The sequence below is a fragment of the Paenibacillus nuruki genome, from assembly GCF_001721045.1.
GTDB lineage: Bacteria > Bacillota > Bacilli > Paenibacillales > Paenibacillaceae > Saccharibacillus > Saccharibacillus nuruki.
In genome coordinates this window covers 115,343-173,013 of the sequence record NZ_MDER01000032.1, presented here as the reverse complement: position 1 = coordinate 173,013, position 57,671 = coordinate 115,343, and the positions used below count along the sequence as shown (strand labels likewise).

Below are 57,671 nucleotides of genomic sequence, written 5' to 3'. Positions count from 1 at the left end.
TTATTTCTTAAGATCGAATAAATTTGTATTTGATTCTGTACGTATTGGATAAGCAATTAAAATGAGTCATGATGTATATTCTTAGCTGATATGTGTATCTTTCCGTTCCTATCTGCTTCCCTAACTTTACCACTCTGTGGATAAGTTGTCAAATAATTAACTTAGTATGGCAACATATTTGACAAGCAACAAACTTGTAGTAACATGATACATAACAACAAGAAAATGTGTTCGCATGGCGAGCTGATTAGACATCCATTGCTAATCAGCTTTTTTTGCGTAAAATTTTCTTGTATGTCCAAGGAGGCAATACAAATGAGTAACTCTATTGTATTAAATGAACGTAGTAGCCAACAAAGTGGATCACAGATTCGTGAATTAAGAACTAGCGGGCGAATTCCTGCTACTGTATATGGTAAAGATATTGGTAGTGTTTCGGTTATGGTTGAAGAAAAATCATTTTTAGCAACAATTAAAGAGAATCCTCGCGCTATTCTTATGGCAGACATTCCTACCAAAGGCAAAAAGCCTGTTACTATTCAACATATTCAAAAAGATCCGATTACAAGAAAGATTTTGCATATTGATTTTCACCAATTGAATATGAATGTAGCGATGGATACTAAAGTAACTATTCATTTCTCTGGCGAACCGATCGGTGTCTATGAAGGCGGCGTTATGCAAGTCGAATTGTATGAAGTTGATGTTCGTTGTATGCCTGATGATTTGCTAAGTGCTTTTGAAGTCGATATTACTAAAATTGGTATTGGTGAGCATTTATTAGTATCTGATCTTGAATTCCATAAAGGCGTTGAAGTCCTTACTGATCCTACAGCTGTTGTAATCAAAGTATCTCCAGCTATTGAAGCCGAACTAGAAGATGAATCAGCTGTAGCTACTCCTGTTGTACCTGAAGTAGACAAACCTACTGCATAATTATATTTAATAAAGGCAATGCCTATAATCCTAATTTGTAATAAATATTTTAATTTAGCTTATTGCGATTTATTATAAAAGTCTGCTAACACTAGATTATTATGTGTATAGCAGACTTTTTCTATTTTAAAATTCAAAAGATGCACTGTGAGGAAATAATCCGTATAATCCGCCAGTATGAATAAATAAGATATTTTGTAGGTCTTGGAATGTGCCTTTACGAATTTCTTCAACTAACCCGTAAAAAGCTTTCCCCGTATACACAGGATCAAGAATTACACCTTCTAGCGAAGCCAGATCTTTAATACACTGTAATTCTTGAGGTTGACTTTGAGCATAACCTTTACCTACATAGCCGTCTATGATTTCTATCGCTTCAGTCGGTATCGTAACCGATTGATCAAGGTAATGAGCACTTTCTTCAATAACTGTAGTGATCGCTTTTATAAAATAATCTTCATCATCACACACATTAATCCCTATAATACGATGTGAAGTAGGAAGTAACTGTTGAGCTAGCAATAATCCACCATGTGTCCCACCTGAGCCTACTGCCACAATAACAGCATCGAAAGAGATACCTAATTCTTGCTCTTGCTGGACGATTTCTTGTAGCGCTGAGAAATATCCAAATGCACCGATTCCGCTTGAAGCTCCTTCTGGAATCACATAAGCTTGTTGTCCTTTAGCTGATACTTCATCAGCAATCGTATGCATAATATCCATCCGATGATCTCGATAATCTTCACTACTGATCCAACGTACTTCTGCACCTAATAAATGATCCAACAATAAATTGCCTTCGTATGTATCAGGATCATGACCACGTAATACAACGATTGCTTTTAGTCCGAGCTTAGCAGCTGCGGCGGCTGTTGCACGACAATGATTCGATTGAATCCCTCCACAAGTAATCAACGTATCACAACCCTGGTCGATAGCTTCACGAATACAATATTCCAGTTTGCGAATTTTGTTACCTGATAATTCAGTCCCTGTCTGATCATCCCGCTTGATATAGATGGAAGGTCCTTGTAATTGCGCAGAGATACGCTCTAACTTTTCGATCTTGGTCGGTAGATTAGCTAGTATGATTCGTTCCGGGATAGTGATCATCGGGTAATGCCTCCTTTATAGTCTCTGTATGATCTATTACTTCTATATACCTTATTTGGGATAAATGAAAACAAAAGACACTACATCAAGTCAGTGTCTAGCTAGTTGAGCTTTTTTTCGTTTACGATATACTTGATAGCCTTTGCGTACACCTTCCAACATGATACCTGGCACTGGAAATAATATACGAGAAGCGACAGGCAAATATAGACGATAATATGCTTTTTTGAAGTCTACCCACATTTTACATTCTTCTTGTTTGTAAAAGTCAGAGATATCAACGATCAGCCCTCGTCCATGTTCAACCATCACATTTTTACCATGAATATCATGAGGACGTAGACCTTTGGAAATAGCATAATCGAGCGCCGCATCTATATCTTTGATCGCTTGTTCAGAGACTAGAATTCCGCGTTTCATACATTCATAGACGGTTACACCTCGTAGACGCTTTAGAACTAGAAAATTCTCGCCTACATAATAACAAGCGGAATACGCAGGATGTACACCTAACTTTTCATAAACGGCTGCTTCTTCTTTTAAGCCTGTCTTCCCAATTGCATATACTTTCACTGCATAATCTTCATAATCGGGATGATAAAATACAGCTGCATAATTCCCTGCACCGAGTAAAATCCATGGCTGAGGTGCATTTTTTACTCGTACAGGCTCCATAAAATGAAAACTTTCTACAATAACATGAGCGATCAATTCATCCCTTACTTGCTGTAATAACTTTTCCATCTCATACGCTCCCTATAGCTTCATTCATCAACAGGTTATTCTTTTCTAAGTATGTACATACTGTAAGTGATTCACAGTATTATTTTACGTGATAATGTAGCAAAACGCATCTACATTTCATAGATTTATTTCACAAAAGATAAACAATAGATGCTGATATGACCCCTAATCTGATGTATGTTATACTTTTGTAGATGACTATATAAAGAAAGGAGCAAGATACCATGAATACATATGAAATTGTAGCGATGATTGCGCTTGTATTATCCGTATTTCTGTTACTGCGTGTCATTAGTCTACAAAGTCAACTCAACGAAATAAAATCAGATCTAGAATGGCTCAAAAATCGGCCGGGTAATGCAGGAGTGTCTACCTCTTATCGTGCCAAGTCGGTATCTTCAACAAGTGAAGTTCATCCTCCTCATTCACCGCCAATGATTGACCAAGCTACTTTTGAAGAACGTATATTGTTTTTGACTCATGACAATAAAAAGATTCAAGCGATCAAAGAAGTTCGTGAAGCACGTGGATGGGGACTCAAAGAAGCCAAAGATTATGTAGATCACTTGGAAAATGAATACAAACAAAAAAACCTGTAAGCACGATTTAAACGTGTTTGCAGGTTTCTTTTTATAGAACGATCATTAAGTTACAGACTTTCAAAGCTTACTTATACATCTACAGTATTGGCTACTTTCGGCCATTGTCCGATAAACTCATCTTCAGCGTAAGCGAAGAAATTGTGTAAAATATCTGCTCGATCGTCTAAAAACAATTCATCCGCAATCGCTCCGACTAACTTCGGTATCGCAAATCGCATGCCTGAAATCGCAGATGCCGATAATCCACAACTGACCAACGCAGAATAGTTAAAAACATACAATCCATGCAGTCGTTCTTTACCAGCTTCATCTCGACTTTGCAGACCGAACCCTGCATTAAGATACGGATGAGCATCCAATAATGGATTAGCCATGTCTGCCGGTGCTGTATATTTATCACTCCAACGTGCAATATGAGACTCTACTAACTTCAATTCAGGACGTAATGCGGGATCACTTAATAATCCTGTACTGATAATTAAGAAGTCAAACGAAAATCTTCCTTGAGGTGTGGTAACGACAGCTTGCTCACCTACTTGTTCAACCTTTAACCATGGTGATCCCAAATGAAGATGAAAACCATCCCATGCAGATGCACGTTCAAATGTATCATTGGTGGGTGGTTGATTGTATTTGAAAAAGTGCCCGATTGCTGCATATTTATCTTCATCTTGCAAAGCGGCAAATCGTTCAATCATACCCGATACTTCCATTTGTCGAATCGGATTGATTCGTGGTAATTGTTCACGTCTGACAAAAACATGAGCTTCGCCTACACCTTGCGTAAGGGCAAAATGAGTATTATCAAAAGCGGAAGCTCCGCCACCTAATATAGCTACTTTTTTGCCTTTTAACGGTTCAAAATCAATATCTGCTGAAGTATGAGCATACAGATGAGAAGGCAGATGATTACTAATCATTGGTGGAACATGCCACTCTCCGCCGCCTTGTATACCTGTCGCTAATATGACTTTGCGTGCTAAAAGTACGTCATTAACGCTTACTGAATCTGAGCTGGTATTCTCGATATGCAGACGGTGAATCCCTTCTTCGGTCGGTTCGATCAGCTTCAAGCGTACATGATTGCGTACAGGTAAATCAAGAATATGGCGATACCACCGTAGATAATTCATCCAGTCTCCACGTGGAATTTTATCCACAGCTGCCCATCCTTCTGCACCTGTCTGTGCTTCCCACCATGAGCGGAACGTTAATGAAGGAATCCCTAGATCTATTGATGTTAAATGCTTAGGAGTACGCAAAGTGACCATCCGTGCATACGTTTCCCACGGGCCTTCAACCCCTTCTTGATTTTCATCTATAACCAAAATATTCGATATCCGTTCACGCAATAATCCAAAAGCCGCGCCCAGACCACTCTGACCACCACCTACAATCACGACATCATAGACATGACCTGCTGGATGTTGCAATGGACGTACCCAATCTGCTCCTCCATAAGCTAGATAAGAAAGGTCTGTTTTCACACGTTGATTCAGTTCTGCCAAACTCATACTCTCTCATCCTTCCTCTGCTCTATATCTATTGATTATTAGAATGAATTGAAGCTATTTAATATGAGATGTTGATGTGATATATTATTTTATTTTATTTTAAATTTAAATGTAATGAGATGTAACTTGTAAGCTTATTATATATGTAATATTCTTCTTTTTAAAAGTTAATGATAGATTTATTGTCATGATTTCTAAATTAAAAGCTTCATATTGTTGTTTATTACTAACTTTCTGATAATTTTTCTTTCTTTCATGGTATATAAGTTATCATATCGAGTGTTTTTTCTCTATTGGTTCTATTTCTTCACTAACTATTTCGTTCTTTTACCACGTAAATGTATATAATAAAAAGAACCTTTCTCTATAACTAAGAGTAAAGGTTCTTTGTTGATCATCTTTTTACGATTGTGAAGTACGACGCGCTAATGTACTCAAGCTTGCTCCATCTGCAAACAGTCGCTCTATATTTTGCGCCACGTCAGGATCAGGTATCAATGGTGGAGCTTGATGAGGCTTGGTACGTGCATCAATAATGACATTATCACAACCCCAATGCTTATGCTTGGTAAAGCTATTCACTCCATACATATCATGAGAAGGATTGCTTCGTGTAAACGTAACCCACAAGAAATTGTCGATCGTCGCACTTAAAAATGGACTATCATCGCACAGGATAATTAACGGACAGTCAGGCAATTCACCACGTTGTGCAATACTCTCACATAGATCCTGTAATTGTTGCTCGGTATGTTCATAATCGACAAAGCTAGCCCCTTGTAAAGCCACTACGCCTGGCATCACCAGATGAGCTGCTCCACATTGCGGTAGATCATGTAAGATCGCCGGAACCTCTGTACATAATTCACGCTTCGGTTCACCTACAGCCGCAAAGATCACTTTACTACCTGTATTAAGCCCGGTCCCTGAATAGTCTAGAGTATCGATTGTTGTATTCGTATAGAAATGAATATCACGGTGCAAATTAATCCGCTTCAATATATACGTTAGAAAATGTTCAACATGATGAGAATCCAATATCTCTTCTTCTTCCGCAGTCATAAATAAATATTTGGCAAGACTTAACTGCCCTGTTCCCAGAATTCGATTCGCTATCGTCAGAATCTCCGCTGGTTGCTTCACTTGCTGATAAGGCGTGTATCGTTCGCTACCAATCGCAAATAATAATGGATGTACCCCTGCGGCATCGACAGCATGTACTTCTTTGACTCCCGGAATCTCTTGCTTGATCGCTCCACCTGTCAATTCATGAATCAGAGCGCCAAAAGCCGTATCTTCTTGCGGTGGTCGACCTACAACGGTAAACGGGAAAATCGCATTTTTGCGTGCATAGACTTTGTGTACACGTAACATCGGGAACTCATGAGTTAGACTATAATAGCCCAGATGATCTCCAAAAGGTCCTTCTGGCTTCGTCTCATCAGGATAAATCTCGCCTGTAATCACAAAATCAGCATCGTTGCTGACACAGAATTCATCCACATAACTATAGCTAAAATGTCGTCCTGCTAATAATCCTGCAAATGTTAACTCACTCATTCCTTCAGGCAAAGGCATAACCGCAGATAAGGTATGTGCTGGAGGACCACCGATAAAACAGCTTACTTTTAGCGGTTTACCTTGACGATTGGCTTTCTCCTGATGAATACCAATACCACGATGAATCTGATAATGGATACCAATCTCTCGATTCAACTCATATTCATTCCCATTTAACTGCACACGGTACATCCCTAGATTAGAGTTCATAATCCCCGGCTTTTCCGGGTCTTCGCTATATACCTGTGGCAATGTTACAAAAGCACCACCATCATCTTGCCAGTTTTGGATCAGTGGTAGATCCTCAATCTGAATTTCTTCAAATTCTGCTGGTAATCCACTCGATTTTTTCAAAGGCAAAGCTTTACGAGCAGATAGACCTGTACCTACATATTGAAAAGGATGCTTGAGTGCTTGCATCGGATTATTACGCAAAGCGATTACATTTTGTGTGGATTCCCATGTCTCTCTAAAAATAAATTTGCTTCGTTCTACAGTTCCGAACAGATTCGATACTGCACGGAATCGAGAACCTTTTACATTTTCAAAAAGTAATGCAGGGCCGCCTGCTTCAAAAACACGCATATGAATCGCAGCCATTTCAAGATAAGGATCAACTTCTTCATGAATCCGAATCAGATGACCGTTTTTTTCCAGATCATTCACACATTCTTCCATATTACGGTAGTTCATATTCCAGCTCCATTCTACCTTTATTACTTGATCTATAGTGTAGGTTTACTTTGTTTCAAATTTGATTTAAAAATAAGTATATATGTTATATCCCCATTATGGCATGGTGTACGATATAGAGATGGTACTATTATGTGAACATGAGATCACTTCTTTTTAGTGTACGATATAATCCTGCAAAACGCATCTTACTACCTCAACTAAAATGCGCTTAATCATGATTGTTTACAAGTCACATATTATATCCCCCTCTTTATTTTCCGATATTAGTGCTAATGATGCCCCCCACTTTCTAACAAAGGATGATCTATGTATGAAATTATTCAAAACGTCTGTGTTTGTCGTTACCGGTCTGGTAACAACTCTAGCGATTGTGCTTATCGCAATGGCTATGTATTCTGATCGCAATCTTTTCTCATCCTTTACTTCTGCCTCGGCAGATCAGTCTAGCTCTTCTTCACAAACCAACCCTACAACAATCAATGAACCATTATCCGCAGACCAGCTTCCACCTGTAGAACAATTTGCTTCGATTGCCAAAAAAGATCGTTATCAAAATAAAGTTGCTGTATTGATGTACCACGATATCGATCCGATCAAGCAAGGAGGCGATATTATCACCCCTGCTCTTTTTGCGTCTCAATTGGATTATTTACGTTCTAAAGATATGAATTTTATCTCGCTCGAACAATTCCGATTATTTATGAAAGGTGGCAAAGTACCAGACAACGCCGTATTAGTAACCTTTGACGATGGGTATGAGAACTTCTACACGACAGCCTATCCAATTATGAAAGAACGTCATATTCCAGGGGTAAGCTTTGTCATTACAGGAGATTTTAGCAAAGGCGCTCTTGTGGCGACTCCACATATGACCAAAGCAGAAATCAAAAATATGACCAGCACAGATCCAACAATGGAAGTGCAAGCTCACACCAATAAATTACATTATAAAACAAGCGATACTACAGACGCATTAACCGCTCCACTGGTAAAAGATGGAGTCACCGAGACCTATGAGCATTATCTAGCACGCATTGAAAATGATATGAGACGCTGTGTTGAAGCGCTTCGTCCACTCACTCCACATGTAATCAATACATTTGCTTATCCTTACGGATTGCATACACCAGAAGTTGAGAAGATTATCCAAAAAGTAGGCATTCGTTATGCTTTTACAACAGAACTTGGATTAGTCACACGTGATACCGATCTTATGACGATTCCACGGGTTAACGGGGGTTCTCCATTAATTGATCCAGAACGGTTATACAATTCAATCATGTGGGAAAATAAACTGCCGGGTCGTAACCTATTTATTCCTGATTCGATTCAACATAGCGGTCGTGAAGCAGGAGAATCCGAGAAATCTATGACTTCGAAATAAACTAACTATATTCTGATCTAAATACCAGCTTGCGATTGTTATGATTCCACAAATGAATAAGCTTTGAGGAAACAACCCGTTATCGCTTCATTACAGATAACGGGCTTTTCTTTATAAAAATAATAAGCTGACACTTTTATGTCCATTCTATACAATAGATATGAAAATACGATGGATATACAAGGGGGAAATTTATGTTAGAAAAGAAGGTAACCTGGCTAGAGTTGTTTTATGATCTTCTATTTGTAGCGGCAGTCTCTAAAGCGACCCATGTGTTACTTCATGTCGAACACGGTGGTATGTCTTTGGAACAGCTAGCCAAGTTTTTACTTATTTTTATTCCGATCTGGTGGGCTTGGGTAGGGCAAAGTGTATATAACAATCGATTTGGAAAAGACAGCACCAAAGACCGGATATTTATGATTGTGCAATTATTTTTTGTATTGATCATGACAGCCAGTCTTAATATTGATTTTGATTCAAATTACATACCTTTTCTGATTGGATATATCGGTTTGCGGGCATTAATGGTGATTCAGTATATGATCACGACTACTCAAGAGAAACATCATCGCCAAGAAACGGCTCGATTTTTTGGCAAGTATTTCTGGCTAGGGATTGTTATTTCATGTTGTTCTTTGTTTTTCGATTCATGGATTCGTTATTTTGTTCTGTATGCAGGGATAGCGGTCGATATTATCGTCCCTTTGATCGGTCGTCGAAATCTAGTTAAAACGCCGATTCATACCGCTCACTTGTTAGAACGTTTTGCTTTATTTACGTTGATTTTGCTAGGTGAGTCAGTGATCAGTATGCTATCTGTACTGCAATCTGATCAATTTACACCTTCGTCTATTCTGTTTGCGGCGATGGCATTTGTATTGATTATTGCGATCTGGTGGCAGTATTTTGAAAATGTCGAAAAGCATGTGGATAAAGAAAAACAAACTGCCGGGCAAACAATTATGTATGGGCATCTGTTTATTTACTTTTCACTGAGTATGATTGCGGCTTCGATTCAGTTATTATTTTTGGAGCAACTGTCGTATCTATTTATTCTTAGCTTTACATTTATTTCGGTATTGATTTACTTTGTGGCTGTAATGGTCGTATTCCATCGGTATCGCTACCATAACTTCAAGCCACGATTTAAAGTGATGATTGGACTGATTCTTACACTGATTGTCTTATTCGCTTTTGATTGGCTGGTTATGGTTTCTCCACATATCGTGTTGGCTGAATTGATGGTCTTCTTTATTGTATTTGCCAAAGTCACAACGTAACCATTTCTACAAAGTAACATAAATAATCCCTGTATGCCATCGCCTGTTGAGGTTTTGGATGCAGGGATTATTATCTTATTTATCTCAAAAGTGTATGCTTGCTTATCTTCCTCTAATGTTCCGATGGATATCTTACGAACTAGCTATAACCTTTTGCTCGATGCCACGTAACAAAATATCTAATCCCGATTCAAACATCTCATCTGTACCGACTTCTCCAAATAGACCATTGGTATACATCCGGTGAATAATACTTACTTTTTCTTGTGGAATCTGATCAAATGATTTTAGCGCCCAACCTTCTAATAACTTCTCATCTTTAACACCAATACCGATCGCGACTTGTTGACGTTCATACTCATCGAGTTCATGACACAATACATAGTTAATCACACAGACGATATAGTTCAACTTTTCTTTATCTGTCAGCGGAAGAGGTTCGATCGGTTGCAGAAATTGATCTAACAACTGCAAATAATCGCTTTCTAAAGGCAATGTTCTCATTAGCAATTGAGCAGAACATGGATAAATTCGTAACTGTTCTCGCATCGTGACTGCATAATGATGCAATTGTTTTTTCCAATCTCCTTGCAGATGAATATTCAGCATAATTTCTCTTGCGACTTGATTTGCCATAGCTTGAAAAAGTAATTGTTTGCTTTTGAAATACCAATAAATCGAAGGCGCTTGAATCCCGATCAAGTCTGCTAATTTACGCATACTGAACTTTTCCAATCCATCTTGAGCTAACAATTCCCAAGATGCTTCCAATACTCTCGCTTCACTCACTGCTATTTTTTTAGCCATTTTATCCCTCTTATCTAACCCTGTAAGATTTTGTTCACTTCTTATTTGGTTCATGATATCATCTAACGATGTTAGATTCAACTTACAGTATTAAATAACAAATTAACAAAGAATAGTATTATAGACAATCTCAAATTATTTCAGTTGGTATTTAGATACTTTGTTCTTCGACTCTTCTAATGTATAAACAATATTATTATCATATTGCATAATTTTAGTATCTTCGTTATTCAATTTAAAATTTTGGATAACAGACATATCTTTTGGATCGAGCACATATTGTTCTATCACAAGATCCAACCAAATTTTGTGATCATCTGTCATTCTAGCGGATGGATAAATAGGCACTTCATCATCTATATGATCAAATGCGTGTTTAGCTACAAATCCTTTCGAATCATAAAGAGAAACTGTTTTATCAACATAAACAATATAATAGTTACCTACTTCTCTAATCTCTGCATTACCTGGAACTTCTCTAGTCCATAATACTTTTCCTTGCGGAGAAATAGCAATTAAACGATTACCTGTTTTCGGTAAATCAGCTCTAAATAGTACAGTGCCATCATCCCATACTATTGTATATCCAATATCTGTAGTGGCACCTTTTGGAAATTCATAGCGATATAAACGTTTCATCGCTGTATTATAAACATCGGATTTAAAATAATTAAAGGATACAGATTGGTTTTGGACAATGACATAGGTATCTGTTACTTTTTCAACATGTCCAGAAATCAATTTTTTAAATATTTGTTTACCATTTTTATTATATCCATAGACAATCGTTGTCTCATTTCCTGTCTTAGTAGACTTAGGAACTATATAAAGCAATGTTCCATCTTTCATCAGGTGAACTGGATTATTCCATACTGCATCTGGATGTTGTTGTTCAGGAAGCTCAATCATCCAATTTTGTTTCCCTTTAGCATTGATAGAATACAATAAACGATTAGATTCAAAATAAGCATATGTTGTTCCATTTTTACCATACATGAATGGATACTCTGTTGTTAAATAACCTATTCCTTCTTTAAAAAAAGGGAATATCCATTTTGTCTTTCCTGTGTCTGGATCAACCGCATTAAGTGTGTCATAATTCCATATTTTTGTGTATGTTTTCTCATCTTGCATATGTAAATAAACTAATTTCTGATCAGTTGCAAGATGAATATCATTTTTTACATCTAAAAATTCGTCCTTTGTACTTTGTGTCCATTGTGGATTAGATAACGTACTCCATTCTTTAGCAGATGCTATTGAACTAAACGATGATAATAATACAGATGTAGCCAATACACAGATTATTCTTTTTTTCATAATAAATATCCAACCTCTCCAGTATGTATTACATTTCAAAAAAAAGGTTATTCCCCAGTATCTATATCGTCTTATGAAACGTTATAATGAAGTTTTTTATTGGATTTGTAAAAGAGCTATGATTATATCCAGCTGGTATAATAAAAAAACCTGTTAAACACTCTATAAAGTGTATAACAGGTCTTTATATTATCTTTAATATTTATTCCAACACGGCTCCATTACTCTCAATCACTTTCTGATACCAGAAAAAGCTATCTTTCCGTGAGCGATCCAGTGTACCTTTACCCTCATTATCTTTATCGACATAAATAAATCCGTACCTTTTCTTCATCTCGCCTGTACCTGCACTGACAAGGTCGATACAGCCCCATGGTGTGTAGCCGATCAGGTCAACTCCATCCGCTATCGCTTCTTGCATCGCGATCACATGTTGCTTCAAATACTCAATACGATAATCGTCATGAATACTTCCATTGGCTTCCACTTCATCCACAGCACCCAGACCATTTTCCACAAGCATCAAAGGAATCTGGTAACGATTATAAATATTGTTCAGTGACCAGCGCAATCCTTGTGGATCAATCTGCCATCCCCAATCGCTTGCTTTAAGGTACGGATTTTTGAGTCCCATGGATAGATTACCACCTACTTGTTCTTGGTCAGGATCAGCGCTCACACAAGTCGAAGAATAATAACTAAATGTATAATAATCGACACAGCCTTCTTTCAAAATCTGCTCATCTTCCGGCTCCATTACAAGTTTAATTCCTTGATCTGCAAAATAACGCTTAGCAAAGCCCGGATAGGCTCCTCTAACCTGTACATCCGAACATAAGAAGTTCGTTAAATTATCTTTTTGTTGCGCCAAAATCACATCTTCTGGATTCGAAGTCAGCGGATAGGAGCACATATAAGCAATCATACAACCAATTTTGAAATCGGGATTGATCTGATGCCCTAACTTAACGGCTTTGGCACTAGCTACAAATTGATGATGAAGCGCTTGATAGCGTGCTTGTGGATCATCTTGTGATGTATCGACTAATTCTCCATTGCCTTTAGGAATCATTGCGCCAGCCAGAAACGTTCCAAACGGTAGCGTCAAAATATTAATTTCATTAAAGGTTAACCAGTATTTCACAGTATCTTTGTACCTTGTAAATAGTGTCTCACAATAACGAGTGTAACAATCAATCACCCGGCGATCAGACCAGCCATTATATTTCTGCGCTAGAGCAAATGGGGCTTCATAGTGAGATATCGTTACCAATGGCTCAATATTATTCTTTTTCAACTCGGCAAAAACTTGATCATAGAACAGCAATCCTTCTTCACTCGGTTCAAGATCATCACCATTCGGGAAAATACGTGACCAGGCGATCGACATTCTAAATACGTTAAAGCCCATTTCACCAAACAGAGCAATATCTTCTTTATACCGATGATAGTAATCAATCGCTTCATGGCTTGGATAGTTGAGTGTTGGGTCTAATGCTGTTGTGATTTTGCGAGAAGTCGTATGTGTGCCTGCGGTCAGCATATCAGATGTACTTAAACCTTTGCCTCCTTGATCATAGCCACCTTCTAATTGGTTCGCGGCTGTTGCTCCTCCCCATAGAAATCCTTTTGGAAATGTAGGCTGTACTGTGCTCATCATTCATTCCTCCTGTTATATAGTGATCAGTATCGTTCCAAGTGTCTGTTGACCTGTATGCGGTCAGACACTTGGAACTTACATATGAGTAGAGATTATTTTGATTCAACAGAAAATGTATACGTATTCAGCAATGACATTCAATCTGTATTAGATCAAGACCGTAATTAGATCTTCTTTGAAATGAATCGCTTGCTTGTCGGTCTGCACAACATCTTGAAAATTAGCTGTATTGGAAATAATCACGGGTGTAGTTACGATATATCCAGCGGCTTTGATCGCTTCGATATCGAATTCCATCAACAATTGTCCTTTGGTGACGATATCGCCTTGTTTCACTTTAGGTGTGAAATGTTTACCTTTTAACTTCACCGTATCTTGACCCACATGGATCAAAATATCTACACCATGATCACTGGTAATCCCCAGCGCATGACCGGATGACAGCATCGAAGTCAATACACCATCCACAGGCGAATACACTTTGCCTTCAGACGGTTCAATCGCTATCCCTTTGCCCAGTGCACCTGAGGAGAATGCTTCATCTTCTACAGCACTAAGTGGAAGAATTGTTCCTTGTAACGGGCTGGCAATCGTTTCTTGAGCGATTTTGATCGTTGTTTTGGGTGCTTGTGATTCTGTGACTTTAGCTGTTTCTTTGTCGTCTTGGAACATCGCATACATAATAGCAAATCCAAGAATAAAGCTGACTCCGATACCTATCAACATGCCATAGAATCCAGCATCTATGCCGCTTGGACCGATATAACTTGGAATTCCGAAAATACCCAATCCACCTAGAATATAAGCTTTGGTACCTGCAAAACCAATAATCCCTCCACCTACCGCAGCCGCGATACAGCTGATAATAAATGGCTTTTTACGAGGAAGTGTAATTCCATAAATCGCTGGCTCGGTGACACCGAAGATACCTGAGATAAATGCAGGAATCGAAAGCGATTTGAGTTTGACGTTTTTCGTTTTGAGTAAGATTGCTAGTACAACACCTGTCTGTGCAAATGAAGCTCCAAACATCCCTGCTAAAACAGGATCGAATTTCATAACCGTTAAGTTGTTGATCACAATCGGAACCAGACCCCAGTGTAAGCCGAAAATAACAAACACTTGCCAGAATGCACCGATCAACATGCCTTCAATAATCGGGCTTAAGTTATAGACAAATAATGTACCTGCCCCTAACAATTGACCTGCCCATGTAGCAATTGGTCCAATAATAAGTAAAGTTAACGGAACAATAACAAGTAATGTACAGAACGGAACCAAAAACGTACGCACAACACTTGGAATAATTTTTTTGAAAAATACTTCTAATTTCGAACCGACATACGTAGCTAAAATAATCGGAATAACACTAGACGAATACGTCATCAGAATTACAGGTATTCCTAAAAACGTAATATGGATTGGTGACTCAAATAATGTACCTGCAAACAAGGTGTACAATGGATCGCCAGCAGTTAAGCCACTAAGCGTCGGATATACCAATGTTGCTCCGATCGCCATTCCGATAAATATATTGGCATTGAACTTTTTGGCAGCCGTATAACCCAAAAAGATTGGGAAGAAATAAAATAGACAATCGCCTAATGCATTAAGAATTTGGTATGTTCCTGACTCTGTGGTTAATACATGCAGGGCGACCAATAATGCGGTAAATCCTTTGATCATCCCTGTTGCACACAGCACGCCTAGAATTGGAGTAAATACGCCTGAAATCATATCAATAAAGCGATTGAACAAGCTTACTTTCTCTCCGTTAGATGTATCATCTTGCCCTGTATCTGCTTGAAATCCTCCAATGGTACTCACTTCAGCGTACACATCAGGCACATGATTCCCAATAACCACCTGATACTGTCCACCACTCTGAATAACGGTAACGACGCCATCCATATTTTTAAGTACATCCGTATTGGCTTTGCTTTCGTCTTTTAATTTGAAACGCAAGCGTGTAATACAGTGCGTCAGACTGTTCACATTGTCCCGACCACCAATATTGTGGATAATATCTTTGGCTAATTGTTCATATTTCATGGTTATCGCTCCTTTGGCATTGAGGTACGAAAAAAAGACAAAACCCAACTAGATCGCGTAGATGTAGATACGATCTGATTAGGTTTTGCCTGCATGACCAGTAACAATCCTATTTCTATTCTTTTGAGGGTAAGGAGTATCCTGAGCTTGCTGTATCACTTTATAGTAAGCGCTTACTTTAAAGCAATACTGAATGCTCTAGATGGAGATATTATACGCAAAAAGGCAAAACCCAACACATGTCAGACCTAGCTACATGTACTGGGTTTTGCCTTTTCAGTAACAATCCCTAAAGCAAGAATATCATCGTTTGATTCATTTGGCAAGAGAAAAGTATACGCTTACATTATTTATTTTTTAAGAGGGAATTTTAGAGTTTATTTTTAAAAATGTATTGCGTTTCTTTTCGCTTTCTTTAAAATTCGTTAGTGATATTATGCCAGTTGGTGAGATCCGGTAATTTCTGCTGAGTCCAGTAATCCAAAAGAATTTGAATGATTTCCTGGTGGTTGGATGTGTGATACGCATAATGTTGAAAAGCAGATGGGTCTTCTTCAGGTACAAACCGAATCTCAATTACCATCCCTTCCCCTTCATGTTGTTCCGAAGCCGCTTGTATGTAGATACTATGTTCGATAGGCTGACTTGGAGTGAGGATAAGATAGTCGTAGATACCTGTTTGGAAATCGAGAACGATATCTGAAATGACGGACGCTTCGATCGAATCGTTATCGTAGATCGTGCCGTTGCTGTCGATGGTGTAAGTAAGTTGTTGGTAAGACATGGGTTGGAACCTCCTGTAAGTGTTATGTATTTGGATGAGTCTATTATACGCAAAAAGTCCGCTAAACACGAAAAGTGTTTAACGGACTTTTATTTTAAACATTGCTAATGATTAAATATTTTCAAACAGAATTCTATTTCTGTTAAGCACTTGAAATGACTTCTAATTTAATATCGGAAGTTGCTTTGATAAAATCTGAAGTGACACCTAGCAATTGTAAAATCTCTTCAGAAGGATTTGCTTTTGATAAACTTGGCTGTACTATATATATCTTAAATTGTATAGGAATTTTCTTTTTAGCAATATCTAATATTTTCTCCAAATCTGCAATAGTTCCTTTTTCAAACCTTGAACTTGTTAAGCCATTCTCTTTTTTAGGTTCTCTTCTTAAAAGATGTGTTAAAATCTCTGTAGCGCCTTTTCGCTTCCAGACAACTGATTTCTGCGCTTGACCACATACCTCATAAAAGTTTTTTATTTGATTGTTAACTAAACCATTATTAGAGAATTTTAAATGATATAATTCTACTTCAATAAATTCCTTTTGTACTTTAATTGTAACAATATCTGCAATTTCTCCTTTATAATCATCATCATATATAATATCATAATCTATTTTTTTTAACTCTTCTATCATTCTGTATTGTATAGAATCTGTTATCTTTGGATATACTTTTTGGGATTCTTTACTCAAATCAATTCCGGCCCAATCAAAAATAATGATCTGCTCAGCAGGGTATAAACTTACTCTTTTTCTAAGTTGTATATAATCATTTCCAATCAAAGCTGATCCATCTGCAAACCAAATAGTTGGAATATACTCTTCAAAAAAATCAACTGCACTTTTTTGTTTTGATCCATAACGAACTTCCACTACTTCTTTACTAATTTTATGAATTTTATAATTCGGATATTCTATGTCATGGCTATTAGTATCTTTAAATAGAGAAAGTCTAAAAGTGACATAACCATCCTCAGTATCTATACAAAATAATAAATCACCATCTAATGTGGGTTCTATTAAATTAATCTCACACATTGATAAATTATATTCAGTGCCATCAATTATAAAAGAGTATTTTATCTCACTGTATTGCAACATATCTGAATCTAATTCAATCCAAACCGGGTATACAGCAGGTCTTTCTGTTATTTTTTGAGGAATTAATGTTTCTCTCAGAATGATATTAGGATCAATTTTATCATTTACTAATTTTTTGCCAATATTAGTACACCATTCTTTAAACTCTAATAAATCAGCTTCTTTTTTAGTCCATATTCTTCCTTTATATGAGCATCCAATATTAATTTTATTTCCATGTTCGTATCCACTTCCTACAACAAATGATTTTTGACCATTTTGTTTTTCAGCCAATGTAAGAGCTTCAGCCACATCACTTCCAACACTCATTCTAAAGCTAATATCTCTACCCAAAAAAAGTTTTAGGCCAACATTTTGTAAACTAATTCTATCTATCCCATGCAAAACTTTAAAAACATTCATGTGCTCAATTAACTGTGTATCTTCTCCAATTAATGCTTTCGCTAATCCTTTATAAACACTTCCATTATCTGAACTATTTATAAATAAAAGTTCGTTTTTGTCATCCCAAAACATAACAATAATATCCCAATTCAAATTATAAATTTTTTTATGATTAATCCAATCTGGATACGTACCTTTTGCAAATACAAAAATAGCAATATTTTCTTTTCTATTGACATCAAAAAATTTATAGTCAATATCATTATATGATTTGATACCTTTGTAAAAGTTATCTGGATACCAAGCTTGACCATGAGTTTTGTAAACTACCGCACTGAGCTTTGGAGTTATATTTTGAAAAGGTATTTTTAGAGAATTTATTTTAGTAAATCCTTCTATAAGCTCTTTATACTTAATTTCATTATCTATTTTCAAATGACTTATATCTGATAAAATTTTATTCCAATCTGCATCTCTAGCATATAATTCCTCTAGTTCCTCAGTAACCTTTAAATCAGCTATGTTTGCAATACATGACGCTTTACCCAATTGCTGATCATGCTTAGTTCTTGTGAATCTTCCTATAAATTGTAAAGTAATAGGTAAACTTTTTCTAATATCATGAAAAGCTGCTATTTTCAGTTGAGGTAAGTCAAAGCCTTCTCCCAACATATCTACACATACAATAATTTTGTGATGCTTATCAATTATAGCTTGATAAACTTCTGCTTTATTACTAATTGTAGAATGTATAATAACTGGATTATATTTTCCAAATTTTTTATATATTTCAAAAACAAAATTAGCTCTTTCTTTAGTAGCACATCTAGCCATCAATATATGGGGGAATCCTTTTACATGATCGTCTTCCAATCTTTGAACAGCTTTTTCTGCAATAGTAAAATCTGATCTAGATGAATCATAATCACTTACTGCTATAAATTCAATTTCCTTAAAGTATCCATCTTTTTGAGCATTTAAAAGTGGAAAATTAAAAATAATTTTTCCATCTAATCTTTTTCCATCTTGTCTAAAAGGAGTTGCTGTAAACATCATTATTTTTTCATTTTCAAAATTCAAACGGAATTTTTCCCATGTACTTGCTTTAATATGATGAGCTTCATCTATAAATACGTGAGAAACTTGTTTAGACATCTCAAGTTGCTGCTCTTCAGGGCTGTCAGCCATTAAAGTCATTGTAGATACAACTACATTACACATACTAAAAAAAGAATTTAGTTCATTTGTTGACTTAAAATGTTCTTTTACGATTCCAACAATTGGAAATAAAGAAGATTTACCTAGTATTTCAAATTCTTTTAACAATCCTAACGTTAAAAACTTTTCTGATATTTGGGTACGTAAAGAATCGCTTGGTACAGTAACTAGTATCTTTTTACATTTATAAGCTACCATTGCTGACAACATTGTTTCTGTTTTTCCAGTTCCAGTTGGTAAAACCACTGTAGCAATATCTAATGGAAGATGAAAGTGTCCTAGTATTGTATGTAAAGCACCTAGTTGTGGTTTTCTTAATCCAGATATATTTTTATCAGGTTCTTCTAATTTAGAAATAAACTGATCTGTCCAAGAATCAATAACTTCATTCGTTCCATAATTCTCTTCAATTTTTGGATGTTTTAACCACTTTTTTAACTTAAATGAATTAGATGTTATATTAGCATTGTTAGGTATTTCATTTGATAGAATTATATAGTCATATATAACGGGTATATTTGAAGACTTATTTGTAATACAATAAATTTCTTCTAAATCTTTGAATATAGCTGTCTCGTCTTCCAAAGAAACAAATACTAAATCCACTTTTCTTGCTGGTACAATAACTTGTTTAATTAAATTTTTATTTTTTGTTTCTTTAAAAACAGTTCTTTCTAAAGATGGTAAAATAAATCGATTCAAATTACCCACTCCTTTAGACTAAATTATTTAACTGATTATAGTTTATTTTTACCATATATAGCAATGTAATTATATTTATAATTTGATTATAGAAATCAATTAATTACATAAAAAAGTCCGCTAAACACGAAAAGTGTCTAACGGACTTTTATTTTATGGAACCTAGGGGGATCGAACCCCTGACCTCATCGCTGCCAGCGATGCGCTCTCCCAGCTGAGCTAAGGCCCCATGAATATGAAGTTATAGATATGTAAAGCAACAACTACATTAATTTATCACATCCACCTATACCTCGTCAAGAAAGATCCTTTTACACCTCTTTCTTCCTTCCCTGCAACCTCAATTCACACCTCTACCCCCGCAGTCTGTGACAAGCGGGTGACAGTTGGGCGGAAGCGTTGACTTTGGTTCTGTGTGTATTGGTATAATGAAGTATAGTACTCAGAAAAGAGGCGAAATGCATTGAAATTTAATACCACTTATGCCAAAGCAGGATTGGGATTACTCCTAATGTTGGTTTTTTTGACGGCTTGCGGACAGCCTAAAGAAACGCGTGCCGATATTTTCAATCCCAATGGGATCAAAACGATGCCCATCAATGATTCTTTTGGAACAGTAAGTATTCCGGTTTCTCCGAAGCGTATTGCAGTCACTAGCCAATATGCACTGGATTACCTGAATGCGATTGATGTGAATGTGGCACTGGCTCCTAAGCCGACGGAAAGCAATCCTTTTCCTATCTATATGACAGATGAAGAAAAGAATAATATTTCACTGATCGAAGGCGAAGGTACCGAGATTAATCTATCTGCATTGAAAGGGCAAAAGCCTGATCTAATCTTCACGGATAACGGCGATCGTGCAGTCTATGATGAATTGTCCAAAATCGCACCAACGATCTATATCGCACAAACCAATGACTGGCGTAGTGAATTGTACAACTACGGAACGATTGTAGATAAAGAAACGGCTGTCAAACAATATCTCAATGCTTTCCAACAAGCGACCAATGCAAGTAAATCCAAGCTAACACCTATTATCGGAACATCTACAGTAGCAGCGGCTTCAATCACCAAAGACGGTATGATGTTATACAACAATGCCAAAAATGGTGTAGGCGAAGTCATGTATCAGGATATGGCGCTTAAAGCTCCAGCTACATTGCCAACAGATGCGGTATCGGCTCCGGCAACAGTTGCTCAGTTGCAAAGCACCAATCCAGATTATCTGTTTATCTCTACAGGCGTTGCTGGTGATACACCTGACGCTTTGACCAAGCGAATGACAGCCACAGCAGATGGTGCAATATGGAACCAGTTAACAGCAGTACAGAATGGGCATGTTTATATTGTGGATCCTAGCTTTTTCAATAATACTCCTCCTGCTAAAACGTATGTATTAGAAACGATTTTGAAAAAAGTACAGGGTACATCTTAATCTAGTCTGTCTTCTCAACGATCGATGTATTAAAATCTTTTTGATATAACAAACAACGATGAATCGGTATCTCCTTTGAACTATCAAGGGAACAGTATATACGATTCATCGTTGTTTTATTTTTGTACGAATGGTATGGATCAGACCAGCAAAAAACTTGTATTCACTTTTCAAATCCGATATAATCTTAGTTACGGTGATTTGTTCACCACTCCCACATTAACTTCTCAGATAGACATCATGAACATGTGGAAGTTACATATTCGCGGTCATGGCGGAATTGGCAGACGCGCACGGTTCAGGTCCGTGTGGGCTTACCCCCGTGGAGGTTCGAGTCCTCTTGACCGCATACTTATTGTTTACTAAGCTTGTCTCGTCTATTGCGGGATGGGCTTTTTTATATTTCAGTTCCTTTTTATATTTCAATCTCTGTGCTATTCAATCTATAGAAGCTATCTGCCCCCATAGGGATGCAGGCATAATTCCTAATGACATCACCTGTTCGATCTCATCGATATGCGCTGTACGACTTGCTCCGATTAACATCGAATCTATTTGTGGATGTTCTATCGTCCACCATAATATTAACTGCGCCAGTGTAACCCCTACTTCTTCTGCTATCACACGGTATTTATCCACTTTTGTAAAATTTTCTTCTGTAAAATAATGCTTCATTCGTTCTTCGCCTTTGCCCATACGACTTTCAGGAGGAATATCTTGTAGCGATGAATAACGTCCTGATAATATCCCTCTTGCCAGTGGACTGTAAATAATCTTCCCGATTCCAACTTGATCCGCATAAGGAAACACGTCTTGCTCTATATCTCGAGTCAGCACATTAAGCTCAGATTGAATAGAAGTAAAAGGTGTCCATTGATGCGTATCACTGAACTTGTAAGCAGTACGTAACTGATCTACAGCAAAGTTAGAACACCCGATTGCTCTGACTTTACCTTGCTGTACTAATTCATGCAATACAAGTAACGTTTCTTCAAGTGGTGTATGAGGGTCAAATTCATGAACTTGATACAGATCAATGTAATCGGTTTGCAGACGGTGTAGAGAACGATCGATCTCTTGCATGATATGTTGGCGAGACAATCCTTCGTCCATTTTACCCTGACCCATACGCATACCTACTTTGGTCGCAAGGATCACCTGATCTCGTTTTCCTTTCAGAGCTTGACCGATGATCTGCTCTCCTAATCCATCTCCAATATGATCAATATCTTGCCTTTTGCCATAAAAGTTAGCCGTATCTATAAAATGAATACCTAGCGCTAGACTTTGATCCAGAATGCGTTGTGAAGCAGATGCATCGATCCATCTTCCAAATGCCATCGTTCCTAGACCAACTTTGGATACTTGAATATTGGAATTGCCCAATAGGTGCTTATCCATTTACTCATTCTCCTTTACCATTTGTGCCAGACCACTTCCAAATGACCAATCTTCAAACTCAGTCTCGATTAACATGATAAAGACATCTTCAATCCGAACGCCGACTTGCTCTGCTAGTTGCTTCGCTAATTGCATATACAGCTTTTTCTTTTTGACTACCCCTCGACCAGACTTCAACGTAATCTGGATATACAGTAATCCATCTGAACGATCTCCTTGTAAATAGTGCGGATCGTATATAAATTGTTCTGGCTGATGATGATGAAATACTTGAAAGCAATCTTTTACCGGTACATCACAGCAATCTACCAGCGCTGATAAAATGACCCTGCTGATCTGTTGCAACTGCTCTGCATGGTACTGATTCTCCATATAACTAATTCTTGTAAACGGCATAATTCTGATCCTCCATCTGACCAATGAATGTAATAAATATCTAAGCGGTTGTGTATGCTCTTATTGTACTTGGGATCACTCTATTTATATAATAGATAATAATCATAAAGATCATTCATTTTACCGATGAAGATAGCGAAAGGAGATGGATCATGGATCTGACAGAATTGATTGCTTTTCAGACAGTCATGCGTGAAGGAACGTTCTCCAAGGCTGCGGAAAAGCTAAATTATGCCCAATCGACAATTACCAACCAGATTAAGCGCTTAGAAAAAGAGTTAGGAATCACTTTGTTTTATCGCAATTGGGAAGCTACACTCACGCCTGCCGGGCAACGATTTGCAGAACAAGTGGATCAGCTCATCCAGCACTGGCGTTATGTAGGCGATATTGCCAAGCAACTAAACGAAGAAGAAATAGGCACATTACGCATTGGAGTCACAGAAACATGGGCAGACTGCCATTTACCTCACATTTTAAATGAATTTCGGCAATATAAACCTAAAATTGCTTGCGAGATTACAGTGGGTCATTCTGCTTTTTTGGAAGAATGTTTGCAACAGGAAAAAATCACTATTGCGTTATGTGCTGATTCTGAATATTCTCATCTTTTCTCATTCGAACCTTTAGCGCAAGAATCGATCTCTGTTGTTATACCAGCAGGTCATTCATTAGCTACCGCTCAAACGGTAACGATAGACGAGTTATTATCGCATTTATTGATTATTGGACAATCGTCTTGCAAGTATCGATTACAGGTAGAAAAAGCGTTCCACACATATGAGAAAGAACCCTTATTTTATACGCTAAATCAACTTTCATTGATCCCTTTATATGCTGAACAGTTAAATGTAATTGGGATCGTTCCTTCTTCCTTGCACATAGACTCTGGATATACTCGCTTGCCTTTTCCAGTGTTAGATAACCATTTAAATATCGGCATCCTGCAACTTCGTTCTATGAAATACAGTAGTGGAATACAGCAACTGTTTATCGAACAAGTACGAAATTATTTTCACAATCGTTAGTAGGATGAGAGTTTAATCTGCTATTTAGTAGATAGGAATAACTCATTATTTTATAGAAATGTATACCAAAAAGAGCATCTCTACATGTGACTGTAAAGATGCTCTCTTTTGCCTATCAAGTATCCTCTAACTTTATTACGATCTCTAATCTTATGTAACTCTGATTAGGTATTCGTATTTTCGCTCTCTTCTTTGGATAATAGACCTTTGAGCTCTTTCATAAACATATTAATATCTTTAAATTGACGATAGACTGAAGCAAAACGCACATAGGCTACTTCATCGACAGGGTACAACTGTTCCATCACTAACTCGCCTACAGCACGACTTTCCACTTCTGCCATCGCTGTAGTATGTAGACTTTTTTCCACTTCAGAGACGATCATATCCAATTGATCTACAGATACAGGGCGTTTCTCACAAGCACGAATCAGACCACGAAGAATCTTATCACGGCTAAATTCTTCACGACTACCATCTTTCTTAATCACAATCAGTGGAGTCTCTTCTACCATTTCGAACGTCGTAAAACGGCGATTGCAACTTTCACATTCACGTCGACGACGAATCGACTTATTATCATTGGCTGGACGGGAATCCAGCACCTTGGTTCCATTGTGACTGCAATATGGACATTTCATTGCTCACGTCACTTCCTTTCTCGCCAACCGTTCATTCGGACATCATTTCAGTCAAGTTCACGCATATATAGTTCATCTATTATCAAATATATGTGTTCCAGAATCCAACATAGTGTTTGTTCGATCTAAAAGGCATCGTATAATTCAGTATACTGCTTATAATAATATAATACACGTTGAACATAATGTCTTGTTTCGCCAAAAGGAATATCTTTGGCATCTTCTAGTGTGCCATCCCATTTACCGGAACTGAGCCATGATTTCACATTGCCAGGCCCTGCATTGTACGCCGCAATCACAGCCACCTTATTGCCATCGAACTGACGATTGAGCTGTCTTAGATACCATGTACCGATCTGGATATTGGGATCGATCTCATGCTTCACTGTTTCCAGTGACATATTATCTAAGTGTGCTTGCTCCATGATCCATTGCGCTGTATTAGGCATCAATTGCATCACACCCAAGGCACCCTTTTTGGATTCCATGCTTGGTTTAAAATTCGTTTCTACTCGAATAATCGCAGCGACTAAAAAAGGATCGACTTCATACGCAGCAGCATGCGCACGAATCTCTTCTTTGTATTCGATTGGATAAATCCAACCTAACCAGCGACTATTGAAAAAAACAACGATCACAACAAGGATAAACAGTGGTAAAAGTATTCTTTTACGAACCAATTTCTTCATGAAAGACCTTTACTCTGCCAGAACTGTTCCAATTGAGCATACGTATCCTCAAGGGTACCGCTGTTATCAATTACAATGTCAGCTACTTTTTTCTTTTGCTCAATATCCATTTGCGCATTTATTCGTTTCCATGCTTGTTCTTCGGTTAATCCATCACGCGCTATTAAGCGCTCCAATTGCACTGATTGAGGCACATACACTACCATAATCTGGTCAAACGTATAGACACCTTTGGCTTCTAGCAATAATGGAATATCTGCAACCACTAACGTATCTGGATATTGTTGTTCTAGCTCTAAAGTACGTGTCTGAATCAATTCACGAATCGCAGGATGAGTAATCTCTTCAAGTGATTTGCGTTCTTCAGGATGGGTGAAAATATGTTCACCTAACTTTTTACGATTCAGTGTTCCATCTGCTTGTAACATGTCTGCGCCAAAACGTTGTACCACCTGTGCAAGCACAGGATGGTCAGGCATCATCACTTCACGCGCAATCAGATCAGCATCGATCAACTTGGCTCCTTTAGCGGATAACCATGCAGACACCGAGCTTTTACCTGTTGCGATTCCTCCGGTTAAACCGATATTCATGATGTCACCTCAATGTTTCTGACGAGTAGGTAGCGGCTGACACACAGGGCAAAAATGTGTTCCTCTTCCGCCAACAACCGTCTTCTCGACAAGTGTTCCGCATTCATAACAAGGTTCTGCTTTGCGACCATAAATACGTAGACTGTGCTGGAACATCCCCATTTCGCCCTGTCCATTGACATACGACTTAATCGAAGAGCCACCTGCTTCTACAGCATCCGCAAGTGTTGATACAATGGCTTCGTGTAGACGGGTTAATTGTTCTGCTGTTAACGTATTAGCGATCTGCTCTGGATGAATTCCTGAACGAAATAAAGCTTCATCCACATAAATATTTCCGATCCCTACCACATACTTCTGATTGAGCAACACAGGCTTAATCATCGTACGACGTTTGCTCATTAGATTGATAAACTGCTCTGCTGTAAATTCAGGCGCAAGCGGTTCAAGCCCTAAGTGCATCAGTGGCTTAGACTGCAAATCTTCATCTTTTTTAAATAAATGCATGGTACCAAATTGACGTACATCCTTATAACGAAGCTCTGTACCATCGGTAAAATGGAAAATAACATGAGTATGCTTCTCGACAGGTTCATCTTTTGTATAGACTCCATAGCGTCCTTCCATCCGTAGATGAGAAACCAACACTAAATGATCCATCACGATTCGCAAAAATTTGCCACGACGCTCCACTTTCTCAATCGTATGCCCTTGAAGCTCAATCTCAAACTGCTTATGATCATCTGGTAATTGAATAATACGTGGCAAAGACACTGTAACATGATCGATCGTTTTGCCGGCAACCAAGGTGTTTAACGTCCGTCTAACTGTTTCTACTTCCGGCAATTCCGGCATAACCTTTCACCTTACCTTTTACAATAATATTCTTAAATAAGTCATTATAAAAATTTTAATAAGTCAAATGCATATTTTATATAATCAATCTTTAACAGCGATCGTAAGGATCATCTCTTTGGCGGAACGAATCATTATTCCACCTCCAAGCATCCCTACGTTCCCTACCCTCTAATTATAGACTATTTACTTCGCTTCATACCAGTTCGCACCATAGCTCACTTCAGCTTTAAGTGGCACAGATAACGATAATGCTTTTTCCATCACTTCTGGTACTAATTTCTTCATTTGTTCCATTTCATTTGCAGGCACTTCGAATACCAATTCATCATGTACTTGCAGTAACATACGGCTGTTCAGCTTATGATCTTTAAGCGCTTGATCCATATGCACCATAGCTAGCTTAATAATATCTGCGGCTGTACCCTGAATAGGTGTATTCATCGCTGTACGGTTCGCAAACGAACGCAGATTGAAGTTAGATGAATTGATATCCGGTAGATAACGGCGACGCTCTAGCATCGTTTTCACAAAGCCATCTTTTTTCGCTTCGATTACAATATCGTCCATATAACGACTAACGCCTTTGAAGACTTCAAGATATTGACTGATAAAGTCGCCTGCTTCTTTACGAGTAATCCCTAGATTCTGAGATAATCCATAATCACTAATACCATAGACAATTCCAAAGTTAACCGCTTTGGCAGAACGACGCATATTACCATCGACTTGCTCTTTGGTCACGCCGAATACGTCCATAGCTGTTTTGGTATGAATATCCATATCATGTAAAAAGGCATCCTTTAGCCCTGGATCATCTGCCATATGTGCAAGTACCCGTAATTCGATCTGCGAGTAATCAGAGGATAGAATGCTCCAACCACTTTCAGAAGGAACAAATACTTTACGTAATTTACGTCCTTCTTCTAGACGGATCGGAATATTTTGCAGATTCGGGAACTGACTGGATAAGCGACCTGTCGCTGTAATCGTCTGACGGAAAAAGGTATGCACTTTACCTGACTTCGGATGAACCTCTTTTAACAATCCTTCTACATACGTCGATTGCAATTTAGCAAGTTGACGATAAACCAGAATTAACTGCACAATATCGTGATAAGGTGCTAATTTTTCAAGTACATCTGCACTGGTAGAATATCCAGTTTTGGTTTTCTTCTCTACAGGTAATCCTAGACGATCGAATAGAATTTCACCTAATTGCTTCGGTGAATTCAAGTTAAATTCAACGCCAGCCATCCCATGAATTTCAGTCACTAAGACATTGATTTTCTGTTCAAATTCTTTGCCTAGTTCACGTAGTTCATCGGTATTAATAGCAACTCCTTGCTTCTCCATATCGGCTAAGATGCGAGATAACGGCATTTCTAGATCATCAAATAAACTGGTCATTTCATTTTGTTCCAACTGTTCACGTTGAAGTGGAACCAGCTCACGAATGGCTGCTGTTTTGCGTGCCAGATGATGACTCAATATTTCTTCTTCAGGCACTTTATATTTAGCCCCTTTACCAAAGACTGTCTCGTCTTCTGGCATATGAGGTAGACCGTATTTGGCTCCAAGCGCATTCAAGCTTTGCCCGGACTCTGTTGGATCAAGTAAGTAGGCTGCAATCTGCACATCAAAAGAAGCTCCTGCAAATGGAATATCGATCCAGTGTAACACCAGGTCTGCACGATGCAAATCATGTCCATGCTTCGGAATCGATCCATCAGCTAACCATGCACGTACACCTGCTGCGCCCTCGCTTAACAATGTCTCAGGCGTCATAAAGTAATACTGATCCGGTGCAGATAATACAATACCCACCAGTTCCGCATGATGTGGATTATCTCCATGACTTTCAATATGCAATACTTCGACTGTATTCAGTACTTTTTCCAGTTCTGGAAGTTGCTCTTCACCTACAATCGTGACTTCAAGTTCAGAAGCTTCTACTTGCGCAGGATCATGCAGATCTTCACCATCAAGCTCTGACAAATTCAAGCGTTGAATAATCGAGTTAAATTCTAATTTGCGCAAAGCAACAATAGAAGTCACCGGATTAAATCCATCATATTTCATACTTTCCCATGTCGCATCAAAAGGAACATCACGGAAAATAGTCGCTAGTTCTTTACTCATACGAGCATCATCAGCATGAGCTTCTACTTTTTCTTTCATTTTACCTTTGAGTTGATCGGTGTTCGCTAATACTTCTTCTACACTGCCAAATTGATGCAATAATTTGAGCGCTGTTTTTTCACCGACACCTGGAATACCCGGAATATTATCTGACGTATCCCCCATTAATCCTTTAAGATCAATAATTTGAGCTGGCGTTAAGCCGTAACGTTCTTCAATCTCTGCGGGTCCGTAAGGTTCAATATCACTTACACCTTTGCGAGTAAGCGCAATTTTGACATGATCTGAAGCCAGTTGCAACATATCTTTGTCACCGCTGACAATCAATACATTGCGTCCTTTTTCCTCAGCTGTCCGTGATAATGTACCGATAATATCATCCGCTTCATACGTATCTAATTCATAATACGTAATTCCCAATCCTGTTAATAACTCTTTCAGTAATGGAAATTGTTCTGATAATTCTGGCGGTGTTTTTTGACGTCCACCTTTGTAATCTCCATATGTGGTATGACGGAAAGTAATTTTGCCTGCATCAAAAGCAACCATCACATGCGTTGGTTTCTCTTCTTCTAGCAATCGAATTAACATATTAGTGAATCCATAGACTGCATTGGTATGCTGTCCACTTTTGGTTGTCATCGGTTGTTGCATTGCAAAAAAAGCACGATAAATAATACTGTTACCATCTATTAAAAGAAACTTTTCCATAGAACCTCCTGTAGTTAGAACATCTCTATATTGAACCATCTTCTGGTTTACGATTGTGATTAATATTCGCTCTTTCTATGATACCACAAGCCCTTCTAATCAAAAAATAAAAGCACCGGATTTGTGTCCGATGCTTGTGGGTTAAGGCTATGACATGACGTATTGTGTTGATTAACGATTAAGATCAGGGCGTACACCTGTAACCAGATATACCACACTTTCACCAATATTGGTCGCATGATCTCCGATACGTTCGATATAACGTCCAGTTAGATTAAGCAACATAACTTGCGGGCCATCAACGGCATGGTCGATCATATAGTTATGCAGTTCACGAATCATTCCGCTATACATATGATCCACTTGATCATCATCTACGCCTACTTTATACGCCAAATCAGTATTTTCATCCAAATACGATTGGATTGATTCTTTGGTCATTTGTCCTACGATATCAGCCATACGAGGAATATCGACTAATGGCTGGATTAAAGTAGAATCTTGAAGACGCAATGTTACTTTAGCGATATCAAGCGCTAGATCACCCATACGCTCTAGATCACTAGAGATTTTGAAAGCTACGATAATACGGCGTAAATCTTTGGCCACTGGCTGTTGAGTAACGATCAGACGTGAACCAATTTCCATAACTTTTTCTTCTAGTTCATTAAGCGTGTGATCATTGCCAATGATTTTTTTAGCTTGTTCGATATTGAGTTGTTGCAATGATAGTACTGCTTCTTCTAAAGCATGAACTACATGATCTCCCATAGCAGTGAGCAAGCGACGTAGCTCTCCTAAACTTTGGTCGAATTCTTTCCGGTTGGGCATGAACAAGTCCTCCTTGGTGTAGGTATTAGCCGAATCTTCCCGAAATATAATCTTCTGTTCGAGAATCTGTGGGGTTGGAGAACATCTCCGGTGTATCTGACGATTCTACAACTTCGCCATTTAAGAAAAAAGCAGTTTGATCTGAAATACGCGCAGCTTGATGCATATTGTGTGTTACCATCACAATCGTATAATCTTTTTTAAGCTCACGCGTTAATTCTTCAATCTTCAAGGTAGAGATTGGATCAAGTGCTGAAGTTGCTTCATCCATTAAAAGGATATCGGGTTGACCTGCTAGCGCACGAGCGATGCACAGACGTTGCTGTTGTCCACCAGATAAGCTAAGGGCAGACCGTTTAAGATAATCTTTCACTTCTTCCCATAGAGCCGACTGACGTAGGCTTGTTTCTACAATTTCATCCAATTCTTTTTTGGATTTTACACCATGCAGACGTGGCCCATAAGCTACATTCTCGTAGATGGACTTGGGAAAAGGGTTAGGTTGTTGAAATACCATACCAACCTGCTGACGTAGATTTTCAACTTCTACATTTTCACCATAAATATTAGAACCACTGATCTCTACTACACCTTCAATACGTGTGCCTGGAATCATATCGTTCATACGGTTCAATGTACGAAGCAAAGTGGATTTACCGCAACCCGAAGGACCAATAAAAGCAGTAATCGCTTTTTCTTTAATGTTTAAATTAATATGTTTAAGAGCCTGATGTTTCTCATAGTACAGGTTCAATTGTTCTACACGTATAATAGCTGACACAAGGTACACTCCCCTGATTTTCAATTCTTTTTTTGATAACGAATGTTTTTTACATCTATTCATCATAAATCATATTTGTAAATCCCATCAGTTCGAATTGTAAACGGAATGTAAAAAATGTAAAGCTCATGATTTAACGCTGTAAAGCTTGTGCCACGATACTTGTCAGATGATCCGCTTCGTCCGCCGATTGGATCAATTGCTCTGCACTTTTAGAAGCTTCTTCTGCTTCCAACGCCATTTTGCCAAATAATTGATTGGCTTGCTTAATATACACCATACTTTGATCCATAACGGTCTCTGTTGTGTGTGTAGAAGAAGCTGATTGTTGAATCATCTCACTTAATCCGGTCAATAGCCGATTTACATCTGTAGAAAGGGCTGTAATATGAGAAGATAATTTACGCATTTCTTCGGCGACCACTGCGAATCCTTTGCCTGCTGTTGCAGCTCTAGCCGCTTCAATCGAAGCATTAAGTGCCAGCATATTACTTTGACCTGCAAGATCGGTTACAGCATGTACCACTTTACTTGCTTGCCCTGTGTAATGAAGCATATCTTCGGCTAATGTACGTTGACGTACGACCAATTGTTGTACTTCTTCAAATTGCTGATTGGCTTTATTGAGATCTTGTTGACCGGATACTGTCTGTTGCTTCATCAAATGCAGTTCACGATGACTTTCTTGAGCAGCTTGTTGAACTACTTTCACCGCATCACCAATCTGTTCTACAAATTGATGAGTCTCTTGCAAAGAAGAAATTCGTCTTTGTTCTGTCGACAACTGTAAATAGTTAGATAATTCCATAATATCGCGGATCGTGATAATTCCAGCTAGCAGACCTTGATGTGTTAATACGACACATTCATAAAAAGAGTCTCCTTCACGAGCAAGAGCAGCATCCACAACGATAGAAGCTTCTGTATCGATATCCATTGCCAAAATATGAGGCTGACTGAACATGACTGTAGATCGAGTATCATATAGTTCACTTGCAAATCGACTTGCCATATGACGATAAAACTGTTCACGCATAATTAATCCTTCAGGACGCTGTTGTTCATCGCACAAAACAATACATGGCAGATGGGTCTGACGCTTAAAGCGAATATATGTTTCTCGACAGGTTTCTTCCACCGTAATAGCAGGTACAGTGATCAAATAACGTCGTAGACTTAATTCATCTGATAATATAGCTACACTTTCTGGTTGTGTTTCTTGGGTAATTTCAATTTCTACTTGTTCTACTGGTATGGGATGAGTTGCTATATCAATAGGTTGTGTGGTTTGCGATTCACGTATCATTGTCTCTAACATTGATTATCGTCTCTCCTAACGAAGTAAACTAGTCTTTTAGACTCATAACCTAAGACTAAAGGATCAATGTAAACATCAATGTGTTAAAATTCGCTTATTATGTAAAAAACGCTCGACATCCCATTTTAAATGGAATGTTGAGCGCTTGTTCTTTTGCGTACGACTAATTTATAACCAACTCCACGAATTGAATCGATATGTACCGATTCAGGATCGAGTTCTAACTTTTTGCGTAAAGAGCTGACATGTACATCGACGGTACGTTGACCACCGATATAATCAAATCCCCATACGGCATTCATTAGATCATCCCGTGTCATGACTACACCTGGCTTACGTGCCAGATACAGCAAAACTTCAAATTCTTTAGGACGCAGTGTAATATGTTGTGTGCCCAATGTAACTTCGTATTTATCCGGGTAAATCGTTAAATCTCCCAGTTCTATGCGACTCTCATGGGATAACTCTTCTTCTGGTTGATCTTCTCTACCGGTTGCACGGCGTAATACCGCAGCGACACGTGCTAATAGTTCAGAAACACCGAATGGCTTTGTAATATAGTCATCGGCTCCAGCTTTTAGTCCTTCCACTACTTCTTCTTCTGCATTTTTGGCTGTCAAAATCACCACAGGTGTACGAATCCCTGAACTGCGTAATTTACGCAAAATGTCTAATCCCGCCATACCTGGCAACATCAGATCAAGCAAAATCAATTCAAACGGTTCACTCTGCGCACGATCCAATCCTGCACTTCCGTGATCTTCTACAGTGACTTCATATCCTTCTTGTGTCAAATTGTAAGACAACAATCGAGATAACGTTGATTCATCTTCTATGACCAGTAATCGTTTAGCCATGATAACCTCCCACAAGGGTTCGCATTTCATACATCAATGTCAGCATATCACTCTTGTGTTAACCCTGTGTAAAATGATGTAATAAAATATTAAATATCTGGTTCATCCTCTTGTAACAACGGCAAATTGACTGTAAATGTTGTTCCAATATTAACTTCGCTTTCCACAGTTACAGTGCCGTGGTGTAAATCGACAAGATGTTTAACAATCGATAATCCAAGACCTGTACCCCCTGAAATACGTGAACGCGCTTTGTCTACCCGATAAAAACGTTCGAAAATACGTGGTAAGTCTTTTTTCGGAATACCCATACCTGTATCTCTAACATGGAAAAGAATACGTTCCTCGCCATTCTCAGATACTTTCTCTTCGACTGTTAATCTTACTTTACCACCGTCTTGTGTATAGTTTACCGCATTTGAGATCAAATTGACAAAAATCTGTCGTAATCGATCTTCATCGGCTTCCATAAACATTTCTTCCGGTACATTCATTTCCATCGTAATATTCTTTTTGGCAGCAGAAGAATTTAACATCTCCCGAATGGTATCAAAGAAAGGTTGTAAATGAATCGGTGAGAAATTGAGTGGCGAACGCTTCGATTCAATTTTGGATAATTCCAGAATATCACCGATCAGACGGTTTAATCGTTCACTTTCATCATAGATAATTTGTAAAAAGGCTCGTGAAGTTTGTTCATCTTGCACGCCACCGCCTAGCAATGTTTCGGCAAATCCTTTGACAGCAGCAATAGGCGTTTTCAATTCATGGGATACATTAGCTACAAATTCGCTTCGCATTCTTTCTAAGCGGCGAATATTGGAGATATCTTGAATCAAGAACAACATGCCCCGGTACGTATCATCATCTTCGAACATAGGTACACCATCAATCTGAATCAAGCGTGGTTCTGGATCATACAAGGTCTGTTCATCATGAATACGCTCTTTACGACGCAATCCTTCTCCAAGTAGCTTGGTCAGTTCATAATGACGTTTCAATTCGTGATACGACTTTCCTGTTAGACGCTTAGAAGTGACTCCAAGTACTTCTTCTGCAAATCGATTCACCAGTGCAACATTTCCTAATGAATTGACCATTAACATTCCACCGGTCATATTAGCTAATACACTTTGTAACAAATCTTCGTTATCCCGAATAATTTTGAGTTGTTTCTCTAGGCTATCTGCCATATTGTCTATCGCTTTGCCCAGTTCACCAATCTCATCACGACGTTCCAATTTCACTCGTGCTCCATAGTCTAAGCGAGAGATCCGATTAGCGACCACTGTAATATGTTCAAGTGGCTTGGTTAGACCGGATGCTACTCGATAACTCACAACAGCCGCCACTAGAAATAAGACGAGCAAGCTAATCCCCATCACTGTCCACGCATTGCGTACACCGATCTCTACGGCTTCAAGGCTCATGGATAACCGAATATACCCGTTGAACACATTGCCTGCTTGTACAGGCGCTGCAACGTACAGCATATTCTTGTCCAGTGTAGCGCTATAGCGAATCGCACTTCCTACACCTGTCGTTGAAGCAGCACGAATTTCTTCACGATCCATATGATTGTTCATCGCATGTGGATCACTTTCAGAATCTCCGATTACAGTGCCGTCTTTCTCAATAAAAGTCACTCGTGAATCAGTCAAATTCCCGATCTCATGTGCTTCTTGAGAATAATATTTGAAAATATCTTCAGAAGGCTTACCGCTTGTACCTGTTGATCTAAAATCAAATGTTGTTTCTAACAAACGAATTTCACGAACCATGTTATCTTCGAGTGTTTGAATATGTGAGCTTTTGAATATTTGACCCATTGTCAGTGCCGCTGCTAGACCAAGTACACCGAGCAGGATCATCAGAATCAATGTTAAACGAATGCGGAAAGGCTTCATGCATCTCTTCCTTTACGATAATTTGAAATACGCATAAAAATAGAATACTGGAGCGTTGCCATCGGCTGTTGAAGCATAATCCCTAGTACCACAGGTACAGCTGTCTGCGGGCTAAAATAAGCCATCGCAATCACCATCCCGACCGAAATATTACGCATCCCTGAAGCATAGGCTAATGTCACAGGTAACGACTGCCCTTCCCCTTTGCGACGAAGGATTGCCGACGCAACATACCCCAGTCCATAGCATAAAGCGACCAGTATCATCACAGAAGGCACGACTAATAGTAGATCACGACGCAATGATTGGAGTTGCGGAGCAATCGCCGCTGCATTTAACAATACGACTCCTGCAAAACACAATTTGGCTAACGGTTGCGTAATTGGAGCTGACCAATCACGGAACTTCCCACCTGATAACTCATAGACCATCATACCTGCAAATGTAGGTAATACAATCAGTAATAATAAATCTTTGAACATATGTAAAGTATCGAACTGTATATCTGCACCGAAAAACACTTCGATTAGCACAGGCACGACAAAAGGGCTAAGTGCCGAATCCACGATCACTAACGTTAATGCTAATGCCACATTACCGAAAGACATCCCGACCCATAAGACAGAAGATACGCCTAAAGGGATAGCCGCAAACAATACCAAGCCTACCGTATAAGGAGAATCACTGCCGAATAATAACAGTCCTAATCCATAAGCGATTAAAGGTGCGACAATATGGGCTAACAATAAAGTGACGATAATAGGTGCAGGCTTGGTCAATACGCCTTTTAAATGTTTTCGTCCACAACCAAGTCCCATCACAAAAGTAACATAAGCAAATAATCCTGGAATCCAACCGACAAAAGGTAACAATGGCTTCGATATAAAGAATCCCAAAACCAGTGTACACGGAATAATCAAAAACATATACTTTTCAAAAAAACGAGTAAATGTGGCTGCATGTTCTCTCATGACGTAATCTTCATCTCCAAAAGTTAACATATTTCAATGTACCGATCACTTATAGTGACAAGTATTATCATACCAGAGGTTGCAGAATAAGTCCCTTTCCTACATCCTATGATATTTGTGTTGTATACAAAAAAAGACGATAGCACAGGTCAATAGCTCCCTGATCTACCGTCTTTCCATATTTTTGTGATTTTAATTATGATGTTATTGTCAAATCTATGCTAGATAACGTCTGTATTATCCGTTAATGATCTCGCCACCGTTAACATGAATAATCTGACCGCTTACGTAAGAAGAATCTGTACTTGCTAGATATACATAAGCTGGAGCAACTTCTTCCGGTTGTCCCGGACGCTTCATCGGTTGGCTTGCTCCGAATTTGCTTACTTTTTCTTCGTCAAATGAAGCAGGAATCAATGGCGTCCAGATCGGACCTGGAGCAACAGCATTGACACGAATTCCTTTTTCTACAATATTCATAGATAGAGCACGTGTAAAGGCTGTGATTGCACCTTTGGTAGAAGAGTAATCCAACAATACAGGCTCACCACGATAAGCGGTAACTGATGTTGTATTGATGATAGCAGAACCTTCTTTAAGATGCGGTACAGCTGCTTTGGTAATAAAGAACATACCGAAAATATTCGTACGGAAAGTACGTTCTAACTGTTCAGCCGTGATATCTACGATACTTTGTTGAACATGTTGTTCTGCTGCATTATTGACAACAATATCTAATTTACCTAATTCAGATACGGTTTTTTCTACAGCTTGCTTCGCAAATGATTCGTCACCTACATCACCTGGAAGTAGAATACATTTACGTCCTTCTTGCTCGACAAACTTTTTGGTTTCTTCTGCATCACCATGTTCATCTTTGTAGACAATCGCTACATCTGCACCTTCTTTAGCGTACAAAATAGCTACAGCACGGCCGATACCACTATCCCCACCTGTAATGATTGCTACTTTATCTTTCAGCTTACCTGCTGCCTGATACGCAGGCGCTTTAAATTCTGGACGTGGAGTCATTTCCGATTCGATTCCTGGTTGTTTTTCCTGATGTTGTGGAGGTAATGTTTGTTCTTCGCTAGACATAATTAATTCTCCTCTCGAATATAAAAAATGGATGATTCACACATGCATAAGATGATTCCATTTGTTGCTTCCGTCCATTATTTACCACTGTCTATACATGTTTAAACATCTATTTCATTATAAATTAATGTATTGAAATACACATTTTGGGGTAAATATCCTAATTTCAATAACCGAAACATTCAGCAAGCAAATCAACAAAAAACCGCTACTTCAAAAGTAACGGCTAGTCGTCTATATCCAATTATGTGTACGTTCTTATCCATCTGTTCAGATGGTCTACTATGTGTGGGTAAACGTGTCTACGCTACAATATTAAATAATGTCGCGGAATACCATAAAGAAACTAATAACAACCAGACATACAGCCAGTATCATGCTTAGTGACCGAATTTTGCCGATGTGGGGTGTAATATTTTTGTTCTCATTGATATCGGCGAGTGCTAATCGTAAAGGCTTACCCATAATTCCACCAATCGCAGCGATTGCCAAAAATAATACAAACACAACAACCATCCAAGCGATTGAATAATTCCCTTTGGTCATTAAGTAACCACCTGTTAATAATTGCACAATCAATCCAAATTGGGCGATGCGATTCAATGTACGAAACATAGCGATACTTCCTGATTGGGCTTCTGCTGAACTGTTAGCTATTTTACTTGTCACAACAGGTAAAAACAAATAAAAGCCCATCGACAATGCTCCTAAGATGTGTACAAACACTAATACTTCTGCCATCCTTTAACCTCCACTCTTTTTATCTATAGCCACTCTAGCGATCAATCGGCCATACTATCTTATTTTAACGGATAAAGTTATGAAAATACATATTTTCGTCTTGATTTTATAAGGTCGTGTGTCTAATTTTTGTCATATTAGTAAAAATTGTTTGTACTTAAATTTAAATCAAAACATAACAAAAAAGGCTCCCACAGAATGTGGAAACCTTTTTGTTTAGACATTATACGTTAACGATTTTAAGCACGTTACGGACAGAATCAGCAGATTTCTCAAGAGCAGCTTTTTCCTCGGAGGTCAATTCCAATTCAAAGATTTTCTCGATTCCACCGCCCCCTAGAATAGCAGGTACGCCCATAAAGAGATCATTATAACCGTATTCGCCTTCTAAATAAGCAATAATCGGTAAAATACGCTTCTTGTCTTTCAGAACCGCTTCTGTCATTTGTACAAGTGATGCTGCCGGGGCATAGTAAGCACTACCATTCCCCAATAGATTCACAATTTCGCCTCCGCCTACACGAGTGCGTTGTACAATTTCTTGAATACGTTCTTTGGAGATCAATGTATCGATCGGAATACCGCCTACACTAGAATAGCGTACTAACGGCACCATATCGTCACCATGACCACCCAACACAAATCCACGTACATCTTCTACCGATACATTTAGTTCTTCTGCAATAAAGGTACAATAGCGAGCTGTATCCAGTACACCGGATTGTCCGATCACACGATTTTTGGGAAAGCCCAAAGATTGATACGCGACATAAGTCATTGCATCTACAGGATTGCTCAAAATAATCACAATCGCTTCAGGTGAATATTGCTTGACTTGTTCACATACCGATTTGACGATTCCTGCATTCGTATTCACGAGATCATCGCGGCTCATACCCGGCTTACGAGCAATACCTGCTGTGATAATCACCACATCCGAAGATGCTGTGTCCTCATAATCAGATGTCCCTTTAATCTGGCTATCAAAGCCCTGTACAGGGCTTGCTTCCATCATATCGAGCGCTTTACCTTTAGTTGGGTTCTCCAACTGTGGAATATCAACCAGTACTACGTCACCAAGTTCCTTTTGAGCAAGCATCAAAGCTGTAGTTGCACCGGTAAAACCGGCACCGACCACTGTGATTTTTTTGCGCTTAATGACGGTCATAGGTTATCCTCCTACATGTTTTCGATGATTTTGTCAGCGAACTCAGAACATTTCACTTCTGTTGCGCCATCCATTAGACGAGCAAAGTCATATGTTACTGTTTTGTTGTTGATTGATTTTTCTAGACCTTTATAGATCAATGCAGAAGCATCATGCCATCCCAAGTGATCCAATAACATAACACCAGACAAGATTACAGAACCTGGGTTTACTAGATCTTTGTCAGCATATTTAGGAGCTGTACCATGAGTTGCTTCGAAAATAGCATGTCCTGTTACATAGTTAATGTTTGCGCCCGGTGCAATACCGATTCCGCCTACTTGTGCAGCAAGAGCATCAGACAAGTAGTCACCGTTCAAGTTCAATGTAGCAATCACATCAAATTCATTTGGACGTGTTAATACTTGTTGCAATGCGATATCAGCAATAGCATCTTTTACGATGATTTTGCCAGCATCTTCAGCTGCTTTTTGAGCTGCATTTGCTTCATCTGCACCTTTTTCTTCTTTGATCTTGTCATATTGTGCCCAAGTGAACACTTTATCACCGAATTCTGCTTCAGCCACTTCATAACCCCAGTTTTTGAAAGCTCCTTCAGTAAATTTCATGATATTTCCTTTGTGTACCAAAGTAACTGTTTTGCGCTCGTGATCAATAGCGTATTGAACAGCAGCACGAACCAGACGTTTGGAACCTTCTTCAGATACAGGCTTGATACCGATACCGGATGTTTCTGGGAAACGGATTTTGTTAACGCCCATTTCGTCTTTCAAGAATGCCAATACTTTTTTCACTTCTTCTGTACCTTCTTGGTACTCGATACCTGCATAGATATCTTCTGTATTCTCACGGAAAATAACCATATCTACCAATTCAGGACGTTTTACAGGAGAAGGTACGCCGTCAAAGTAACGAACAGGACGAAGACATACATACAGATCCAATTCTTGACGAAGAGCTACGTTCAATGAACGAATACCACCACCGATAGGTGTAGTCAAAGGTCCTTTGATCGCTACAATATATTCGCGAATTGCAGTCAGCGTATCAGCTGGCAACCACTCGTCGTATGTATTGAACGCTTTTTCACCGGCAAATACTTCGTACCATGCGATTTTTTTGGAACCACCGTAAGCTTTTTCTACCGCTGCATCCAATACACGTACAGATGCTTTCCAGATATCGCGTCCTGTACCATCACCTTCAATAAAAGGGACGATCGGGTTATTAGGTACATTAAGAACTCCATCATTGATTGTGATTTTCTCACCAGTAGTAGGTAATTCGTATTTTTCAAACTTCGGCATAATTATGTTCCTCCTTAAGGGATATGGCTGTGGCATCGTAAGAGAAGGCGTTTACACACATCAAAAGGAAACCTTTGAATACCCTATACACTTGGGTATAAATTACTCGCCGGCTCCTCTTCAGGTATATGCATGGTACAAATCATTTGTATATGCTTACCTTCACAGACATGCACAGTTCTGTCTTTATTTTACCAGACGTTGGGTCATATGAGAAATATCTACTTGCATATGAAATGAAATACTGATTTTAGCGCTGTTCAATCGAAATATATTTCTGATCAACAGGCCCTACATATTCTGCACGCGGACGGATAATACGGTTGTTTTCGTATTGCTCCAAAATATGTGCAGACCATCCAGATACACGGCTGATTGCAAAAATAGGTGTAAACAAATTGCGCGGAATACCTAGCATGGTATAAACAGAAGCTGAATAGAAATCAACATTCGGTTTGAGTCCTTTGCTACCCGTTACAATTTCTTCGATCCGAATACACATTTCGTATAGACTTAGATCGTTGTTCATTTCACCTAGCTCTTTGGACATTTTTTGTAAATGCTTGGCACGTGGATCACCATTTTTGTATACACGGTGACCGAAGCCCATGATTTTTACTTTGTTGTCTAGTTGTTCTTGGATATAACCTTCTAGACGATCCATCGAACCGATCTCTTCAAGCATTTTCATAACCGCTTCATTTGCTCCACCATGTAGTGGGCCTTTAAGCGCGCCAATTGCTGAAGTAATACCGGAATGAATATCAGACAAAGTCGCTACCGTAACGCGAGCAGCAAATGTAGAAGCATTTAATTCATGATCCGCATGCAGAACAAGTGCTTGATCTAATGCTTTAACTGCTGTATCTTCAGGATCTTCGCCATTTAACATATACAAGAAGTTATGAGCAATGGATACGCCTTTTTTAGGAGCGACCGGCTCTTTACCACTTGCAATACGTCCAAGAGCAGCTACAATCGCAGGCAATTGTGCTTGCAATTTGACTACTTTTTTATGATTAGCTTCTTGGCTCATGTCTTCAGCTAGATCATCATATAGAGCAAGAGCAGAGATCGCACTACGAAGAGCTGCCATCTGATTCATATCTTTAGGATAAAGTTTCATTTGCGCAATCAATGGTTCTGGTAAGGTAGCATATTCATCTAGATCTTTTTGCAATTGATCTAGCTCTGCTTGATTTGGAAGTTTGCCAAACCATAACAAATAAGCCACTTCCTCAAAACTTGCGTTAATAGCTAAGTCATCAATATCGATTCCACGGTATGTAAGTACGCCGTCAACGATAGAACTAATAGATGAACTTGCTGCAACAACGCCTTCCAATCCTTTAGTAGCTGTCATATTACTCTCTCCTTTGCAGAACGGAATGATTGTGATTTTGCCCATTTACGGGAATGAAAACATTTACATTTTTAAATATGGAAAAATTTAAAAACTGGCTAGTAAGGTCCTTCACAATTGTTGAAAAGAGTTCTAATGATCCAAACACCTACCACTAACCTTCCAAGGACCTTCTCTCATCATACTTTATTTTGACGGAGTTGTGAACAAAAGGAGAAGTGTTTGTGACATCAAATTGTTTTATTGCGATGATAAGAATTTTTTTGTAACCCTTTACATTATCAATTATAAGCCCTTTCGTTTCAAAAGTCTTGTCTGCCGTTTAACATCATATATGATGCTGATTACATATTTATGACTATATTGAGTAGAAGGAGAGCCATTCATTGAATATTATGATCCGTAATCGGATTTTACGTGGAATATGGGTACTGGTCGCTATTGTGATTACGGCTATTGCTGTACGTTATCTTTTTCCGCTTCTTTATCCATTATTGCTGGCCTGGTTATTTGCTTATGCAATGAATCCGTTAGTTCGGTTATTGCAGAATCGTGCTCGCTTTCCACGTTGGTTAGCTGTTTCGATTTCATTGCTTGTTTATTTTGGTGGATTGTTAGCCCTTCTGTCTTTTCTGGTGACAAGGCTTGTTCAACAAACGATCACACTGATGCAGACGTTCAACGATCATATGGATAGTTGGCGTGATATGTTTGTCGGGTGGACCAAAAATGACAGTCTACAAAATATTACAAATCAAATCAATGGATTTTTGAAAGACACCCCTTATGGGGATACGATCAATAACAACCTTGATCAAACTACGCAAAGTCTTTCAAGTACGATAAGTAGTATTGTGACAGGTATTCTTAACTATCTATTAGGTTTTTTAACAGCACTGCCTAACTTTGCATGGATTATTGTGGTTATTGTATTATCTGCCTTTTTTATCAGTAATAGCTGGGAAAAGCATACCCGTATCGTCTCAGGTTGGTTCCCTTCTAATATCCGATTGACGATGGTGACGATTTGGCGTGATTTGCAAAAAGCATTGTTGGGTTATGTACGTGCACAATTTATTTTAATTTCGATCACAGGTATTATTGTTATTATCGGACTGTTTATTTTACGAGTCGAATCAGCTTTGTTGATTGGTCTCCTCATCGGTGCTGTCGATCTACTGCCTTATCTTGGCGTAGGGATTGTGATGATACCGTGGGCGATCTACAACTTTATGAGCGGCGATCTCAGTCTGGGGATTGGTCTAAGTGTACTTTATGTCATTGTGTTGGTTGTACGGCAGATTATGGAGCCTAAAGTGCTAGCCAGTAGTGTAGGTCTTGATCCTTTAGCCACCTTAATCAGTATGTTTGTAGGGCTCAAGCTATTTGGAGCTCTAGGACTATTGATTGGGCCTGTAACGCTTGTTATTGTTTCTGCTCTCAATCGTGCTAATGTGTTCCGTGATCTGCGCAACTATATTGTGAATGGCAAAGCAAGATAAGTCATTGCATAAGGATGTAGAATCCATTTCTCAACCTTATATTTTTACACTATCCTATCAGAAATAATCATTACCATCTTATAAAAACAGACTAAAACAGGCAGTCCTTTTAGAAGTAATCATCTAAAGGACTGCCTGTTTGTTATAATCGATTGTGACCCTTTGATAGAGCGCTAAAAGATGACTAAAGTAGGTAAGCTTATTGACCACCACGGTGAATCGTAATACTGCCTTTTTTCATCCGCTTCTCTATCCAGCGTAATAACAGATTACGATAAATTGGACGTGTTAATGGGAATACAAGCGTAAATCCGATAATATCCAAAATAAAGCCCGGTAATACTAACATCACTCCGCCTACAAACACACATAGACCATCTAGCATTCTTCGTCCGGGTGGTTCGCCAGCGTCCATCTGTTGCTTGGTATCTTCAATCACTTTACGTCCTTCAAATCTCATCATCAATATACCAACCAGCGATGTGGTGAGTAAAAGAATAAGGGTGTTCCAGCCACCAATCCATTCAATCATCTGTAAAAAAACATACCATTCTAGGAGTGGTACTATAATAATCAATGCAATAATCCATTTGCCGATGCCCTTACCCAAAAGTACCTCTCCTTTCTCTATCCAACCAGACTACATCTGTAAAGATTCTACAAGTGCATAATACAACGCAGGCACTTGTTTATCAAGTCGTACAGGCTTGAAGTCTTTATTAACCCACACATGTCTGGTAGAACCGCTTGTCAAAGGCGTTCCCGGTAACTCTGCATCCCTTTTGAAAATAGGACGTTCTCCAGCAGATGAAGAATCCCCTACGGCTGTATCATGTTCATCTAATAAGTGGATTTTGTACTCATAATCTATACGAAGCTTGGAAAACTCTGTTATACGGGTATAGATTGCTACACGATCATCATATCTTGCTGGATGTCCATATGACAATGACGCATCGATTAATGGTAATAATAATCCTGCGGCTTCCATATCCCTATAACGGAATCCTAGATCCCGAATCATTTCGGTACGTCCTAATTCAAACCAGTTCAAATAATTCGTATGATACACTACGCCCATTGGATCATTTTCTTGATAACGTACACGAAAAGCTATTCCGTGCCAATCGCTAGGTAAGTTTAATCGTTCTTTTGCCATCATGTGGTACCTCTGCTTTCATTTCAAAATTTAAATAGGTCTATAAAAATCATCAAAAAAAGCAATGGAATGATCCACTGCTTTCTCTGATATGATGCTATCTTGCACTATTGATTAATATTCTATTACGATTTAGCAGGCATTTGAGCCACTTTGATCAAGTTCGTAGAACCGGATTGACCCAAAGGAATACCCGCAGTAATCACAACCAAATCGCCTTCTTTAAGTAGACCTGAATCATGTCCACCTTGCAAAGCAATTTCAAACAACTCATCTGTAGAATGAGCTTGTGTACCTTTAACAGGCAACACACCCCATGCTAGAGAAAGACGACGCATTGTTTGCTCCAATGTGGTTACAGCAATAATTGGAGATTGCGGACGGTATTTAGAAACAGTACGTGCTGTATGACCAGACTCTGTAGAAGAAATGATCGCTGCTGCGTTCAAGTCCATTGCAGAGTTTGTTACAGATTGACTGATCGCTTCTGTTACTGTTGTTTGTTGTGCATGTGTTTGTTTAAGGAACAACTCGTGATAGTTCAAAGCAGATTCTGCTTTTTCAGCAATACGAGACATTGTCAATACAGATTCAACTGGGTATTTACCAGCAGCTGTTTCACCAGAAAGCATGATTGCATCTGTACCGTCGAAAATAGCGTTCGCTACGTCACTTGCTTCAGCGCGAGTAGGACGCGGGTTACGTTGCATTGAATCCAACATTTGTGTAGCTGTAATAACTGGTTTACCTACACGATTACATTTTTCGATCATGCGTTTTTGTACCAATGGTACTTCTTCCGCAGGGATTTCTACGCCCAAGTCACCACGAGCAACCATCAAACCGTCAGATACAGCAAGGATTTCATCCAAGTTATCTACACCTTGTTGGTTTTCAATTTTAGAGATGATGTGGATATGGCTACCACCTTTGCTCTCTAACAATTGACGGATTTCAAGAACATCGCTTGCTTTACGTACAAAAGAAGCCGCGATAAAGTCTACACCCTGCTCGATACCGAAGATAATATCGTTAGCATCTTTTTCTGTAATACCTGGAAGTGAAATATTTACTCCTGGTACGTTAACGCCTCTACGACTTTTGATTTGTCCACCGTTAACGATACGGCATTTAATTTCAGTACCTTGAACTTCAACAACAGTCAAACCGATCAAACCGTCATCGATCAAAATTGTTGAACCGACTTCAACGTCACTTGGAAGATCTTTGTAAGTCACGTGCATACGATGTTGGTCACCCAAAATGTCTTCTGTAGTCAAAGTTACATATTCATCTTGAACTAATTCTACTGGTTCTTCTTTAAATTTACCGGTACGGATTTCAGGACCTTTGGTATCCAGCAGGATGGCTACTGTTTTACCTAGTTCTTTGCTTGCTTGTTTAATGTTTTTAACACGGTTACCATGCTCTTCAAAATCACCATGAGAAAAGTTCAGGCGAGCGACGTTCATACCTGCCATAATTAATTTCTTCGTGTTTTCTAAAGACTCACTTGCCGGTCCGATCGTACATACAATTTTAGTTTTACGCATAATTGATTTTCCTCCGTTTTTAAAGGTCTCTCTTTATTTTGTTTTCCCAACATGACTTGCCGAAACCATTCAACAAGTCCCAACAATTAAATTTACTACAGTTTGTCTACTTTGTATAGAAGATTGTCAAAATTCCTCAGAAATTGTGGAAAGGCTCGATTAGGAATGACGTTTAGAACGTGAAGATTTAGCTTTCATTTCTTCTTCATTCCCAAGAATAGGTTCCACATCGGATTGCAATTCTTCTTGAGGTTGATCTTCTATATTCACTTCGGATCTACTCGCTGGCAATGTGCTCATCGCTTGCTCTGTAAATTCACCAATTTTACGGAATTTCTGATAACGATCTTCAATCAATTCAGCTGCATTCATTCGAGATAATTCTCGTAAATGAACAAGCAGATGCTTTTTGATCGCTTCACCTGTTGCTTCGTAATCTTTGTGTGCGCCACCTTTAGGTTCAGGCACGATGTCTTCTACAACTTCCATACGAAGCAAATCTTCCGCTGTAATCTTCATTGCTTCTGCGGCTTGATCGGCTTTGGACGCATCTTTCCAGAGGATGGATGCTGCACCATTTGGAGAAATCGCTGAATAGATCGCATTTTCTAACATAAGTACACGGTTACCTACACCAAGTGCCAGCGCACCGCCACTACCGCCTTCTCCGATCACGACACAGACGACAGGAACACGTAGCTTCGCCATTTCCCATAGGTTACGAGCGATCGCTTCAGACTGTCCGCGCTCCTCTGCTGTATTACCCGGATAAGCACCCTTGGTATCAATAAATGTAATAATCGGACGCCCAAATTTCTCAGCTTGCTTCATCAGACGCATCGATTTACGGAATCCTTCAGGATGCGGACTGCCAAAAAAGCGAGCAATATTATCTTTGGTATCTTTACCACGTTGATGACCAATAATCGTTACAGGATGTCCATCCAATTTGGCGATACCGCCCACAATCGCTAGATCATCACCATACATACGATCACCATGTAACTCCATAAAATCACTAAATACGATCGAAATCAGATCCAGCGAAGTAGGACGTTGTTGATGTCTTGCCAGATGCATTTTCTGCGCAGGTGAAATCTGACTATATATTTCACTTTCCATCTGACGATATCGTTCTTCCAAACGTGTAATCTCATCGTTGAAATCTATTCCTTTTTCCTGTCCGAATTGCTTCAGCTCGTCAATCTTTTTACGCATTTCAACGAGAGGCATTTCAAAAGGCATCTCTCCTGCCACTTAAAATCCCCCTTTTCCACTGTGAAAATCCAACAATTGCGATAATGTAGACTTCATCTCTTTACGATGAATCACCATATCGAGTTGACCATGTTCCATATTAAATTCTGCGGTCTGAAAATTCTCTGGCAATTTCTGACGAATCGTCTGTTCAATAACAATACGTCCAGCAAACCCGAATAATGCTCCCGGTTCAGCAATATTGACATCTCCAAGCATGGCAAAACTTGCAGATACTCCGCCCATCGTAGGATCGGTAATTACAGAGACATACAGTCCTCCATTTTCTTGAAAGCGAGCCAAAGCTGCGCTTGTTTTAGCCATTTGCATCAGACTCAAAATACTTTCTTGCATACGTGCTCCGCCTGAAGTGGAGAAAATAATCATCGGGATCTGACGAGCATCTGCATGCTCAATCGCACGAGTAATCTTTTCACCTACAACCGAACCCATACTTCCGCTAAAGAAGTCAAAGCTCATTACAGCAAGTACTGCCGGTTGACCATCGATCAGACCTTCACCTGTAATAACGGCATCACGTAGTCCAGAGTTCATTTTCTGTTGCTCAAGCTTGCTTGCATACCCGGGGAATTTCAAAGGATCTTTGGATTCCATACGAGCATCCATTTCGGTAAATTGTCCATCATCTACTGTCATCATAATGCGGTCAATCGCATTCAGACGCATATGGTAACCACAGTTAGGACATACTTTCAGGTTTTTCTCCAGTTCTTTGCTGTAATGAATCGTGCCACATTTGCTACACTTGTTCATTAAGCCTTCTGGAATCTCACGTTTGGGACGCTCTTGTGGTTCTTCACCAGACTCTGTTTCATTCCCCCAACGTTGGGATGGAATGGTCGCATATTTCTTTTTCTTTTGAAATAAATCTCTAAACACAACTACACCTCTCCAGCCATGTACGTATTCCTCAGCGATGGAATTCATATCATATATTGTTCATTTATACCGAGCCTAATTGGACTTAAAAGAATAACGAAGCGGTTACAGCACTTTAAGCCCACATAATGGGATAATGATAACATACCACACTTTTTTATCGCAACAAAGATAAGTGAAGATAAATTGGCACATTGACGGGTTGACAATCAATGTGCTCTAGCATAATAGACTTATTTTACTTTAACTGTGCCTTCGCCTAACATCTGCTCCATTTCCTGAAATAGCTCAGGTGAAGGTTTGATGCTATACGTTTCACTAAGATCAAATAATTTTTGCGTTTCTTCATAAAATAACAACGTACCTACAGGCCCCGGATGACTCGCTAATAGCTTTTTGAGTACTGCTAATTTATCTGCTTGTTGAGCTTCTTTGGTAATTTTGATAAATACACGTTGCTTCAATACCGGTTCAGGATGACTGTCGGTATGAGGTGCATCATTTACTACACTGGCTACACCTGAAGCAGATGAAGAAGGAACTGTCTCTTGCTCAGTCGGCGCTACACTTTTCGCAGACGTTGTACTTTTGGTATAAGGCTTAGCGGTTGAAGTGGATGACGATTTGTTGGTCTGTTTGGTCTGTGCAGTAGCTTTGTTTTTGGCGATATACATACGTTGACGAGCTCTGGTCGCTAATTCGCGTGCAGACTCTTCACTCAACGTCACTACTTCTTCAGCTAACAATTTGAATCCTTCATCTTCTTTTTGCAATTTACCACGTACACTGAGCAGTAATCCTTTATCTACTAACGCACTACTTTTACGCCACACTTCAGGGAAAAGAACAACTTCGCACCGTTCGATCTGATCTTCAAGCTCCATAAAAGCCATCGATTTTCCTTGCTTGGTTGTGATCAGTTTAAGCGATACGACCATACCTGCTACAGCGACAATACTTTCATCTTCGCCTTCATGTAGGTTCATCAGACGGGACAATCCACTATCTTCGATCACTTGCTCATAATCATCTAACGGATGTCCTGATAAATACAATCCTAACAATTCACGTTCAAATTCAAGTTGTTCTCCGGTTGTATAAGGCGCAACATCTGGATAAGACACTTCCCAGTTATGAGTCTCTACAAATCCCAAATCGGCAAACATTTCTATCTGTAATTCTTCTCGTTCTTTGCGCCATTTGGCAGCTTCTTTGATCGTATCATCAAGCATCGTTAATAATTGGGCACGGTGTCCAGGTAGACTATCAAATGCACCTGCTTGGATCAAAGATTCAATTACACGCTTATTACACGCTTTGGGATCGACACGACGGCAAAAGTCGATCAGGCTGTCATACGGACGATCTTGACGTTCTTTAATAATGCTATTAATCGCTTGTGTACCGACATTTTTGACTGCGCCTAGACCAAAGCGAATATTACCTGTAGATGAAGAAGTTTGTGATGAATTCGGCGACTCTGACGATGAAGCTGTATCTTGAGCCTCGGCATTCTCATCATCAGTTGCCGATTCTTTAGATAATAATTGTTGCTCTAACTCTTGTTGCATCGCTGCTGTTACCGGAGTAAATGTCACTCCACTGGTATTCACATCAGGTGGTAATACTTCTATACCGATACGACGACATTCCAATACATATTCAGCTACTTTACGATGTGTTCCCATTACAGCGGTTAACATCGAAGCGATAAATTGTACCGGATAATGCGCTTTGAGATAAGCCGTCTGAAAAGCAAGTACACCATAAGCTGCTGCATGGGCTCTCGGGAATCCGTAATCTGCAAATCGTACAATCATATCGTAGACCACATTAGCTTCTTGTTCAGTATAAGACTGTTCTATACTTCCTTTAACAAAATGCACCCGTTCTTCATCCAAAATTTCGCGCTTTTTCTTCGAAACCGCTCGGCGTAGCAAATCCGCTTCTGCCAGTGTAAATCCAGCCATCTGTGAAGCAATCTGCATAATCTGCTCTTGATACACGATAATGCCATACGTATCGCTCAGGATCGGTTCCAAATCGGGATGTGGATATTCTGGAACGGTACGACCATGCTTGGATTCAATATATTTGGGAATAAAGTCCATTGGACCCGGACGATACAAAGCCACCACCGATACAATATCTTCAAAGGCTGTAGGCTTAAGATCACGCAACACACGTCGTACACCTGGAGATTCCATCTGGAACACGCCCATTGCATCGCCTTGGCTTAGCATTTCATAGGTCTGTGGATCATGGTCTGAAATCTTAGAGAAATCAATAGGATGTCCTTCTTGTTCTGCTATCCATGTCATACAGCGTTCCATAATAGATAATGTACGTAGACCCAGAAAGTCCATTTTGAGCATACCAATCGATTCTAGACTTTCCATCGGATATTGAGTCAATACGGCAATCTCACTACCTTCTTGGATTGGCACAATATCAGTTAATACTCCACTTGAAATCACTACCCCTGCGGCATGCGTAGAAGCATGACGTGGCATACCTTCAACCTTAAGCGCTGTATCGATCATTTCACGAACAGGTGCAGACTTTTCATAACGATCACGTAATTCGGGAACTTGATCTAACGCTTTGCTGATTGTCATGCCAACTTGAGCAGGAATTAACTTGGCGGCTTTGTCTGTATCTGCGTAAGGAACATTAAGTGCTCGTCCTACATCACGTACGGCTGCACGCGCAGCTAATGTACCAAATGTAATAATCTGTGCCACATGGTCTCTTCCATATTTGGAAACGACATATTCGATCACTTCATCACGGCGTAGATCACTAAAATCGATATCAATATCAGGCATAGTGATCCGCTCAGGATTAAGAAAACGCTCAAATAACAATTTGTATTTGATCGGATCGACATTGGTAATTTCCAGTACATAAGCAACCAGACTTCCTGCTGAGGAACCCCGCCCGGGGCCTGTTACAATGCCTTGAGCATGTGCATATTTCATAAAGTCCCATACAATCAGGAAATAATCGGCAAATCCCATACTACCAATTACTTTTAATTCATAATTTAAACGTTCTTCGATGTTTTGACGTTCTTGAGGATCTGTCCAGTACATCGTATCTTGATAACGTTGCTCTAATCCTGTACGACACAATTGTTCCAAATAACGTTCAGGTGATAATTCATCTGGAATCGGATAATACGACGGTAAAAGTGATTCGCCAAAAGTCAGTTCCAATTCACAACGATCTGCAATAACGTTTGTATTCGTAATCGCTTCAGGCACATGACGGAATAACGATTCCATTTGCTCACTGTCTTTTAGATACAATTGATTCGTTGGAATCCGAAAACGACCTTCATCATCCATCGTTTTACCGGTACCAATACAGATGAGAACATCTTGCGTTTTGGCATCTTCTTCTGTTAAATAATGAACGTCATTGGTAGCGACTAATGGAATATTAAGCTCTTTAGCTAGATTGATTAATAACGGCATTACTTTTTTCTGTTCAGGAATATGATGATCTTGCAATTCTATATAGAAATCTTCACCAAAAATCGCTTGATAACGAAGAGCGGCTTTTTTGGCTTCTTCCGGTTGTTCATGTAATAAATGTTGTGGAATCTCTCCTCCAAGACAAGCACTCAGGCAAATAATACCTTCATGATACTGTTGCAATACTTCAGCATCCACACGAGGTTTGTAATGGAATCCTTCTAAATGTCCAATTGAACTTAATTTCATTAGATTACGATAACCGATCTCATTTTTGGCTAGTAACAATAAATGATGAATCGGTTGATCTTTACGTGCTGCTTTTTCTTTACGTGATCCAGCAGTGTAATACACTTCACAACCAATAATCGGCTTAACACCATGTTGCTTACACGCTTTATAAAATGGAATCGCTCCATACATTACTCCATGATCGGTAAGAGCCATTGCTGTCATGCCTGATTCTGCGGCTTGGCTCACAAGATCCCTTATGCGCGCAGCCCCGTCCAGTAGACTGTATTCGCTATGCACATGCAGGTGAACAAATGGGGTCATACGCTTCCCTACTTTCGCTAAAATCATTGATTTTCAGATCGGTTTTGAATCACAATCCATTACTTCTTATTTTATCATATCCGTCAATAAATGATGCATCTGTTGTTAGATAGGATGGGTTATTACGCTTATTTCGACATATGCTGACAAAAATTCTAAACTTATTGAAATATTTACCGATAAAATCATCAATATCAAATTTGATTGATTTTATCTATCGGGGGAAATAACAATGAAAAAGCAATTGATTATGATTATGTCGTTAATCGCACTTATTCCATTACTGGTGTACGGAACGTTCAGTATGATTAGTACAAGCAACAAAATTGAAAAAGATGCGTACAGCATGAATGAACAGAATGTGAATTTGGTTCTTCAAAAAACAACAGCTTTAATTAATTCGGAAATTGAGATGTTGCAACAATTATCTGAGAATCCAGAGATCAAAGAATATATACCTGCACAATTACCACAAGTTAAAAATTTATTATCATCTGTCGGCAAATTACATCCTGAAATTCAAGCGATTATCTTTACCGCTACAGACGGACAACAAATTGCTAAAAGTTCAGATGGCGATTTGAGCAATACAAGTGATCGTGATTATTTCAAACAATTGATGGCGACTCAAAAACAAGTGATTTCGGATATTTTGGTCAGCAAAACGACTGGTAAAAAGATCGTTACTGTTGCTTACCCTGTATTCGATACGACTAACACACTAAGTGGTATGCTTCAAGTGACTTTACCTTTAGATAATATGAGTGCATATGCCAAAGAATTTTCTACAAACGGTCAGACAGCTTATATTGCAGACCGTACAGGAACAATTCTTGCTCATCCTGATACAAATTCACTGGATAAAGATATCAAGGATACTCCTTCTTTCCAAAGTGCTTCGCAAGGGATTGCAGGCACACTATCGTATGGTGAAAAATCAGATCGAGTATTGGTTTCTTATGCCAAAGATCCGTTAACCGGATGGAGTATTTTTAGTGAAAAGCCGTATAACTTAATTATGGCGGATTCTACTATTCTATTACGGAACAGTATCATTATATTAGTGATCTCTCTGATCCTTGCTATTATAGCGGGTTACATTTTCTCTACTCGTCTAACCAAACCGATTATGCAATTGGTTAAAGTTACAGAAGCTGTAGCAAATGGCGATCTTACATCCACATGGGATATCAAATCCAAGAATGAGATCGGTGCATTATCTAATGCTCTAGCGACGATGACAAACAGTCTACGAGAGATGGTGTCTCATTTAAAAGATACATCCCTTCATCTTGCTTCTTCATCCGAACAATTAACAGCGAGCGCTGGTGAGACGTCTAACGCTTCTCAACATATCGCTTTATCGATTCAAGAAATGGCTGAAGGCTCAGATCGTCAAATGGAATATGTAGGGCATACGTCAACCACCGTGAACCAAATGGCAGATGGTATTCAAGGAATCGCAAGTAGTGCTCAAGAAGTGGCTTCCAAAGCAGTTATGGCTTCAGACAAAGTTAATGAAGGCGATACCGCTCTCAAAGCGGCTGATACGGAAATCAATAAATTGAAATTTATTTTCGGAGAGCTTTCCGGTTCGGTTCATAGTCTTAACAATCATTCAGAAACGATAGGACAGATTGTTAATGTGATTGCGCAGATCGCTAAGCAAACAAATCTATTGTCACTGAATGCCGGAATCGAAGCTGCTCGTGCAGGAGAACATGGTAAAGGATTTAGTGTAGTGGCTAAAGAAATTCGTAACTTAGCTGATGAAGCTTCTTCTTCTGCCAGTCAGATTAGTGCTCTAATCGATAGTATTCAGTCTGAGATTCACACAGTTGTTGATCGTACAGAAGCAGGCTCTCAAGAAGTACTTCAAAGTATTTCGGCTGTGCACACGGCAGAACAATCATTTGGCCTGATTCGTCAGTATGTACAAGAAGTGACTTTCAATATCCAAAGTGTATCAGATGCTTCTTCTACACTTTCAAAAGGAACAGAGCAAGTGATCCGTTCGGTTCATCAAATGTCAGACATTACGAATACCTCGGTAGGTGAGATTGAATCGGTATCTGCTGCAACTGAACAACAATTAGCTACGATGGAAGAAATTGCTGCTTCTTCTGAAGTATTATCTGATGTCGCTCAAGAGTTAAAAAGAATGGTCGAGAAATTCCAGGTCTGATGATGGGTTGCTGTAGTGAGACTAGGATGGATACATGAAATAGGAATTTTGTAAAAAAAGAAGCACTACAGGATCAAATCACCTGTAGCGCTTCTTTTTATTGAATGTGGATAGCACTTATACTGCCAAGTGCTGATCGTAAGATATTTTGCTTTGCAAAAATCACTTTTTACTGAAATGGGTCGCACTTATGGTGCCAAGTGCTGATCGTAAGATATTTTGCTTTGCAAAAATCACTTTTTTATTGGACTAGGCGCACTTATGGTGCCAAGTGCTAGTGGTCAATGGATTGTAAGGTTAGGATACATTTGGCTACGGGTAGTTCATCGTAGGACATTTGGATTTCTAACTTACATGTGCGGCGGCTGGATTCGAGTACAATTGGACGAATGACTACCGCATCTTCAATCTGTATCGGACGTAGAAAATACGTACTCATATTGTCTAACACGTAATCGAATCCGCTTAGTAATTTGGCGGTACGTGTTGCTGCTTGGATCATGACTGTTGTTAAGATCCCCTCGGAAATAGTTCCCAAATCGGTAGCCATCTGCGGGGTAATAAAGCCATGGAATACGATACCACCATCTTCATCTTTTTCTTCTGCAAATCCATTCCAGATCAAATGATCGAATGTTTCACCTGTACCTGTATTCGGTTGTTGCTGGGCATCTCTCATCGCTTGCAGTACTTCATGACGGGTCACCGTGCTGATCAATTTGCGATTACGATCGACGATTGGTAAAAAGTCGACACCTTCCCACATCATCGTCTGTGCGGCTGAAGCAAGCGAAGTCTGTAACGTCGCTGTAATCGGGCGACGAATTAATACTTTTTCGATTGGCTGTTCTGCGGGTAGTTCTTCGATTTCTTTTCGTCCTACAATCCCAATCACTCGATTCCATTCATCCACGACCGCTAAACGTGCATAGCCTGTTTTCTCAGTCATTTCACGAAAATCTTGAGCTGTACTTGAAGCTTTAAGCACTTCTGGCTTCGGCTTACCTGCAATAATATCTTCAACCAGCATAATTTTCTTTTTGATCATTCGGTCAAAAATAGCACGGTTGATCATTGAAGCCACTGTAAACGTATCATGACGGGATAAAATAATAGGCAAATCACATTGATCTGCTAAAGCTTTCACTTCTGTACTCGTGCCGAATCCTCCGGTAATCAAAACAGCTGCTCCATGTTCCAGTGCAAGCGAATGAGCATCTTCACGGTTACCGACAATCAATAAGCTTCCTGCTTCAACATAACGCATCATCGCTTCGACTTTCATCGCACCGATCGCATATTTCACAAGCGTTTTATTCAGTCCACCGCTTCCGCCAAACACTTGACCGCCGACAATCTCAGCGACATCAGCAAATGTAAGTTGCTCTGAGATTCCGCGTGGTTTCTTTTCTACACGTATCGTACCTATACGTTCACGGGTCACTACGATTCCCATATTTTCGGCTTCTTTCACAGCACGATAAGCAGTTCCTTCGCTCACTCCCATATGTTTGGCTAGTTTACGAACAGAAATTTTACTGCCTACTTGTAGCTTTTCAATATGTTGCAATAACTGCTCATGCTTTGTAATCGTCTCATCCTGTTCTTCCAACTGTAACACCACCGTTCTTGATCTGTATCACTCTGAATTGATTATAGCACAAAAACAAGCGCCTCCAACCATAGATATCTGGCTAGAGGCGCTTGTGATGGCACTATTTTGATATATCTTTTTAAAAATACATATGTATTCAAAAAAATATATACTTTAAATTTAGGATAGTTATTCACCTGTTATAATTTCATTATAGCTATTTACTGAAACAGATGATCACGAATTATACGTTGTCGCCGCCGTATAGATCGCTCAAGCTTTCTGTAATAATTTTGTTGATATCTTCAATAATTACACTTAGACGTTGCTCTGCATCGAACAAACGACGAATATTCAAGTTCAAGTTCAACACTTCAAATACTTTTTCCATTTGTTCCATTTCTTCCGGGTTCGGCATATCTCCAGACATCATACGTTGTTGAACTTCCATTTGACGCGTACGGAAATCATCTAACATACGTTTGCTTTCTGGATCACTTTCGATCAGTTTCATAGCAGCTGTAATATCTTCTACTTCTTTACTTTCACGGATCGATTTCGATAGTTCATTAGCTTTGTCATAAATATTCATTATTGTATCCCTGCTTTCTTTAATATCATTTTTATATTGTACCCAATCATTTGCGATTTGAACTTTTACAGATTAACTGATTTGGTTACAGAAGTAAAATAACGGACACTCATATAGAGGTAAACCCCTTATTTTACAGGTTATTCTGCTTGATCATAAAGCGTAATTAATTGGTCAAATGAAGTAATAATCACGTCCGAACCTTCCAGTTCAGCAGTATCTCCAAAGTCTGCATAATTACAGCCAATCACAACCTGTCCATTCTTTTTGCCTGCTTCAACATCGGAAGAACGATCTCCGACCATCCATGCTTCGGTCACATGATGGGTAGTCATCAATAATTTCACCAGATCGACTTTGGAAGCCGTATTGTACTCTCCAGCACTGTATACTCCTTCAAATAAAGTCGTTAATTGATGAACATCGGCTGCGCCTTTAACATAGCCTTCTAGACCATTACTCGCTACAAACAAACGTACACCTTGATCATGCAAATACTGTAGCGTTTCAGTCACTTGTGGATACATTGCAGAGATGCCAGCTTCCATTTCGTCTAATTGCAATTGTAACAATAATTCATTCGCTCGTGCCACTGTAGGCGCTCCAGCACCTGGAATAACACGTTCCCAGATATGTTCTAACAACATGCCCAGACAGCTCAAAATAATTTCTTCCGGTGGCGTTTCTCCGTAATATAGACCTTCTTGTTTTAATATTTCAAATGTTTTGTGATAGGCAGGTAAAAGAACCGTTTCCGTCTGAAAAAGAGTACCGTCCATATCAAACATCATCGCT

At 39.0% G+C, this 57,671-nt stretch carries 45 protein-coding genes and 2 tRNA genes (1 of these 47 cut by a window edge); 9 read left to right on the top strand and 38 right to left on the bottom strand.

Annotated features, from left to right (window positions below; all coding sequences use genetic code 11):
* The first annotated feature begins 315 nt into the window (after positions 1 to 315).
* Positions 316 to 936: a 50S ribosomal protein L25 gene (locus PTI45_RS07910; RefSeq protein ID WP_069327018.1), complete on the top strand. Its 621-nt coding sequence runs from the start codon at positions 316 to 318 to the stop codon at positions 934 to 936.
* A gap of 126 nt (positions 937 to 1,062) precedes the next feature.
* On the opposite strand, the gene PTI45_RS07905 is transcribed toward PTI45_RS07910, so the two are convergent.
* Together PTI45_RS07905 and PTI45_RS07900 are read right to left on the bottom strand one after the other, a co-directional pair.
* Positions 1,063 to 2,052 (bottom strand): D-cysteine desulfhydrase family protein, encoded by a 990-nt coding sequence (locus tag PTI45_RS07905; RefSeq protein ID WP_069327017.1) that lies wholly within the window; start codon positions 2,050 to 2,052, stop codon positions 1,063 to 1,065.
* Between the two features lie 90 nt (positions 2,053 to 2,142).
* Entirely contained in the window at positions 2,143 to 2,796 is a 654-nt protein-coding gene (locus PTI45_RS07900; RefSeq protein ID WP_069327016.1) for a serine/threonine-protein kinase, read from the bottom strand.
* A gap of 224 nt (positions 2,797 to 3,020) precedes the next feature.
* On the opposite strand from PTI45_RS07900, the gene PTI45_RS07895 reads away from it, so the two are divergent.
* Complete coding sequence (locus tag PTI45_RS07895; protein ID WP_069327015.1) at positions 3,021 to 3,395, top strand: ribosomal protein L7/L12; 375 nt, start codon at positions 3,021 to 3,023, stop codon at positions 3,393 to 3,395.
* A 71-nt stretch (positions 3,396 to 3,466) separates the two neighbouring features.
* Here PTI45_RS07895 and PTI45_RS07890 read toward each other — a convergent pair whose 3' ends face one another.
* Together PTI45_RS07890 and PTI45_RS07885 are read right to left on the bottom strand one after the other, a co-directional pair.
* Positions 3,467 to 4,912 (bottom strand): FAD/NAD(P)-binding protein, encoded by a 1,446-nt coding sequence (locus PTI45_RS07890; protein ID WP_069327014.1) that lies wholly within the window; start codon positions 4,910 to 4,912, stop codon positions 3,467 to 3,469.
* Positions 4,913 to 5,314: 402 nt separating this feature from the next.
* Entirely contained in the window at positions 5,315 to 7,165 is a 1,851-nt protein-coding gene (locus PTI45_RS07885) for a UbiD family decarboxylase (RefSeq protein WP_069327013.1), read from the bottom strand.
* Positions 7,166 to 7,478: 313 nt separating this feature from the next.
* Here PTI45_RS07885 and PTI45_RS07880 point away from each other — a divergent pair, with 313 nt between their 5' ends.
* Together PTI45_RS07880 and PTI45_RS07875 are read left to right on the top strand one after the other, a co-directional pair.
* Complete coding sequence (locus tag PTI45_RS07880; RefSeq protein WP_069327012.1) at positions 7,479 to 8,552, top strand: polysaccharide deacetylase family protein; 1,074 nt, start codon at positions 7,479 to 7,481, stop codon at positions 8,550 to 8,552.
* 194 nt (positions 8,553 to 8,746) lie between these two features.
* A complete protein-coding gene (locus PTI45_RS07875) occupies positions 8,747 to 9,835 on the top strand; it encodes a low temperature requirement protein A (RefSeq protein WP_069327011.1) in 1,089 nt (362 codons plus the stop codon).
* Positions 9,836 to 9,967: 132 nt separating this feature from the next.
* Here PTI45_RS07875 and PTI45_RS07870 read toward each other — a convergent pair whose 3' ends face one another.
* From PTI45_RS07870 to PTI45_RS07840, 7 genes are all read right to left on the bottom strand, one after another.
* Positions 9,968 to 10,642: a TetR/AcrR family transcriptional regulator gene (locus tag PTI45_RS07870; protein ID WP_069327010.1), complete on the bottom strand. Its 675-nt coding sequence runs from the start codon at positions 10,640 to 10,642 to the stop codon at positions 9,968 to 9,970.
* Between the two features lie 135 nt (positions 10,643 to 10,777).
* Positions 10,778 to 11,962 (bottom strand): hypothetical protein, encoded by a 1,185-nt coding sequence (locus PTI45_RS07865; protein WP_069327009.1) that lies wholly within the window; start codon positions 11,960 to 11,962, stop codon positions 10,778 to 10,780.
* Between the two features lie 202 nt (positions 11,963 to 12,164).
* Positions 12,165 to 13,619, bottom strand: coding sequence for a glycoside hydrolase family 1 protein (locus tag PTI45_RS07860; RefSeq protein WP_069327008.1), 1,455 nt, complete (start codon positions 13,617 to 13,619; stop codon positions 12,165 to 12,167).
* Positions 13,620 to 13,769: 150 nt separating this feature from the next.
* The gene (locus PTI45_RS07855) at positions 13,770 to 15,674 is read right to left on the bottom strand and encodes a beta-glucoside-specific PTS transporter subunit IIABC (RefSeq protein ID WP_069327007.1); all 1,905 of its coding nucleotides are present in this window, start codon (positions 15,672 to 15,674) and stop codon (positions 13,770 to 13,772) included.
* 415 nt (positions 15,675 to 16,089) lie between these two features.
* Positions 16,090 to 16,458 carry a hypothetical protein gene (locus PTI45_RS07850; protein WP_069327006.1) on the bottom strand — a complete coding sequence of 123 codons (369 nt, stop codon included), beginning with the start codon at positions 16,456 to 16,458 and terminating at the stop codon, positions 16,090 to 16,092.
* A 142-nt stretch (positions 16,459 to 16,600) separates the two neighbouring features.
* Positions 16,601 to 19,864, bottom strand: a complete 3,264-nt coding sequence (locus PTI45_RS07845; protein ID WP_069327005.1) for a DEAD/DEAH box helicase — start codon at positions 19,862 to 19,864, stop codon at positions 16,601 to 16,603.
* 156 nt (positions 19,865 to 20,020) lie between these two features.
* Positions 20,021 to 20,093, bottom strand: a tRNA-Ala gene (locus tag PTI45_RS07840).
* A 234-nt stretch (positions 20,094 to 20,327) separates the two neighbouring features.
* On the opposite strand from PTI45_RS07840, the gene PTI45_RS07835 reads away from it, so the two are divergent.
* Positions 20,328 to 21,302, top strand: a complete 975-nt coding sequence (locus PTI45_RS07835; protein WP_069327004.1) for an ABC transporter substrate-binding protein — start codon at positions 20,328 to 20,330, stop codon at positions 21,300 to 21,302.
* Between the two features lie 265 nt (positions 21,303 to 21,567).
* Positions 21,568 to 21,651 (top strand) — tRNA-Leu (locus PTI45_RS07830).
* 89 nt (positions 21,652 to 21,740) lie between these two features.
* Here PTI45_RS07830 and PTI45_RS07825 read toward each other — a convergent pair.
* The gene (locus PTI45_RS07825) at positions 21,741 to 22,703 is read right to left on the bottom strand and encodes an aldo/keto reductase (RefSeq protein WP_069327003.1); all 963 of its coding nucleotides are present in this window, start codon (positions 22,701 to 22,703) and stop codon (positions 21,741 to 21,743) included.
* A complete protein-coding gene (locus tag PTI45_RS07820; RefSeq protein ID WP_069327002.1) occupies positions 22,704 to 23,099 on the bottom strand; it encodes a tautomerase family protein in 396 nt (131 codons plus the stop codon).
* Between the two features lie 152 nt (positions 23,100 to 23,251).
* On the opposite strand from PTI45_RS07820, the gene PTI45_RS07815 reads away from it, so the two are divergent.
* Positions 23,252 to 24,127, top strand: a complete 876-nt coding sequence (locus PTI45_RS07815; RefSeq protein ID WP_069327001.1) for a LysR family transcriptional regulator — start codon at positions 23,252 to 23,254, stop codon at positions 24,125 to 24,127.
* A 164-nt stretch (positions 24,128 to 24,291) separates the two neighbouring features.
* Here the strand turns inward: PTI45_RS07815 and nrdR are convergent, their stop codons facing one another.
* From nrdR to PTI45_RS07735, 16 genes are all read right to left on the bottom strand, one after another.
* Positions 24,292 to 24,768: a transcriptional regulator NrdR gene (gene nrdR, locus PTI45_RS07810; protein WP_069327000.1), complete on the bottom strand. Its 477-nt coding sequence runs from the start codon at positions 24,766 to 24,768 to the stop codon at positions 24,292 to 24,294.
* Positions 24,769 to 24,893: 125 nt separating this feature from the next.
* Positions 24,894 to 25,457, bottom strand: coding sequence for a lytic transglycosylase domain-containing protein (locus tag PTI45_RS07805; protein ID WP_069326999.1), 564 nt, complete (start codon positions 25,455 to 25,457; stop codon positions 24,894 to 24,896).
* Complete coding sequence (gene coaE, locus PTI45_RS07800; RefSeq protein WP_069326998.1) at positions 25,454 to 26,050, bottom strand: dephospho-CoA kinase; 597 nt, start codon at positions 26,048 to 26,050, stop codon at positions 25,454 to 25,456. The genes PTI45_RS07805 and coaE overlap by 4 nt, the downstream gene beginning before the upstream one ends.
* Before the next feature lie 9 nt (positions 26,051 to 26,059).
* Positions 26,060 to 26,905, bottom strand: a complete 846-nt coding sequence (gene mutM, locus PTI45_RS07795) for a DNA-formamidopyrimidine glycosylase (RefSeq protein WP_069326997.1) — start codon at positions 26,903 to 26,905, stop codon at positions 26,060 to 26,062.
* Positions 26,906 to 27,091: 186 nt separating this feature from the next.
* Positions 27,092 to 29,758, bottom strand: a complete 2,667-nt coding sequence (gene polA / locus PTI45_RS07790) for a DNA polymerase I (protein WP_069326996.1) — start codon at positions 29,756 to 29,758, stop codon at positions 27,092 to 27,094.
* Between the two features lie 171 nt (positions 29,759 to 29,929).
* Positions 29,930 to 30,589: a phosphate signaling complex protein PhoU gene (phoU, locus tag PTI45_RS07785; RefSeq protein ID WP_069326995.1), complete on the bottom strand. Its 660-nt coding sequence runs from the start codon at positions 30,587 to 30,589 to the stop codon at positions 29,930 to 29,932.
* Positions 30,590 to 30,614: 25 nt separating this feature from the next.
* Complete coding sequence (gene pstB, locus PTI45_RS07780) at positions 30,615 to 31,370, bottom strand: phosphate ABC transporter ATP-binding protein PstB (RefSeq protein ID WP_069326994.1); 756 nt, start codon at positions 31,368 to 31,370, stop codon at positions 30,615 to 30,617.
* Between the two features lie 133 nt (positions 31,371 to 31,503).
* Complete coding sequence (locus PTI45_RS07775; RefSeq protein WP_069326993.1) at positions 31,504 to 32,688, bottom strand: methyl-accepting chemotaxis protein; 1,185 nt, start codon at positions 32,686 to 32,688, stop codon at positions 31,504 to 31,506.
* A gap of 125 nt (positions 32,689 to 32,813) precedes the next feature.
* Positions 32,814 to 33,545 (bottom strand): response regulator transcription factor, encoded by a 732-nt coding sequence (locus tag PTI45_RS07770; RefSeq protein ID WP_069326992.1) that lies wholly within the window; start codon positions 33,543 to 33,545, stop codon positions 32,814 to 32,816.
* A gap of 89 nt (positions 33,546 to 33,634) precedes the next feature.
* Positions 33,635 to 35,452, bottom strand: a complete 1,818-nt coding sequence (gene pnpS, locus PTI45_RS07765; RefSeq protein WP_069326991.1) for a two-component system histidine kinase PnpS — start codon at positions 35,450 to 35,452, stop codon at positions 33,635 to 33,637.
* Positions 35,449 to 36,453: a bile acid:sodium symporter family protein gene (locus PTI45_RS07760; protein WP_245703455.1), complete on the bottom strand. Its 1,005-nt coding sequence runs from the start codon at positions 36,451 to 36,453 to the stop codon at positions 35,449 to 35,451. Before PTI45_RS07760 ends, pnpS begins: the two co-directional genes overlap by 4 nt.
* A 207-nt stretch (positions 36,454 to 36,660) precedes the next feature.
* Positions 36,661 to 37,521 carry an SDR family oxidoreductase gene (locus PTI45_RS07755; RefSeq protein ID WP_069326989.1) on the bottom strand — a complete coding sequence of 287 codons (861 nt, stop codon included), beginning with the start codon at positions 37,519 to 37,521 and terminating at the stop codon, positions 36,661 to 36,663.
* A 315-nt stretch (positions 37,522 to 37,836) separates the two neighbouring features.
* A complete protein-coding gene (locus PTI45_RS07750) occupies positions 37,837 to 38,262 on the bottom strand; it encodes a hypothetical protein (RefSeq protein WP_069326988.1) in 426 nt (141 codons plus the stop codon).
* A 223-nt stretch (positions 38,263 to 38,485) separates the two neighbouring features.
* The gene (gene mdh, locus PTI45_RS07745) at positions 38,486 to 39,430 is read right to left on the bottom strand and encodes a malate dehydrogenase (RefSeq protein ID WP_069326987.1); all 945 of its coding nucleotides are present in this window, start codon (positions 39,428 to 39,430) and stop codon (positions 38,486 to 38,488) included.
* 11 nt (positions 39,431 to 39,441) lie between these two features.
* Complete coding sequence (gene icd, locus PTI45_RS07740) at positions 39,442 to 40,737, bottom strand: NADP-dependent isocitrate dehydrogenase (RefSeq protein ID WP_069326986.1); 1,296 nt, start codon at positions 40,735 to 40,737, stop codon at positions 39,442 to 39,444.
* 250 nt (positions 40,738 to 40,987) lie between these two features.
* The gene (locus tag PTI45_RS07735) at positions 40,988 to 42,100 is read right to left on the bottom strand and encodes a citrate/2-methylcitrate synthase (RefSeq protein WP_069326985.1); all 1,113 of its coding nucleotides are present in this window, start codon (positions 42,098 to 42,100) and stop codon (positions 40,988 to 40,990) included.
* A 386-nt stretch (positions 42,101 to 42,486) separates the two neighbouring features.
* On the opposite strand from PTI45_RS07735, the gene ytvI reads away from it, so the two are divergent.
* Positions 42,487 to 43,602, top strand: a complete 1,116-nt coding sequence (ytvI, locus tag PTI45_RS07730; RefSeq protein WP_069326984.1) for a sporulation integral membrane protein YtvI — start codon at positions 42,487 to 42,489, stop codon at positions 43,600 to 43,602.
* A gap of 199 nt (positions 43,603 to 43,801) precedes the next feature.
* On the opposite strand, the gene PTI45_RS07725 is transcribed toward ytvI, so the two are convergent.
* From PTI45_RS07725 to PTI45_RS07700, 6 genes are all read right to left on the bottom strand, one after another.
* Positions 43,802 to 44,212 carry an FxsA family protein gene (locus PTI45_RS07725; RefSeq protein WP_371748083.1) on the bottom strand — a complete coding sequence of 137 codons (411 nt, stop codon included), beginning with the start codon at positions 44,210 to 44,212 and terminating at the stop codon, positions 43,802 to 43,804.
* A 30-nt stretch (positions 44,213 to 44,242) separates the two neighbouring features.
* Positions 44,243 to 44,761, bottom strand: coding sequence for an acyl-CoA thioesterase (locus PTI45_RS07720; RefSeq protein ID WP_069326983.1), 519 nt, complete (start codon positions 44,759 to 44,761; stop codon positions 44,243 to 44,245).
* 125 nt (positions 44,762 to 44,886) lie between these two features.
* The gene (gene pyk, locus PTI45_RS07715) at positions 44,887 to 46,314 is read right to left on the bottom strand and encodes a pyruvate kinase (RefSeq protein WP_069326982.1); all 1,428 of its coding nucleotides are present in this window, start codon (positions 46,312 to 46,314) and stop codon (positions 44,887 to 44,889) included.
* 159 nt (positions 46,315 to 46,473) lie between these two features.
* A complete protein-coding gene (locus PTI45_RS07710) occupies positions 46,474 to 47,571 on the bottom strand; it encodes an acetyl-CoA carboxylase carboxyltransferase subunit alpha (protein ID WP_069326981.1) in 1,098 nt (365 codons plus the stop codon).
* Positions 47,572 to 48,471 (bottom strand): acetyl-CoA carboxylase, carboxyltransferase subunit beta, encoded by a 900-nt coding sequence (accD, locus tag PTI45_RS07705; protein ID WP_069326980.1) that lies wholly within the window; start codon positions 48,469 to 48,471, stop codon positions 47,572 to 47,574.
* A 233-nt stretch (positions 48,472 to 48,704) separates the two neighbouring features.
* Positions 48,705 to 52,505 carry a DNA polymerase III subunit alpha gene (locus PTI45_RS07700; RefSeq protein WP_069326979.1) on the bottom strand — a complete coding sequence of 1,267 codons (3,801 nt, stop codon included), beginning with the start codon at positions 52,503 to 52,505 and terminating at the stop codon, positions 48,705 to 48,707.
* A gap of 232 nt (positions 52,506 to 52,737) precedes the next feature.
* Between PTI45_RS07700 and PTI45_RS07695 the strand changes: the two genes are divergently transcribed.
* The gene (locus PTI45_RS07695) at positions 52,738 to 54,690 is read left to right on the top strand and encodes a methyl-accepting chemotaxis protein (protein WP_069326978.1); all 1,953 of its coding nucleotides are present in this window, start codon (positions 52,738 to 52,740) and stop codon (positions 54,688 to 54,690) included.
* 274 nt (positions 54,691 to 54,964) lie between these two features.
* Here PTI45_RS07695 and PTI45_RS07690 read toward each other — a convergent pair whose 3' ends face one another.
* The 3 genes from PTI45_RS07690 to PTI45_RS07680 form a co-directional block, all read right to left on the bottom strand.
* On the bottom strand, positions 54,965 to 56,302 hold the full coding sequence (locus PTI45_RS07690; RefSeq protein ID WP_069326977.1) for a DRTGG domain-containing protein: 1,338 nt from the start codon (positions 56,300 to 56,302) through the stop codon (positions 54,965 to 54,967).
* A gap of 226 nt (positions 56,303 to 56,528) precedes the next feature.
* On the bottom strand, positions 56,529 to 56,876 hold the full coding sequence (locus PTI45_RS07685; protein WP_069326976.1) for a YlbF/YmcA family competence regulator: 348 nt from the start codon (positions 56,874 to 56,876) through the stop codon (positions 56,529 to 56,531).
* A gap of 140 nt (positions 56,877 to 57,016) precedes the next feature.
* On the bottom strand, positions 57,017 to 57,671 hold the 3' portion of the coding sequence (locus tag PTI45_RS07680) for an HAD family hydrolase (RefSeq protein ID WP_069326975.1). It continues 32 nt past the right edge of the window; 655 of the gene's 687 nt are visible here — the last part of the coding sequence; the start codon falls outside the window, past its right edge; its stop codon occupies positions 57,017 to 57,019.

Excerpts from the sequence above, each read along its gene's own strand:
- PTI45_RS07910 (WP_069327018.1), top strand. The coding sequence starts at position 316 with ATGAGTAACTCTATTGTATTAAATGAACGTAGTAGCCAACAAAGTGGA.
- PTI45_RS07905 (WP_069327017.1), bottom strand. The coding sequence starts at position 2,052 with ATGATCACTATCCCGGAACGAATCATACTAGCTAATCTACCGACCAAG.
- PTI45_RS07900 (WP_069327016.1), bottom strand. The coding sequence starts at position 2,796 with ATGGAAAAGTTATTACAGCAAGTAAGGGATGAATTGATCGCTCATGTT.
- PTI45_RS07895 (WP_069327015.1), top strand. The coding sequence starts at position 3,021 with ATGAATACATATGAAATTGTAGCGATGATTGCGCTTGTATTATCCGTA.
- PTI45_RS07890 (WP_069327014.1), bottom strand. The coding sequence starts at position 4,912 with ATGAGTTTGGCAGAACTGAATCAACGTGTGAAAACAGACCTTTCTTAT.
- PTI45_RS07885 (WP_069327013.1), bottom strand. The coding sequence starts at position 7,165 with ATGAACTACCGTAATATGGAAGAATGTGTGAATGATCTGGAAAAAAAC.
- PTI45_RS07880 (WP_069327012.1), top strand. The coding sequence starts at position 7,479 with ATGAAATTATTCAAAACGTCTGTGTTTGTCGTTACCGGTCTGGTAACA.
- PTI45_RS07875 (WP_069327011.1), top strand. The coding sequence starts at position 8,747 with ATGTTAGAAAAGAAGGTAACCTGGCTAGAGTTGTTTTATGATCTTCTA.
- PTI45_RS07870 (WP_069327010.1), bottom strand. The coding sequence starts at position 10,642 with ATGGCTAAAAAAATAGCAGTGAGTGAAGCGAGAGTATTGGAAGCATCT.
- PTI45_RS07865 (WP_069327009.1), bottom strand. The coding sequence starts at position 11,962 with ATGAAAAAAAGAATAATCTGTGTATTGGCTACATCTGTATTATTATCA.
- PTI45_RS07860 (WP_069327008.1), bottom strand. The coding sequence starts at position 13,619 with ATGAGCACAGTACAGCCTACATTTCCAAAAGGATTTCTATGGGGAGGA.
- PTI45_RS07855 (WP_069327007.1), bottom strand. The coding sequence starts at position 15,674 with ATGAAATATGAACAATTAGCCAAAGATATTATCCACAATATTGGTGGT.
- PTI45_RS07850 (WP_069327006.1), bottom strand. The coding sequence starts at position 16,458 with ATGTCTTACCAACAACTTACTTACACCATCGACAGCAACGGCACGATC.
- PTI45_RS07825 (WP_069327003.1), bottom strand. The coding sequence starts at position 22,703 with ATGGATAAGCACCTATTGGGCAATTCCAATATTCAAGTATCCAAAGTT.
- PTI45_RS07820 (WP_069327002.1), bottom strand. The coding sequence starts at position 23,099 with ATGCCGTTTACAAGAATTAGTTATATGGAGAATCAGTACCATGCAGAG.
- PTI45_RS07815 (WP_069327001.1), top strand. The coding sequence starts at position 23,252 with ATGGATCTGACAGAATTGATTGCTTTTCAGACAGTCATGCGTGAAGGA.
- nrdR (WP_069327000.1), bottom strand. The coding sequence starts at position 24,768 with ATGAAATGTCCATATTGCAGTCACAATGGAACCAAGGTGCTGGATTCC.
- PTI45_RS07805 (WP_069326999.1), bottom strand. The coding sequence starts at position 25,457 with ATGAAGAAATTGGTTCGTAAAAGAATACTTTTACCACTGTTTATCCTT.
- coaE (WP_069326998.1), bottom strand. The coding sequence starts at position 26,050 with ATGAATATCGGTTTAACCGGAGGAATCGCAACAGGTAAAAGCTCGGTG.
- mutM (WP_069326997.1), bottom strand. The coding sequence starts at position 26,905 with ATGCCGGAATTGCCGGAAGTAGAAACAGTTAGACGGACGTTAAACACC.
- polA (WP_069326996.1), bottom strand. The coding sequence starts at position 29,758 with ATGGAAAAGTTTCTTTTAATAGATGGTAACAGTATTATTTATCGTGCT.
- phoU (WP_069326995.1), bottom strand. The coding sequence starts at position 30,589 with ATGCCCAACCGGAAAGAATTCGACCAAAGTTTAGGAGAGCTACGTCGC.
- PTI45_RS07775 (WP_069326993.1), bottom strand. The coding sequence starts at position 32,688 with ATGTTAGAGACAATGATACGTGAATCGCAAACCACACAACCTATTGAT.
- PTI45_RS07770 (WP_069326992.1), bottom strand. The coding sequence starts at position 33,545 with ATGGCTAAACGATTACTGGTCATAGAAGATGAATCAACGTTATCTCGA.
- pnpS (WP_069326991.1), bottom strand. The coding sequence starts at position 35,452 with ATGAAGCCTTTCCGCATTCGTTTAACATTGATTCTGATGATCCTGCTC.
- PTI45_RS07760 (WP_245703455.1), bottom strand. The coding sequence starts at position 36,453 with ATGTTAACTTTTGGAGATGAAGATTACGTCATGAGAGAACATGCAGCC.
- PTI45_RS07755 (WP_069326989.1), bottom strand. The coding sequence starts at position 37,521 with ATGTCTAGCGAAGAACAAACATTACCTCCACAACATCAGGAAAAACAA.
- PTI45_RS07750 (WP_069326988.1), bottom strand. The coding sequence starts at position 38,262 with ATGGCAGAAGTATTAGTGTTTGTACACATCTTAGGAGCATTGTCGATG.
- mdh (WP_069326987.1), bottom strand. The coding sequence starts at position 39,430 with ATGACCGTCATTAAGCGCAAAAAAATCACAGTGGTCGGTGCCGGTTTT.
- icd (WP_069326986.1), bottom strand. The coding sequence starts at position 40,737 with ATGCCGAAGTTTGAAAAATACGAATTACCTACTACTGGTGAGAAAATC.
- PTI45_RS07735 (WP_069326985.1), bottom strand. The coding sequence starts at position 42,100 with ATGACAGCTACTAAAGGATTGGAAGGCGTTGTTGCAGCAAGTTCATCT.
- PTI45_RS07720 (WP_069326983.1), bottom strand. The coding sequence starts at position 44,761 with ATGGCAAAAGAACGATTAAACTTACCTAGCGATTGGCACGGAATAGCT.
- pyk (WP_069326982.1), bottom strand. The coding sequence starts at position 46,314 with ATGCGTAAAACTAAAATTGTATGTACGATCGGACCGGCAAGTGAGTCT.
- PTI45_RS07700 (WP_069326979.1), bottom strand. The coding sequence starts at position 52,505 with ATGACCCCATTTGTTCACCTGCATGTGCATAGCGAATACAGTCTACTG.
- PTI45_RS07695 (WP_069326978.1), top strand. The coding sequence starts at position 52,738 with ATGAAAAAGCAATTGATTATGATTATGTCGTTAATCGCACTTATTCCA.
- PTI45_RS07685 (WP_069326976.1), bottom strand. The coding sequence starts at position 56,876 with ATGAATATTTATGACAAAGCTAATGAACTATCGAAATCGATCCGTGAA.